We start from the raw sequence: 57,671 nt of genomic DNA, 5'->3' as shown, positions 1-57,671 counted from the left end.
CTGATACTTGGCATTCAGGCCGCGGGTGTAGGGATTTCCGAGCTGTCATCTGCCTTTGCGCTTGCTGTTGAAACAGGCGCACGCCTTGAGGATATAGCAGGAACGATCCATGCTCATCCGACCCTTGGTGAAGGCTTTGCCGAGGCCAGCATGAAAGCACTCGGCCACGCGCTTCATATTTAGAGCATGTCTCTGGCCCGAAACCGGCTTCCACTTTGGGGAGACAAGCTTTTAGTCCTTTGATTTACGCTCGTACCGCCATACAAAAATGGCGGCACCGGCAATCATGGCTGCAAGCGCAAACCATGTGATTGCATAAGAGAGATGGTTGTTGCGGAAGGTAACAACCGTCAGTCCGCCAATGGGCACATTGCCAGGATTGGATTTGGCATCTGCATCAATGAAATAGGGCGCGACTGTCCCCAAACCTTCTTTTTCAGCGAAAGCTTTGACATCACGCGAATTCCAGTCATTGCGGGCAGGGTCGTTGGGACGCAGGAAGAAGCCATCAGGCTCCGGCATACGCAGAAGACCAGTTACGGTCGTTTCACCTGCGATTTGCGTTTCTACGCGTGAAGATGGATCGCGCTTGGTATCCGGAATGAAGCCACGATTGATGAAGGTCAGCGTACCATCATCTGAACGCAACGGCGTCAGCACCCAAAAGCCTGAACCGCGTTCGGTCAGCGCACGAACCAGCACTTCCTTGTCATTGAGGTAAGAGCCGGTCAGCGTAACATGCCGGTATTCGTCATCGGCCTGATTGACATTGGCCCAGTCGTCTTTGCCCGGAGCAGCGACCGGCTCCGCATGAACGCGCGCATCAACGCGGGCAATCAGATCAAGCTTCCATTGCAGACGCTCCACCTGCCAGATGCCAAGGCTCAGAAACAATGCGAAAAACAGCGCCCCCAGAACAGCCATGAAGCCAAGGAAGAAGCGTGATTTCTTCTTTTGCGGTGTCGAACTGGCTTGCATGGGCGTTGTCATGATTATTCCTGGGAGATGGGGGAGAATTGCTGTTTGAAATACTCCAGATGCGCGCTGTAATAAAGGGCGGGCGGGGCAAAACTACGTGATTGATCATTAAGAAACAGCGCCGACATCCATCTGACCGGATGCGGCGCTTGAATATTCTTAGATTTACAGCGGTTCCAGTTCAGAAAGGATCGTTGGAACCGCTGTAACTGTTTGTTTTTACGCATTATCCAACGCAAAACCGCTTCGCACTTTTGCTGGAAATGCTATAATTATGCGCTTTTATGAACTCTGCGTCTGCGATGTGAGTAACCGCCCTTAGAAAGACGTAGAACGTTGCAAACCTGTGTTTTATCGTCAGAAGGTTGCTGCATCTGAGTTTGAGCATTCTGCAGCATCTGTGTCGTTACAGGGGTCGGTTTTGCACTTGGTCCAATTGTGATGCTTCTCATCGATCATTCTCCCTGTTTTTGGGCGCGGTAGCAGCCTCAACGGCTACTCCGTCCAGTAGTCAAGAATGTGCGAATGAACTAAGTATTAACCTTATTGGGGTGGTTGACAAGCACCAAATACAACCCTGCGTAAGCCATTGCACCCACATAGTAAAAAGCCGGATCGTTGGAACGACCCGGCTTTTGCAATCTATAATCCGATCACTTAATCACGGTTGCCAGTGAGGATTTCACGCTTACCAACATGGTTAGCCGCGCCGACAAGGCCTTCCTGTTCCATACGCTCAACAAGTGAAGCCGCGCGGTTGTAGCCAATGCCGAGGCGACGCTGGATGTAAGAAGTCGAGCACTTCTTATCACGCAAAACGACCTTCACAGCCTGCTCATAGACATCGTCGCTGTCTTCCGAACCCATGGCCGAAGCGTCGAAGACTGCAGTGTCCTGCACGGCATCTTCGTCTTCCTCGTCTTCAGTAACAGTCGCCAGATAATCTGGACGGCCCTGTTCCTTCAGATGATTGACGACCTTTTCAACTTCTTCATCCGAAACGAATGGTCCATGGACGCGGACAATCCGGCCACCACCGGCCATATGCAGCATATCGCCCTGACCGAGAAGCTGTTCGGCACCCATTTCACCAAGAATGGTGCGGCTGTCGATCTTCGACGTGACCTGGAACGAAATACGGGTCGGGAAGTTGGCCTTGATCGTACCGGTGATAACGTCAACCGAAGGACGCTGCGTCGCCATGATAAGGTGGATACCAGCAGCACGCGCCATCTGTGCAAGACGCTGCACAGCACCTTCGATGTCCTTGCCGGCAACCATCATCAGGTCGGCCATTTCGTCGATAATCACGACGATATATGGCATTGGCGTCAGGTCCAGTTCTTCCTGAACATAGGTTGCTTCGCCGGTTTCCTTGTCAAAGCCGGACTGCACCGTGCACATGACGGTTTCGCCCTTGCCCTTGGCAGACGCTGCACGCTGATTGAAGCCTTCGATGTTGCGAACGCCCAGACGTGCCATCTTGCGATAGCGGTCTTCCATTTCGCGCACGGCCCATTTCAGAGCCACAACGGCCTTCTTCGGATCGGTCACGACCGGCGTCAGCAGGTGCGGAATGCCATCATAGATGGAGAGTTCCAGCATCTTTGGATCGACCATGATCAGGCGGCATTCTTCCGGCTTGAAGCGGTAGAGCAGCGACAGGATCATCGTATTGATGGCGACAGACTTACCCGAACCGGTGGTACCAGCTACGAGCAGATGAGGCATCTTTGCAAGTTCTGCGATGATTGGCTCACCACCAATGCCTTTGCCCAGGCAAAGCGGCAGGCGGTAGTTCGAGGATTCGAACGTGCGTGAGTCAATCATTTCGCGCAGATAGACGGTCTCGCGATTGGCATTTGGCAGTTCGATGCCAATGACGTTACGACCCGGAACCACAGCAACGCGTGCAGAGAGAGCCGACATCGAACGCGCAATATCATCAGCAAGTCCGATCACGCGGGACGACTTAACGCCGGGAGCTGGTTCAAACTCATAGAGCGTGACGACAGGGCCGGGACGAACATGAATGATTTCACCACGCACACCGAAGTCTTCCAGCACGCTTTCGAGCAAGCCAGCGCTACGCTCAAGCATTTCCTGCGTGATGACATTGCCATCAAGCGAAGGCGGTTCCTGCAGCAGATCACGCGGCGGAAATTCATAGTCGCCATGCATGACGACAGCTTCTGTCCGGGGGAGGGGCTGCGGCTGATAAAGAGCAATTGAAGGGGCTGTCTTCGCAGGAGCTTCAACCTTTGGCGTTTCTGCAACAGGTGCAGGAGCAACAACTTCCTCAACCACATGCTCTTCTGCTTCAGCGACAGTAAGCACGACTTCATCTTCCGTTGCTTCAGCAGCAACATCAGTGACGACTTCGACAGATGCCTGAGGCGCAGCCACTTCGATAGGCGGTCGAGGTGCTTCAATCTTCACTTCTGCAATGGGAGCAACAACTGGCTGTGGAGCTGGAGCAACCTGAACAGGCTGAGCGACTTCAGCAACCGGAGCAGGCTGTTCTACGACAGCGGCAGCTGCCTCCTGAGGCTTGCCCTTGTTCCACTCAACCGTGCGGAACTGTGCGATGATCGATTCAACAGTTGGCGCAGCACGTTTTGGCACCGCAACTTCTGCAACAACGGCAACAGGCTGAACTGGCGCTGTATCGAAATCAAAGCTTTCCCAAAAGGCAAAATCCGACAAATGTGCGAATGCCGAGATAGCTGCAGCTACATTCGCTACAGGCTCAACCTCAATCGATTGGGCAGCCAAAACAGGCACCACTTCTACAGGCTGGACTACGGTTTCGGCTGGTACGGTTGTCAGAACAGGCGGCACGGGTGCGACAGGTGTGCGAACCATATTCTGTGAAACGGACTGCTGAAGAGCTGCAACAGCCATTGGCTGAGCTTCTGCAACTTTTTCGATCTCGATCGGAGCATGATCAGCTTCCACTTCTGCAGGCTTCGCACGACCATTGATATCCGGCAGATCTTCACCGCGACGACGCACCAGATCAATCTCTGGCGTGCGGGTGAAACGTACATTCGCACCAAGCGAAAAATACGATTTCCACGTCCCGTCCGAATTTGGCGAATGCGCTCCCAACGGGTCGCGCTGCGGCTTCTGCTCTGGAGCAGACTCTGCACGATTTCCATCTGTATGGGGAAGATTTTCTCTCAAATTACGCATGATACCCGAACCATAGATATGTCGCCTGAATGAGCCTTAGTAATAAAAAATGAAGGTTAACAACCCCCTTCATAATTCACTCAAAACCGACAAATTTCTTTGGTCACATCAATCGATCCAGGGCATTAACTTGTAGAATAAAACCACATTTTATTATTAAATAACAATGCGATATAGATTTAAAATAATCTATTTTATTAAAACATCAGAAAACTTCTGCTCGGTTTACGAGCCGTGGGTGCTGTACTGCCACGGCTCTTTCATCAGACTCAGTGAGACTCGGAACTTTTAAGCCAATCCGCCAGGGAAATGCGGCGATTTCCGCCACGACCAACAAAGGTTTCAGCCGCACACATGGAATTCAGCACAGCCTCCTGTGTGGCCTCAGTTGCGGCCCGGAAAAGAATGTCGATACGATTCTCGTTCAGAGCCTTTAATGAAATCAGGTCGGATGCTTCATCGTGATCGAATGTTGCAGCCGTTGAAAAACCAATCGCAATATCGCCGCTGCCATTGCCCCAGAAAGCACCGAGGCGAGCCAATCCCGCACCACAACGTTTCGAAACACGCTTTAATTGCCGATGTTCGAGCGGCACATCGGTTGCGAGCACAAGGATGACCGAGCCTCTTTCCGGTTGCGCAATGGTCTTTGGCGATGGCCTGCGCCCATCCGGCAGAATCAGATCGCCAGTGCGCCCAAAATTCGTGAGCGCCAAAATGCCAAGGTGATAGGTTTCGCTATCCAGATCAAACCGACGAGATGCACTACCAACACCACCCTTGAAACCGAAGCATGTCATGCCGGTTCCTGCACCGACATTGCCCTGAAGGAAATGATTGCTGGCATTTCCAAGTGCTAGCCGCGCATGATCCTCAGTTATCGCCAAAGCCTGAATATCATTGAATGGCCCATCATTACACTCGAGAACAACGGGATTGACGGTTGCGGTCGTCCTGCCGATATCAGGATTTGCGGCAATTGCTTCGCGAATAAGGGTATTAGCGCAAGTTCCGATGCCAAACGTGTTGGTGAGCAGAATAGGGGTCTCGATAGTGCCCAATTCCTCCACCTGCATCAGACCGATGCTTTTGCCAAAGCCGTTGATGATATCGCAGGCGCCCAGAACTTTCTGCCGATAGAGATTGCCGCTGTGAGGCATGATGGCCGTGACGCCGGTATTGATGTCGCCGTCTTTAACTGTGTGATGCCCCACCAGAACACCGGGAACATCGGTGATATCGTTCTTTTCGCCTGTTGGCATTGTTCCACAAACGATACCAAAATCTCTTGCCGTATAGGCCATGCTCTCACCCCACCTCAATATATCAACAGTCCTAGACGTTTTTGAGATCGCGCGAAACTCACAAACAGACATTGAGGCGTGACCAGAAAACCGCACGTTCAAGATACTTATGCTCATTTTAAGCAAAAGTGTCTCATTTCGATCAAATCACGATTGACAGACGAGGCTGAGAGGCGCAGCAAAAGCACCGTAGAATTTCGGCCGGAAAGAGGGGATCATCGCGGCATGAAAGTTACTATCGAACAAACGCTCGATCAGGCCGGAGCCGGCCCCTTCCAGCGGAATCTTCTGGGTGTATTCGGACTTGTATGGGCTGCAGATGCCATGCAGGTGCTGGCGGTAGGTTTCACCGCAGCCTCAATCGCCGCAACTTTCGGCCTCACCGTTCCACAGGCATTGCAGACTGGTACGCTGTTCTTCTTCGGAATGTTGATTGGCGCAGCACTGTTTGGCAGGCTTGCCGACAAATATGGTCGCCGCCGCGTTCTTCTCATTACAGTTGCATGTGATGCAGTGTTTGGCTTGCTGTCTGCTTTCTCGCCGAACTTTGCTATTCTTCTCGGCCTTCGCTTTCTGACCGGTATTGCGGTCGGCGGAACCTTGCCCGTTGATTATGCAATGATGGCTGAATTTCTGCCATCCAAGAATCGTGGCCGCTGGCTGGTTATGCTCGAAGGTTTCTGGGCTGTTGGCACAGTGATCATTGCGCTTGCTGCGTGGGCCGCAAGCCTTGCAGGCGTGGCCGATGCGTGGCGCTACATTTTCGTCGTTACCGCCGCGCCGGCTTTGATCGGCATCTGGCTGCGTATCTGGATTCCTGAATCCCCGATGCATTTGCTCAAAACCGGCCAGACGCAAGAAGCAAAAAGCGTGATGAATCGCGTTCTACGCCGTAACGGCAAGCCGGAGCTGCCGCCAAAGGCTGTTCTTGATGCACCGCTTCTGGTGACAAACGAAAAACTTCTTTCGCCAAATCTGCGTCAGCGCACGCTGACCACGCTGGCGATATGGTTCCTTGTTTCTGTATCCTATTACGGCATCTTCACATGGATTCCGGCCAAGCTTGCGAGTGATGGCTTTGGCTTCGTGCGCGGCTATGGCTTCCTGGTGGTCGTTGCACTGGCACAGCTGCCCGGTTATGCGCTGGCCGCATATGGCGTCGAGGCTTGGGGCCGTCGTAAAACGCTGATCGGCTTCCTGTTCATCAGTGCCGCTGCCTGCGCGCTTTTCACTGTCGCGGGAAGCTCTGCTCTGGTTGGCGCATCGATCCTTATCATGAGCTTCGCTCTGCTCGGCACATGGGGCGCGCTTTATGCGTTTACGCCGGAGCTTTATCCGACAGCATTGCGTGCAAGCGGTATGGGCGCGGCCGGCGCTATGGCACGCCTTGGCGGATTGCTTGCACCTTCGGCGTTGGCGATTGTCGTCACACAGAGCTTCAATACGGCTGTTGCAATGTTTGCAGGCCTGCTGGCGCTTGCGGGAATAATCGCCTTCTTCATCAATGTGGAAACGCGAGATAAGGCGCTCAACTGATAAAAAAGCGCCCGGGTTTCTGGTTTGAAATCCGGGCGCCTTTAGTTTAAATTACTTTATTAATTAATACTATCTAACCATTGTATTTTATAGTTTTTATATGCTTCATTAGCTGGATTGAAGATACGTTCAACCATTGCCGGAACCGCAGCTCCGGCAAGTAAAGCAGCCCCCATCGCAGTCCCTGTCGTCCCTGAAACAGCAATCACATCTCGACCAGCGAAACCTGCCAGAGCATGAAGATAGATGCTGTTTGCCGCGAATGGACCTTCGACGATTATCGGACCATCAGCACCCAGAAGCTCAAGGCAACTTTGCGTCATCAGTGCTGCATAAAGGCAGGAGGCTACATAACGCTCCGCTGAGCTTGCATCTTCGGCGTTTAACCAGCGTAGCGAAGTATCCGGATACGGCCCGCAACCCGGCACAGCAGAAGGTAAAGCCATGATGCCGTGTGCCAATACCTGATCCAGAACGCGTTCATGCTCTTCTTCGCTCGGGGGCACCAGATCTGCAGTCATCATGTCGAATTCGCGTCCGCCCATATAGCGGGCAGAGGGAACAGCGCGACCATAGGCATCGACATTGGCGAGCGTATCGCGTTTCGGATCAAGCCCTTCGAGATCACCGCCAACCGCAAAACTCACAACCCATGTACCCGTCGAGACAACCGAAAAGGGCGGCTTGCGATCCATGAGATGCGCAAGCAGGGAAGCGTTTGAATCATGGATGCCGCAATAAACCGGAACCGGAGCTACGAGGCCGATTTCCTGCGCGAGTTCGGGCAGCAGATTATCCAGCGCATCGAATGCCGATCGCAGCGGCGGAAACTTGCCCTCAAGGTCAAGGCTTTCGACCAGCGACGAATAAGTACCGCTTTTCGGCAGCCAAAGATCCGTATGGCATCCGAGAGATGTCAGCTCGACCGCAGGAACCCCGGTCAACCTATAGGCCCAATATTGCGGATAGGTCACGACCAGCGCCGTTTCGGCAAACTGATCAGGAAAAACTGTCTTCAGGTAATGAAGCTGTGCGCCGACATTGAGCCCCAGCGAAAGTGTTGGCGAATAAGTCAGCGCGAAGTCCGGCTTGATGCGCGCATAGGCTTCGCGAGTTTCAGCGCCATAATCATGCTCGTAATCAAGCATGGGCATGGCAAGCTCGCCATCCTTGTCGAGCAATACTGCACTCGCGCCATGGGTTGTAATCGAAATAGCGTCAAAGCCCGGGGCTTTTGCAAACTCGGTAAGGCTTTTCAGGAAAAAGCCCCATAGCGTCTCCAGATCATAATGCGGATAGGGACCATCGTGCAGCACTGTGTTTGGGATGCGCCGCACGGCAATCTCTTCACCGCTTACAGCATCAAGCAGAACGGTCTTGGCATTGGTTTTGCCGACATCGAGAATGGCAATATGCTTCATGGCATATGAAAGACAGGTTTGAGGTCGATGGAAATCGGCGAATTATCGGCATTCGTTTCCATGATGTCGGCCATATGCGCCCACCATTTCTTCATGACCGGATGATCTGGCAGCGCTGCCATATCATGCGTCATGGTTCGGGTAAGCGTGCCGAAAAGGATATGTGTGTCTTCATCCAGCCATATCGAATAATCAGACACTCCGGATTGCTGCAGCAGATCGATAAGCTCGGGCCAGATTTCATCATGACGGCGCCGGTATTCTGCTTCCTGACCGGGATGAAGCTTCATACGGAAAGCATAGCGTTCACTGGTCATGACTTTTGCCTCGCTTTGAATTTGCGCCCGAGGATTGGCAGCGAGATCGTGATAATCAGCAAAAGCCCAATGAAGATCGACATGACAATGCCCGGCACATTGAGAAGGCCGAGACCGAAGGTCACAAGCCCCATCACAAAAGCCGCGATTACAACGCCGATGATGCTGCCTGCGCCACCGAGGATCGACACACCACCGAGCACAACCATCGTGATGATTTCAAGTTCCCAGCCCTGTGCAATGGATGGCCGGGTGGAGCCAAGGCGTGAGGTGAGGCACACGGCAGCTATGCCACTCATCAGTCCCGTCAGGATGAACAACGTAAACTTCATGCGTTCGACAGGGATGCCCGAAAAGCGCGAAGCAAACTCATTATTGCCGATGGCATAAATGCGTCGTCCGAAAGTGGTGGCATGCAGCAGTATGCCGAAAATCAGTGCGAAAGCGATGAACAGCACAAATTCAAACGAGAAAACCCAGACGACATAGCCCTGTCCGAAATAAGCGAAGCTTTCCGGATAACCACCATAGGCTTTGTCGCCGAGCACAATATAGGAAATGCCACGAAACAGACTCATCGTACCGATGGTGACAACGATGGACGGAAGCTTAAGTCCGGCCACGAGCCCGCCATTGATCGCCCCGCAAACAAGACCTGTACCGATACCGATCAACACGAGACCGGGCGTGCCTATACCCATCTGTGCTGCGGCCCCCATGGCGGTCGATGCTAAAGCAATGATCGCAGCGACCGACAGGTCGATCTCGCCGGAGATGATGAGCAACGTCATTGCAAAGGCAATGAGCGCTTTTTCAGTGAAATTGAACGTTGCGTCTGAAAGGTTCCAGGCATTGAGGAAATATGGCGAGGCAAATGAATTGGCGATGAAAATCGCAATCGCTACGCCAAGCAACAACATTTCCCAACTGGCAAACAGCCGCGTGTAGGACGTTCCCAGCCGATCCGGGATATGACGGCGTTCCGTTATCTCGCTCACGCTGCTGGCTCCTCATAAGTCTTTGCGGCCTTGTCGCGCAGAATGATACGTCCGCCGCGTTTCTCCTGTCGGGCATTGAAGATCACGGCTGCGATGATAACCGCGCCGGAAATCGCCATTTGCCAGAAGGGTGAGATGTTGATGACGGGCAGGGCGTTTTTGATGACGCCGAGAAACAGCGCCCCCAGCACTGCGCCAAAGGCAGTGCCAATGCCGCCGATGATTGAAATCCCGCCGATCACGCAGGCAGCGACGCTATCGAGTTCAAATCCGTTGGCGATATCGACATAAGCAACCGCATAGCGTGAAACCCAGAGATAACCGCATAATCCTGCCAACGAGCCGGACAGTACAAAGGCGAAGAAGCGCGTACGGCCCACATCGATACCGGCATAGACCGCAGCCGTTGGATTGCCACCTGATGCATAAAGTGCTCGGCCAAAGAAGCTGCGAGTGAGCAACACATAGATGAGGCCGATGATGAGCAGTGCCGTCCAGCCAAGGAGCGGAAGCCCCAGAAACACCGTGCGGGGCGTGTTAAGAAACGGCCCGGTCATCTGATGAGCATTGACCCAGCCACCACCTGACAGAACAAAGGCCATGCCGCGATAGATGGTCAGTGTGCCAAGTGTGACCACAATAGCTGGAATATCCAGCTTCCAAACCAGAATGCCATTGAGCGCACCCAGAATGGCACCAATACCCACGGCTGCAACAATCAGCACGACCAGCGGTATTTCAGGGTAGGCGGCATTGAGCATCGCCACCGCCATGCCGGTAAATGCCAGATTGGCCGCGACCGAAAGATCGATGGACTTTGTCAGGATCACCGACATCTGACCCAGAGCCAGAATAATCAGGATCGACGTGTCGTTGAAAATGTTCGCGAGATTGCGTGGCGAGCTAAAGCCCGGCGCACGCATTGAGAACAGCCCGATCATGATCGCAATGATGACAAGAAGCAGGAGTTCGCGCTGTTTGAGAAGCTGTTTCATATCTTACTCCGCATTCTCACCGGCATTTCCAGTGGCCGCACGCACCAGAACTTCGGCATCAAGATCGGCACGATCAAAAATGCCTTCCACCAGCCCTTCGCGCATCACCATGACGCGATCCGACATGCCTATAATTTCGGGTAGCTCGGACGAGATCATGATGATGCTCAGTCCTTCCGCAGCTAATTCGCTGATAAATTCATGCACAGCGGCTTTCGAGCCAATGTCGATGCCTTTGGTCGGTTCATCGAGAATGATGACCTTTGGATGGGTCGCGAGCCATTTACCGATAACCACCTTCTGCTGATTGCCACCGGAAAGCGTTCCCACCGGCACTGAAAGTGCGGCGGCGCGCAAATCAAACCGCTCGGCATATTTGCGTGCGAGCTTGAATTCTTCCGCCATGCGCAGAAACCCGCGCCGCGATGTACGCGTCAGTGAAGGGAGCGATACATTCTGAAAAATCGGCATTTGCAAAACCGCGCCATGCCGTCCGCGCTCTTCTGGCACATAGACAATGCCTTGAGCAATTGCATCGCCCGAGCGGCGGATTTTGATTTCCTTGCCTTCCAGCACAACTTGACCGGATGAGGGCGTCGTCATGCCAAACAGCGATTGCGCGAACTCAGAACGACCAGCGCCCACCAGACCATAGACACCGAGGATTTCACCGCGCCGCAGTTCAAAGGATATATCGCGGAACTCGGTCGGATGAGAATAGTTCGTAACCTTCAGCACCGTGTCGCCAAGCGCAACATCCTGCTTGGGAAAAGCCTTTTCCACCGAACGTCCAACCATCAGCCGGACAATTTCGCGTTCATTCATCTCCGACAATAGTCCGCGCCCGACCGCACAACCATCGCGGAAAACCGCATACCGATCCGCTATCTCATAGACTTCATCGAATTTGTGGCTAATGAACAGGATTGCTTTGCCCTGTGATTTCAATCGCTCGACGATGCGGAAAAGATCATCGACTTCCTTGCGCGACAGAGCTGCTGTCGGCTCATCCATGATGACGACGCGGGAATCCACCGAAAGCGCACGCGCAATCGCCACCAGATGCCGCTGCGCGATGGAAAGTTCTCGTAGCTTGATACGAGCATCAACCGTGATTTCCAGCGAAGAGAGCAGAGCCTGTGCCCGTGCAAAAACTGCCGCCCAATTGACGAAGCCAAGCTTCGTGCGGGGCGCATGGCCGAGATAGATATTCTCGCCAACGGATAATTCATCGAAAAGCACTGTTTCCTGATGAATGGCGGTTACACCGGCGTCGGTCGCATCCTGCGCAGTCGAAAAATGAACCGGCTGACCATCAATCAGAATTTCGCCTTCGTCCGGGTGATAAATTCCCGTCAGAATCTTGACGAGCGTCGACTTGCCCGCTCCGTTTTCGCCGATCAGTGCTGTTACCTGGCCTGGATAGAGCGCGATATTGACGTTATCGAGCGCTCGCACTCCGGGAAATGTCTTGGCAATGCCGCGCATTTCCAGCAAAGGCGTATCCGGATGGCTGGCAGGCAACACCGATTGCCCGCTTTTCTGCAAAGCTGCATTCATCAGAAATACCTGAATTCAATTCGGAAAATGATGGCGGTGCAAGATTATCCCTCGCACCGCCAGCCTCGGTCTTAAAATTAAAAGACCTTGGAGAATTCGTCGATGTTCGATGCGTCATAGACAAATGGATCGCTCATCGCGGCTTCGCCGTTTTCGCCGATCTTGATCTTGCCCATGCGACCGGCTTCGATTTCCGAGCCCGGCTTGCCGTCTGCATCACCCTTTACAAGATGGTAGGCAATCTGCGTTGCAGAATAACCCAGATCGATCGGGTTCCAGATCGCGAATTCCTTGGTTGCACCCGACTTGATGGCGCCTGCCATTTCAGACGGTAGGCCAAGGCCGGTTACATATACATCGCCGATTTTGCCCGCGTCTTTGACAGCCTGCGAGGCAGCAAGCACGCCAACCGTGGTTGGAGCAACAATTACCTTCACATCAGGATTGGAAGTGAGGAGGCCCTGCGCTTCACGGTAGCTTTTGTCGGCAAGGTCATCACCGTAAACGGTGGTGACGAGATTAAGGCCCGGAAAATCCTTGAGCTGCTTCTTCATCTCGTCAATCCAGATATTCTGGTTGGTCGAGGTGGTCGTTGCCGAAAGAATCGCGAAATCACCCTTACCATCTGGCAAATGATGCGCTGCGAGCGTGAGGCACATTTTGCCGATCAGATCGTTCGATGATGGATTGAGATGGACGATGCGGCCTTCAGGCGCGACACCGGAATCCCACGAGATAACCTTGATACCGCGCTGCGCAGCCTTCTTGAGTGCTGGAACAACCGCATCCGGATCGTTTGCAGAGATTGCAATGGCATCCACGCCTTGCGCAATCAGCGAATTGATGACTTCAATCTGACCTTCGGCAGTCGTTGTCGTTGGGCCAGTATAGATGACTTCAACGCCACCCAGTTCCTTGGCAGCTTCCTGTGCGCCCTTATTGGCCGCTTCAAAAAAGCCATTGCCCAACGATTTCGCAACGAGTGCGATTTTCATGTCGGCAGCCTGTGCGGCATTCGCCATGAAAGCAACAGCCAGCGCTGTGCTCAATGCCAGTTTCTTGAAAAGTTTCATGTCCCATTCCTCCCGATTAAGAACATTCATATGTTTGGTTACAGCTTAGGCAACTTCTGTGGCTTCCCCCCGTTCGTCACCCTTGCCAGCATTTGCAGAGACCTGCGCTACGATGAGCTTGATGCCCGCATTCTCCACCATTCGCCGCGCATCATCCGAAATGCCTTCATCGGTGATCAGCGTGCTGACCCGATCAAGAGGGCAGAGGATAAGGCTTGAGCGACGTGTGAATTTCGATGAATCGACCATCAGGACAATTTCGTCCGCCTGGCCCATGAGTTTCTGCTCGCTCTGGATAATCAGGGCGTCAGCTTCCATCACGCCGAGAGGGCTGACACCCTGACAGCCCATGAACATGCGGCGTCCGTAGAAGTTACGGATCACATCATTATCGAATGGCGACAGAATAAGGCTCTGATCACGATAGATCGCGCCTCCCGGCACAATGACCGTGCTTTTTGACTGGCGCAAAAGGTGTTCAGCGATGGCAAAGGAATTGGTCAGCACCTGCAGACGACGCGCCGCGAGATAATGCACCATCTGGAAAGTCGTAGAACCACCGTTGATGATGATGCTGTCGCCTTCTTCGCAAAGCGAAACAGCTTCGCGAGCAATCGCGCGCTTGCAATCCGTGTTTTCCGATTCCGAAACCTTGAAAGGTCGGCCTGCAAGGCTGCCGAACTGCGGGGGATGTATAGCCTCCGCGCCGCCGCGAACCCGCTTGATACGGCCCTGCATGTGAAGCGATGCAATGTCGCGCCGAAGGGTCGCTTCCGACGCCTCCGTCAATTCCACCAGATCCTGAATGGTGATCACCGGCTTTTCCTGAACAGCACTCAGGATAATACGGTGGCGCTCTCTTTCGTGCATGGCTCCTCCTTTTTCTTGTATCGAACACAAATGCGGGCAGTGTCAATCATAAACAATCATCATAGTGCACAAAAATAACATATATGATTATTTATGATCGTTTTTGATTGACAATAATTTGCACAATACGCCATATCTTTTCCCAACATGATCGTTTGTGCGTGAAAAAGAAAGCACGCATTCCGGTCTTCACCATAAAACGGGAGGATGAAATGGTGGCCCAAAGCAGGCTCTTGGATAATCGCTGGGATGACGCCAAAGCGGCAACGTTGGATGAGCCAGGCAAGCTGCTTTATCGTTCAAACCTGCTCGGTTCCGATAAGCGCATCACCAATTATGGTGGCGGGAATACATCGGCAAAAGTACAGGAAATCGATCCGCTGACCGGCGAACAGGTTCCAGTACTCTGGGTCAAGGGCTCGGGCGGCGATGTCGGCACCATTAAGCTCGACGGCTTTGCTACGCTTTATCAGGACAAGCTCGACGCGCTGAAAGGCATCTATAAGGGCGTTGAAGACGAAGACCGTATGGTCGGCTTTCTTCCGCACTGCACATTCAATCTCAATCCCCGTGCCGCTTCCATCGATACGCCGTTGCATGGTTTTGTGCCATTCACCCATGTTGATCACATGCATCCTGATGCGATCATCGCAATTGCCGCATCAAAGAACTCACGCGAGCTGACTGCCGAGATTTTTGGCGATGAAATTGGCTGGCTGCCATGGCGTCGTCCGGGCTTCCAGCTTGGTCTCGACCTCGAATCCTTTGTGAAGTCAAACCCAAACGCAAAGGGCGTAGTCCTTGAAAGTCATGGTCTTTTTACCTGGGCCAATGACGCTAAGGACTGCTATGAACTGACGCTTGCGATTATTAACAAGGCTATCGAATGGCTTGATAAGAAGGGTGAAGGCAAGGCCGCTTTTGGCGGTTCCGTGACCCAAAGCCTGGATGTTTCGGAACGCCGTGCAATTGCTGCGCGTCTCATGCCAGAGATACGCGGGTTGATCGGAAAGGAAGAGCGCAAGCTTGGCCATTTCGATGATCAGGATGCGGTTCTGCAATTCGTAAATTCAAAAGAACTAGAGCCACTCGCACGCCTTGGCACATCTTGCCCGGATCACTTCCTGCGCACGAAAATTCGCCCGCTTGTGGTCGACTTCGATCCCGCGAAACCGGATGTTGATGGTGTCGTTGCTGGCCTTGAAGCTTCACTCGAAGCCTATCGCGCTGATTACACGCGCTATTATGAGAGCTGCAAGCACGACAATTCGCCGAAAATGCGCGATCCCAACCCGGTCATTTTCCTGATCCCCGGCGTCGGCATGTTGTCTTTTGCGCGCGACAAAGCGACAGCGCGTATTGCTGGTGAGTTCTACGTCAATGCGATCAATGTTATGCGCGGAGCATCATCCGTTTCTGAATATCAGGGGCTGCCCGAACAGGAAGCCTTCGATATTGAATATTGGCTGCTTGAAGAAGCCAAACTCCAGCGTATGCCGAGGCCTAAAAGCCTGGCCGGGCGCATTGCGTTGATTACCGGCGGTGCAGGTGGCATCGGCTATGCCACCGCTGAACGTCTGGCAGGTGAGGGCGCTTGCGTGGTTCTGGCAGATATCGACGCAGAATCGCTCAAAACCGCTCACGCCAATCTCGCCAAGCGTTTTGGCTCCGATCAGGTTCGCAGCGTCGAGCTGAACGTCACCAATGAGGGTGCCGTCATCAATGCTTTCACAGAGGCAAGTGTTGAACTTGGCGGCATAGATATACTGGTTTCAAATGCTGGTATTGCATCGTCTGCTTCGGTCGAAAATACCGAGCTTTCGATGTGGAACCGAAATATCGACATACTTGCTACAGGATATTTTCTTGTTTCTCGTGAGGCATTCCGGCTTTTCCGGCGTCAAAAACTTGGCGGAAACGTGGTTTTCGTTGCTTCCAAGAATGGGCTCGCCGCTTCGCCGGGCGCATCCGCCTATTGCACGGCAAAGGCTGCGGAAATCCATCTGGCGCGTTGTCTTGCCCTTGAAGGTGCCGAAGCTGGTATTCGTGTGAACGTGGTCAACCCGGATGCTGTGCTGCGTGGTTCGAAAATCTGGGACGGCGAATGGCGCGAACAGCGTGCAGCGTCATCGAAGATTGATGTGACGGAACTGGAAGAACATTATCGCAAGCGCTCGCTGCTCAAGCTCAATGTACTGCCGGAAGATATTGCTGAAGCGATCTACTTCCTTTCAAGCGATGCGTCAGCCAAGTCCACCGGAAACATCATCAATGTTGACGCCGGAAACCAGCAGAGCTTCCCGCGCTGATTACTCAGAAGGCAGGTAAAGCGATCTTGCCTTCCTGCCTTTTATCCAAGAAATTGAGGACATTCTGGGAGGAACCATGTCCGAACAACGTATTGCAGCCGATTTCATCGCTGAGCACAATTCCGGCTTTGAGAATGCACAGAAGAGCGACTATCAGGCTCTTGGCGAACAACTTGCTCGCCGCGGCATTGAAATTGAAAAAATCACTCAGAAAGTTGCAAAATATTTTGTCGCTGTACCCTCTTGGGGGACAGGAACGGGCGGTACACGCTTTGGCCGTTTCCCCGGTCGCGGTGAGCCGCGCGGGATTTTCGACAAACTCGACGACTGCTCGGTCATCAACGAACTTTCACGCGCAACGCCGAATGTTTCGCTGCATATTCCGTGGGATAAGGCTGATCCGAAAAAACTGAAAGCCCATGCGGAAGCACTCGGCCTTGGTTTTGACGCGATGAATTCCAACACGTTCTCGGATTCGGCTGATCAGCAGCATTCCTATAAATATGGCTCGCTTACCCATGTCGATCCGGCCGTGCGTGCTCAGGCTGTTGAACATAATATTGAGTGCATTGAGATCGGAAATGCCATTGGTTCCAAAGCTCTGACCGTCTGGCTCAGCGATGGTTCAAACTTCCCCGGCCAGCAGAATTTCACCCGTTCATTCGAGCGTTATCTGCATTCGATGGGTGAAATCTATAAAGCACTTCCGGATGACTGGCGGCTGTTCTCTGAACACAAAATGTATGAGCCAGCCTTCTATTCGACAGTCGTTCAGGATTGGGGCACGAATTACCTTATAGCCTCGACGCTTGGTCCAAAGGCGCAATGTCTGGTCGATCTTGGCCACCATGCACCAAACACCAACATTGAAATGATCGTGGCGCGGTTGATCCAGTTCGGAAAGCTCGGTGGCTTCCATTTCAATGACAGCAAATATGGTGACGACGATCTCGATGCGGGATCGATTGATCCATACCGCCTGTTCCTCGTTTTCAACGAGCTGGTCGATGCAGATTATCGCGGTGTAAAGGATTTCCATCCTGAACATATGATCGATCAGTCGCATAATGTGACCGACCCGATTGAAAGCCTGATTTCGTCTGCCAATGAAATCCGCCGTGCTTATGCGCAGGCGTTGTTGGTGGATCGGGAAGCGCTGGAAACCTATCAGCAGGAAAACGATGCCCTGATGGCATCCGATACGTTGAAGCGCGCTTATCGTATCGACGTCGAGCCAATTCTGGCAGAAGCGCGTCGTCGTACCGGCGGAGCAATCGAGCCGATTGCGGCTTATCGGGCCAGCGGCTATCGCGAAAAGGTCGCGAAAGAACGCCCTGAAAGCAAAAGCGACGGCGGTGCGTTCAACTAGAGCGCGTTCGATCTGAATATTCGTTTTAACGCGCATCCCGAAAACCGTTTCACCCTTTTCGGGATGCGCTCTAAATTATGTAGCGGAAAAGATGCGCGTTCCAAATGAATGCAGAGAGTTAAAGACAACCCGCATCTAATTGTAGTTATTTAGCTTTTCTGAATGTAAGATTATAGCGATTTCGACCAAGCTGCGGATATTCTCCATCCTTCAATGGCAGAATGCCATGATAGAAGAGTCGGGATGGTCCACCCCAAACGACCACATCGCCGTGGTGCAGCACGAATTTGCGTACCGGGTCACTGCGCTGCAATCCGCCGAATTGAAATGTCGCGGGCAGCCCCAGCGACACAGAGACAATCGGATTTTTGAAATCCTTCTCGTCCTTATCCTGATGCAAAGACATTTTTGCGCCGGGTTCATACCGATTGATGAGACAGGCATCCGGTAAGAAATCAGGATAACCAGCTTCGTCCGCAGCACTTTCTGCAAGATCGCGAAATGCCCCCGGCATTGAAGGCCACGGCCTTTCCGTTTCAGGATCAACCGCGCTGTAACGATAGCCCTTCCGGTCCGTCACCCAGCCAAAAGACCCGCAATTGGTCATAGCAACCGACATGCGAAATCCGCCTGGCGTCGTCATATTCCGAAAAGGTGCATCATTCTCAACATCTTGCATGGCGTTGAGAATTTCGGCTTCGTTTGCGAGCGCAAATCCCCGCAAAAGAACGGCGCCGTCGGCAAGCTTTTCTCGAGTTTCAAGCTGGGAAAACAGATCAATCATAAGGTCATTCTAACACAAAGCCGCACAAGAACTTCCCGAAAATTGCTTTCGTATTATCGCCTCTCTTGACAAAGTCGAAGACTCGTAACATATAAAGTTACATGAAAAAAGATAGCAAACTTTCGGGCGTCCTTCACGTCCTCCTTCACATGGCTGAGTATAAAAAGCCCGTGACCTCCGAAGTCCTCGCAAAAGCGATGGGCACCAATCCCGTTGTCGTGCGTCGCGTCATGAGTGGTCTGCGAGAGCAGGGCTATGTGCGCTCCGAAAAGGGTCATGGCGGCGGATGGGAGATCGCTTGCGATCTTAGCAAAGTCACGCTGCATGACATTTACAACGCCATAGGCAAACCGTCGCTGCTTGCAATGAGCAATCGCACAGAAATGCCGGGTTGCCTCGTCGAGCAGGCCGTCAACGCATCGCTTAACAAAGCATTCAGCGATGCAGAAGAGCTTTTATTGAAACGTTTTGGCGAAGTGACACTCGCCATGTTGAGCGCGGATTTTCATCAGCGCGCGATTGAACGCGGCGCAACTTTCGACTTGGAGACAGCCCATGACGCATCATGATGTGCTAATTATCGGTGGCAGCTTTGCCGGACTTTCGGCGGCGACCTATGTGGCGCGCGGCAGACGCTCGGTTCGCGTGATCGATGCAGGCAAGCCACGCAACCGCTTTGCCGAACATTCACATGGTTTCTTCGCTCAGGATGGAAGCAACCCGGCAGCGATGCTCGAAACGGCAAAAGAGCAGGTTAAAGCCTATCCGACGGTAAGAGTAACGGAGGGGAAAGCCGTAAACGGAACCGGGCAGATTGATGACTTCTCGATTGAACTGGATACAGGCGAAGTCGTCAGTGGGCGCAGACTGATCTTTGCCTTCGGCATTTCTGACGTTTTGCCAGATTTACCGGGGTTGGCTGAACGCTGGGGCAAATCGGTTATTCATTGCCCTTATTGCCATGGCTACGAGTTCAGCGGCAAAAAACTCGGCGTATTGAACCTTTCGCCGATGTCGTCTCATCAAGCCATGCTTATCTCCGAATGGGGACCGACCACATTCTATCTGAATGGCGGTGAAGAGCCTGATGCTGTAACTTTGGCAGAACTCGAAAAGCGTGGCGTCACTATTGAAGCAAAACCAGTCGCAGGCATAAGAGGTGAGAGAACATCCATCTCCGAGATCGAACTTGCTGACGGTCGCCTGTTGCAAGCTGACGCATTATTCATTGGACCGTCCAACCGCCTGAACAGCCCGCTCGCTGAGCAACTCGGCTGCACATTGGAAGACATGCCGCTTGGAAAAGCCATCAAAACTGATGAGATGAAAGCGACAAGTATTCAGGGTATCTATGCCGCCGGCGACATATCAAGGGGCGCACATAGTGTTGCATGGTCCGTTGCGGATGGTGTTTCCGCTGGCGTTTCCGCCCATCGGTCTTTGGTATTTTAGATTTATATCATTTTATAAGAAAACGGGGCCAAGGCCCCGTTTTTATTTAATTTATTCGTTTGTACCAAACCGCTCTTCGCTCAGCGCTGCGGCCATGAGAGCCTTCGTATAATCCTCATAGGGGTTATCGAAAACCTGTTCCGTATCGCCTTGCTCGACAATCTTTCCGTTCTTCATAACAATCACATAGTCGGACACGGCACGTACCACCGCCATGTCGTGACTAATGAAGAGATAGGAAAGCCCGTGTTCCTTCTGCAGATCACGCAAGAGCGTAACGATCTGCTTTTGTACGGAACGATCCAGCGCACTGGTCGGCTCATCAAGCACGATCACCTTTGGTTTCAGGATCATTGTGCGTGCGATGGCGATACGCTGACGCTGGCCACCTGAGAACTCGTGCGGGTAGCGATTACGCATTGCCGGGTCCATGCCGACTTCGCGGAGCGCTTCCTGCGCGCGACGATCCCGTTCCTTTGCCGAAAGGTTCGGCTCATGGATAAGCAGACCTTCGGTGATGATCCGGCCGACGGTCATACGCGGGCTAAGCGATCCGAACGGATCCTGAAACACCAGCTGAAGCTCACGGCGCTTGGGCCGCATGGCCTGCGATTCCGTCGGCAACTCTTTGCCCAGATAAGCAATCCGACCTTCTGACGGAAGAAGGCGCAGGATCGCACGGCCAAGCGTCGATTTACCTGAACCGGATTCACCGACAATCCCGATGGTCTGGCCTTCTTTCAAGGTCAGAGAGACATCATTTACCGCCGTCATGTAGGTAGCGGCACCAAGCCAGGGCTTATTGATAAGGAAGTTCACCTTCACATTATCAGCACGGATAAGGACCGGCGCTTCTGCAGACGGAGACAGCTTTTCCCCTTCCGGTTCAGCATCAAGCAGCATCTTCGTATAGGGATGCTCTGGTTCGGTAAAAAGCTTTTCCGTCTCGTTGGTTTCCACCACTTCACCCGAACGCATAACATAGACGCGGTCGGCAAAACGGCGCACGATACCAAGATCATGGGTAATGAACACAACCGCCATCCCCAGCCGCTGCTGAAGATCAGCCAGCAGGTCGAGAATTTGCGCCTGAATGGTGACATCCAGAGCGGTTGTCGGCTCATCGGCAATGAGAATATCCGGCTCATTAGCGAGCGCCATGGCAATCATCACCCGCTGGCGCTGCCCACCTGAAAGCTCGTAAGGGTAGCTATCGATGCGGCGTTCCGGTTCAGGAATGCCGACCAGCTTCAGCAATTCCAGAATACGTGGCCGTGCCTGCTTCTTGCTCAATCCGCGGTGATAGCGCAGAGGTTCTGCCAGCTGATCGCCAATCCGATAAAGTGGATCAAGCGATGTCATCGGCTCCTGAAAGATCATGGTGATCTTAGCACCACGGATTTTGTTCAGCGCCTTATCGGACATGCCGATAAGATCCTGACCGCGATAAAGCGCCTGTCCGGTGGCTTTACCGTTTTGCGCCAGCAATCCCATCATCGCCATGGTGGTCTGGCTTTTGCCAGAACCGGATTCACCAACGATTGCGATTGTTTCACCAGCTTTGACATCGAGATTGATGCCGCGCACAGCATCAACGGGACCGTCATGCGTGTCGAAAGTGACGCGAAGATCGCGAACGCTCAGAATATTTTCTTTTGTCATCTCAGCGATCCTTCGGGTCAAGACTGTCGCGCAGACCGTCGCCAAGGAAGTTCAGCGCAAACAGGATGATGGTGAGGGTTGCGGCAGGCCAGATCAATTGCCAGCTTGCGCCGCGCATGTTCTGAGCGCCTTCCGAGATGAGGAGGCCGAGCGAGGTGAGGGGATCCTGCACGCCCAGGCCAAGGAACGAAAGCAGGCTTTCAAGCAGAATGGCCTTTGGCACCAGAAGCGTCACAAAGACAATAACCGGCCCCAAAGCATTCGGGATAATATGGCGGGTGATGACGCCGCGACGGGTTGCGCCGAGCGCTTCTGCCGCCTGCACAAACTCTTGCCGTTTGAGGCTCAATGTTTGTCCACGCACGATGCGCGCCATATCCAGCCATTCGGTTGCACCAATGGCAATGAAGATAATGAAGATCGACCTCCCGAAGAAGACGAGCATCAATATGACGAAAAAGATGAAGGGCAGGGAATAGAGAATATCAACAAGCCGCATCATGATGTTGTCGGCACGGCCACCGAGATAGCCCGAAATAGCACCATAGCCAACGCCAAGTACCAGAGCCATGGCTGAAGCCAGCAGGCCGATTGCCAGCGACATGCGCACACCGATGAAGATGCGGGTCATGAGATCGCGGCCAAGATTATCTGTACCGAGCACAAAATAGTTGCGCGAGACATTCAATGTCAGCTTGCCACTCAAACCATCAGCAGCAAGTTCGATCTTAGGATTACTGAAAAGGTCCGAGCGCTGGAAGTAGCGAAGAACGCGCTCATCGGTCGGGCGTTGCGCAGTGAAGTCGATGACCACATTGCTTCCGGTCAGTTCTGGCTCAGCTGATGTCGTGAGGCGAGCACGAGCCAATTCACGTTCCAGTCCCGGCATGATCGTGTCGGCACGCGGATAGGCTTCCAGACTTGGCGCCACGCGAACAAACTGCGGATAGATCTTGTCATAGGGATGCGGGCTAAGCATCGGCCCGAAGATACCGACAAGTGCAAGCACGATCAGCACGATAGCACTTGTTACAGCTGCCTTGTTCTTGCGCAGGCGCAGCCATGCGTCCTGCCAGAGTGAACGGCTTTGTACTGAACCAAGCTTTTCCGTTTCAACGGCTGCAGTAAAATCAGTCATAGCGAACCCTCGGATCAAGCCATGCATAAAGAAGGTCGACGATGAGATTGAACACCACGACAAAAACGGAAATGACGACAACGGTTCCCATCACCATCGTATAATCGCGGCTCAGCGCGCCTTGCACGAAGTAACGGCCGATGCCGGGGATGCCAAAGATCGTTTCAACGACAACCGAGCCAGTGAGGAGAGCAGCAGCTGTCGGCCCCAGATAGGAAACAGCTGGCAACATGGCAGCACGCAGAGCATGAACGCCAACGACCACGCGCGCGGGCAGGCCGTAAGCGCGAGCCGTCCGAACGTGATTGGCGCGCAAGGCTTCAATGGTTGCGCCGCGCACGAGGCGCGCAATAACGCCAACCTGCGGCAGCGCCAAAGTCAGCACCGGCAATATCCAGTAAAGGATATTGGCCGAAGACCAGCCACCAGCCGGCACCCATCCGAGTATGACGCCGAAAAGAAGGCTCAGAAGAGGGGCAACGACAAAATTCGGTGTGGTAATGCCAAAAGTGGCGAGTGCTACAACGAAATAATCAATCGGAGAATTCTGTTTCAGTGCCGCGATTGTACCGAGAAATGTTCCGATAATCGCAGCCAGACTAAGAGCCAGCGCACCAAGCATGATCGAAACCGGAAGGCCGGAAGCGAACAAGTCATTGACGGTGAAGTCGCGGCGCGTGAAGCTTGGGCCAAGATCACCGCGCAACAGATTGCCCAGATAAATCAGATACTGCTGCCAAAGCGGCGCATCCATATTGTAGGCTTTCTTGAGGTTTTCGAGGATCAGCGGATCAATCGGGCGCTCAAGGTCGAAAGGACCACCCGGCGCAAGCCGGATAAGGAAGAAAGTCAGTGTGACGATGATAAAGATAGTTGGTATTGCACTACCCAATCGTCGGAGCGTGTAGCCCAGCATTTTTATTTCCCTTCTTTGCCGGAACGCTCAAAAAGCGACCCGGCAAATCCCACTAAGGGCGTTCCTGTTTTTGTTTAGCCTTTTATCGACAGCCAGTGTGTGGCGTGCGAATTCATCAGGTTGTCGTCGTAGCCTTTGACCTTGTCAGCAACCAATGCGGTAGATGAATAGTAGAGCAGAGGAATAGCAGCCCCGTCTTGAAGCAAAATCTTCTCTGCATTGGTGAGGATTTTCGCCCGTTCACCCAAATCAGCTGTGATGGCTGATTTCATCATCAGCGCGTCATAGTCCTTGTTCGACCATTGCGCGTAGTTGAAGTAGCTGTCGCTCGTGAAGAGTGACAGAAACGAGTTCGGATCGTTGTAATCCCCAACCCAGCCATCGCGTGCGATATCGAACATGCCTTTTTGCTCAAGATAATTGAAATAGGTCGTGCCATCGACTTCGTCGAGAGTGGCATTGATACCAATATCCTTGAGCATGTCGGCAATCGCCGCCATCGTGTTCTTGTGATTTTCCGATGTGCTATATCTCAGCACTATCGACAGACTACCAGGTGTGACACCGGCATCCGCCAACAGCTTTTTTGCCTTGTCTTCGCGATCAAGAATGTCTTCTTTGGCGTAGCTTAGCTGCGGTCCGTCTTTGACGTAATTATTGATGCCAGGAGGCACCATCGAGCTGGCAGGGAGCATTGTACCGCGCCAGACTTCCTGTGCCAGAAAATCACGATCAATCGTTATTCCAATGGCTTGTCTGACACGAGGGTCGCGCAACTTGCTGGAAGGCTCACCTTTGATGTCGATGTAATAAATGCCCAGCAGCGGCGCCTGATGAAACCATTTACCGAGGTTCTGTTTCACATAGTCCATCTGTTCAGCGGCAACATCAGAGCAGATATCAACTTCTTTCGCCTCAAACCGGCGCATACAGCTGGAGCGGTCCTGAAACGGTATCCAGTTTACCTGATCAATCTGAACATGCTCCGCATCCCAATAGTAGGGATTTTTCTTCATAACGATCTTGTCGTTCGGATTGAAACTGACAAGCTGATACGCGCCATTGCTGACCATATGGCCTGGCTGGCTAAACTTTGACCCGAATTCCTTTACAGCTTTCGGATTGACTGGAAATCCGGTGTTATGGGTCAATAATTCAATGAAATATGGAGTAGGGGCGTTGAGCGTGTTCTGGAGCGTTTTGTCGTCCAGTGCCTTCACGCCAAGCTGATCAACGGACATATGGCCAGTCGCGATCTGCTCGGAGTTTTTGATTGAATAAAAGACACTGGCGTAGCCCGCAGCCGTCTTAGAGTCCATCAGGCGGCGAAATGAAAACTCGAAATCGCCTGCCGTTACTGGATCGCCATTCGACCATTTTGCATTGTCGCGCATGTGAAAAGTATAGGTGAGGCCATCGGGCGAAATTTCCCATGATGTCGCCGCACCGGGAACTGCTCTGCCGTGGCTATCCTGCGCCACCAGTCCCTCATAAAGATCTTTTAAAACGCGGTCTTCCTGAACTGTAGTGGTGAGCTGCTGATCCAGCGTTGAAGGATCCATATCATTGCCACGGTTAAGCAAAATTGCAGCAGACGCGGCGCTGCCAAGCGAAATCAGGCAAACGCCTGCCAATAAAATTTCGCGAACCATCGTGAAACTCCCATAAGTCTTAAAAAATATCTGTCCCATGAAAAGAGGGACCCTCCGACCCTCCCAGGTCGAAAGAAAAAGGGGCCGCGCCCAAAGGCGCAGCCCGAACTGAAAATTTATTGTTTGAACGATAGCCAGCGGGTTTTGTGGCTGTCCATAAGGTTGTCGTTCCAGCCATCGATCTTGTCAGACACAAGAGCGCGCGAGGAATAATAAAGGATAGGAATATTGCTCATGTCATCGAGCTTGAGCTGCTCGGCTTCAGCCAGAACCTTGGCGCGGGCATCCAGATCAAGGATCTTCGCTGCTTCAGCCATCTTCGCATCATATTCCGGGTTTTTAACCTTGGAATAATTGAAGCTGACATCACTCTGGGCAATGTAGAGGAAGTTCTGCGGATCGTTGTAATCGCCGATCCAGCCAGCGCGTGCGATATCGAACGGACCGTCTTCACGCAGGAAGTTGAAGTAGGTAGCGCCTTCGGTTTCGTTGAGCGTTGCCTTCACACCGATATTGCCAAGCTGATCGGCAATTGCTGCCATCGTGTTCTTGTTGTTTTCAGATGTGTTGTAGAGTAGCTCAATCGAAAGCGTGTTTGGCTCAACGCCTGCTTCCTTCAACAGCTCCTTGGCCTTGTCTTCACGATCCAACATGTCGTCGGAATAGTCGAGTTTAGGCGCATCCTTGACGTAGTGGTTGATACCTGGAGGAACCAGCGAATAACCTGGGAGCATGGTGCCCTGCCAGACCTGATCGGCAATGAAATCACGGTCGATCGCCATGGAAAGAGCCTGACGAACGCGCGGATCTTTCAGCTTGCTGTCAGCAGTCTTGCCTTTGACCGGCAGATAATAAACCCCGAGATAAGGTGCCATACGGAATTCGTTGGCGAGGTTCTTCTTCACATAATCCATCTGTTCGGCTGGAACGTCCGAGCAGACCTGAACTTCCTTGGCCTCGAAACGGCGCATGCAGCTGGCGCGGTCTTCGAATGGAATCCAGTTGATGGTATCGATCTTGACCTGATCGGCTTCATAGTAGTTCGGGTTCTTCTTCATGACGATTTTGTCGTTCGGCGTGAAGCTGACCAGTTCGTAAGCGCCGTTCGTCACCATTTTCCCAGGTGTCGTGAACTTGTCGCCATTTTCTTCAACGCTCTTCTTATGCAGCGGGAAGCCGGTCTGGTGCGTCAGAAGTTCAAGGAAATAAGGAGCAGGGGAGTTGAGCGTCACCTTCAGCGTGTGATCGTCTACAGCTTCAACACCCAGCTCATCGACCGGCTTTTTACCACCAGCAACGTCTTCCGCGTTCTTGATGACAAACAACATGCTCGCATAGCCGGCAGCTGTCTTAGGGTCCATCAGACGGTGAAAAGCGAAGCTGAAATCACCAGCAGTTACCGGATCGCCATTCGACCATTTCGCGTTATCGCGCAGATGGAAAGTGTAGACCAAACCGTCTTCCGAAATATCCCATGACTTCGCCACACCCGGTACGGCTTCACCATTCGCGTTCTGGATGGTCAAGCCATCATACAAATCGCGAAGTACGTTGCCTTCAGACACGGTGGACGTGCGATGATGATCGAGCGTTGCCGGATCAGTGTCATTGCCGCGATTAAGAACGACCTCAGCCGATGCCGCTCCCATCAGTGTCAGAAGACACACGCTTGTCAGTAGAGTTTTGCGAAACACGATGAACCCCTCCTAGGTAATTTTTGAAATGGCGTGCATCTTATGGATAAGATTGGTTCTTGCAAGAGAAGTTCTCAAGATACTGAATTAGTTACCAGATTGACTACGCTGCAGCTAATTTAGAAGGCAAAAAACTGGTACGCAATGGCGATTTTAAAGCGCTTTTGAATGCAATCTCAGAGGATGAAAAATCAAGAAAACTCCATATTTTGCGGCACTTTTATAAGCTGCTGCCAGCATTTTTATGCAGGCTACGACATCCGATTCGCTTAAATTTTCACCAGAGTTTTCGAGTTGTGGAAAACACGCAAAGGAAAGCCATTTGAACTTGGTTTGAGTGACCATCACCGCATCATATTGGGGCGGCCAGAAATGTTTCATTGCAACAAGATGCTGGCTTTTCATTCTTTTGCTTGTTCCATAACATACGTTATGCAATCCACCTTTGCAGTCCCTTCAAAGCCAACCACGATCCCAGGCAGGCTCTCCGTGCAGATGATCGACCAGATAATCCACCAATGCGCGCACTTTTATCGCCAGATGCCTGGCTGGAGGATAAACAGCGTAGATGCCCAGCGGCTTATCTTCGTAATCACGGAGCAATTGCTGCACACGGCCATCACGAATGGATGGACCAGCGATGAATGTGGGCACATGCGCAATGCCCAGACCAGCTGCAGCAGCCTCCAGACAAGCTTCGCCGTTGGAAAACTGCAGACGTCCTGAGATGGCAGCTGACTGGATCTCACCGTTCTGCGCAGGCTTGAATCGCCATATGAAGGGATCCCGGAAATTCGTGTCGATAATACAGCTATGATCAGACAGGTCGCGCGGATGCGTGGGTAAGCCCTGCTCGCTAACATAGGAAGGCGCTGCAACCAACACCACACGCGCGTCGCAGAGCCGTCTCGCAATCAAACTGCTATCAAGCGGTTTGCCGATGCGAACACCGATATCGAAGCCCTCGTCCACCAGATTGACGATGCGATCTGAGAAACTAACGTCAATTTGTATATCGGGAAATGTTTTCGCAAACTCCAAGAGGATTGGGGTCAGCTGCAATGTCCCGAAAGACATGGGTGCCGTCAGCCTTATACGCCCGCTCGGCGCGCCAGATGCGTTGCGTACAGATGCATCCAATGCATCAAAATCCTGCACCAAACCTTTGATACGCTCATAATATGCGTAGCCGACCTCTGTCGGCGAAAGCGCTCGTGTTGTGCGCTTTATAAGCTGAACACCTAGACCAGCTTCAAGCTTGGAAATGAGTTTCGACGCCTGCCCGCTGCTCGTGCCAAGCCTTTGAGCAGCAGCTGAAAAACTGCCCGTATCAAGGACCGCGACAAACATCCGCTCACTATCAAGGCGATCCATTGATTGTTTCCGTATTGGCTATTTTAACACTGCTTTTGTGCAAAATAGCCAAAATATGGAAATAATCAAAGCTGCTCGTCAGATTTGCACGCTTGCAATCCCAGGTAAATCTGGACCGACCGGAACAATGCCTGTGGGGTTTAACGCCTTGATTGAATAATATCCCCGCTTGATATGATCAATATTGACTGTTTCATGCACGCCCGGAATATTCAGAACGCGCAACAGCCAGCCACTCAGCGCCGGATAGTCCTTCAACTGCCGGAGATTGCATTTGAACAAGCCGTAATAGGCAGCATCAAAGCGTATGAGCGTCACAAACAGCCGAATATCCGTTTCCGTCAGGCTCTCGCCAAACAGGAATGGACCTTTTCCATCGAGCTTTTCCTCAAGCACAGCAAGCGCCTTAAATACGTCGCGGAAAGCTTCCTCATAGGCGATCTGCGTTGTGGCGAATCCCGTGCGATAAACGCCGTTGTTGAGCCGAGGATAAATATACTCGTTCAACTCGTCGATTTCTGAGCGCAATGCTTCCGGATAAAAATCGAAATCCGCACTAGCAAGATCGCCAAAACCTGAGTTGAGCATCCGAAAAATGTCAGAGGACTCATTGTTGACGATGGTCTGTTTTTGCTTGTCCCACAGCACAGGCACTGTAGCGCGGCCCGTATAATGTGGATCTGCTTTGGTGTAGATCTCGTGCATATAAGTGGCGCCATTGAGAACATCACGATCAGCACCCGGATAGTCGCCAAATCGCCAGCCCTGATTGGCCAGAGCAGGTTCGACTACCGAGATCGAAATTACATCTTCCAGCCCTTTGAGCTTACGGCCGATTAAGGTGCGCGACGCCCATGGGCAGATATAAGCGACATAAAGATGGTAGCGACCTGCTTCTGCTTTGAAGCCCGCCTCACCCGTCGGACCTGCGCTACCGTCGGGAGTTATCCAGTTTCGAAAGCCGGAAATCTGGCGCACGAAGCCGCCCTTTTCATCTTTCGCTTGAACTGGCTGCCAGTCTTCTGTCCACTTACCATCTACAAGCATGGCGCTTATCCTTGAAAATTGTCGTTAGAATTGCGGAGAGTTCCCTCCCCGCATATCCAGCAAATGGCGATGTCTGCTATTTACGCAGATGCACCCGGCTTCACAGCATAGGCGCCATTGCCACCCAATGCCACGACGATAAGCCCTACGATCCAGAATGCCGGAAACTCCCAACCACCATTTGCGTTGGTGAAAAAGAAGCCAGCTGCACCGTGAACGGTGAAAATCGCACCGAGCAGGATCGGAATAAGAGCAACGGCTGCAATGCGCGGAAAGATGCCGATAATCAGCGCGATAGCGCCGACGACTTCCCAGAGAATCGTTACGTAGGCAAACCAGCCAGGCAGACCAAGCGATCCGAAAAATGCTGCCGTTCCTGCAGGTGTGAAGACGAAAATTTTCAAGCCAGCATGGGCGAGAAAGAGAATGCCGAGTGCCAGACGCAGAATGAAAATGGCATAAGGCGCAGTACGATTGTCGATCACGATAGACCTCATTTCCGATGATGAATGTTTGAGGCAGACCATGCCGAAAAGCGCCGATAATGATTAGATAGCCAACGCGAAATGAACTTCTTCCAAAATGGAAGAAATCAAAAAATCACTTATTTTCTCGCATTGAGCCATCTTGCAGCTGACATCAGATCGCATTAACAACAGCCTCATTCTTGCGGAGAATTTTTATGGCAGTTGGACGCCAATCTATGCCGCCGCTCAACGCGCTTGTCGTCTTCGACAGCGCTGCACGGCTTGGCAGCTTTTCGCGCGCGGGTCTGGAGCTCGGCCTCACCCAAAGCGCCGTCAGTCGTCAGATTGGCAAACTTGAAGCGTTCATCGGCTCCAAGCTGTTCAACCGCCTCCCCGTTGGCGTTCAGCTCACCACAATGGGTGAAAGCTATGCCTCAGATGTCAGCCGCCTGCTCGGCGATTTGACGGCAGTCACCGACGGCCTACGTGCCTGGACAGGCCCACGACAGATAACCATTGCCTGTTCGCGCGGCATTGCCGACCAGTGGTTCTTGTCGCGTGTTGGAATGCTGAAAGCGGAACTTCCCGGCATCGAAATCCGGCTGCGCGTGACCGACGATGTGGCGCATTTGCGCCTCGATGAATTTGATCTGGCGCTGTTCTATCGCAAGGAACGTCCGATTGGTGTGAATCTAACCGTGCTGGGGCGCGAAGAAGTTGTGCCGGTTTCTGCCCCCGGCGTGGCAAACATCATGGAGCAGGAAGCGCCGGTTCTACTCTCAATCGAAGACACCATGCGCGAATGGCAAGGTTGGCCTGAATGGTGGCAGGATGCGCGGCTCTCCCCTCCTCTAGGCGCACTGGAATGGCGCTTGGGCGATTATGGCCTCTGCGTTGCAGCGGCCACGCAAGGAATCGGCATCACGCTTGGCTGGACTTGGCTCATCAAAGAGCAGCTTGCAGCAGGCACGCTCTTACCCGTCCACGATCATATGATGCGATCAGATGCTTATTTCTATCTGATGCGGCCAGCCGACCGCCATCAGCGCAAAATTGTGCGTGAAGTGTCCGACTGGCTGATTGCAAGCAATGGAACCGACGCAATCACGTAAAGATGATGAGATTTATTCGGCAGGTATAACAGCTGCACGACGACGAGCCATCATACGGAACCGCACGTAACCAACGACAGTAAAGACCAGCCAGGCCACCTGCGTGATGATGGAACCCAGATTGAAGTTCCACGAGAGCGAATAAATCAGCGCTACACCGCCAAGAATATTGAGCACGGTGATGATGGCATCGTCCACCGTGTAAATACGTAGCTGAATCAGGGCATAAGCAGAAAGATAGAAAACTGCACCCAACAAGCCAACAATATCCGGCAAACTCATTTTGATCTCCACGATCAGCAAAATTTCAATCGCAGAGGCAACTTTTTTTGTGGAAGAAGCGCCACCGCAGGTCTCTGTGGAATGCTCCTTTATCCCTGTTCCCACAAAAGCCAAGAGGTACATTTGGCATGGGGGTATGCATAAAAGTCATATCATAAAAACCGCTTATAACCCTTGAAAGTTACGAGCTGTGTGGGCTAGTCCAACCCGCAAAATCGATTTAGCTATGCATAAAATACAAGCTAAGACTTCAACAGGGGTAACGCATGACTGAGTACCGAAACGATTTTAACCTCTCCCGCCGCAGCTTCATGACAGGCGCCGCAGGTCTTGGCCTTCTCGCCGCTACTGGTATGAGCGGTCTGATCACCTCGGCAGCAGCTGCTGCAGCCGATGGCGCGCCAAAGAAGGGCGGCGTTCTCAAGCTCGGCATTGGCGGCGGCTCCACCACTGACAATTTCGACCCACGTCTTCTCAAGGATTGGGTTCCGGTTAATCAGGCTTACATGCTGATGAATGGCCTCGTCGAAATCGACGCCGACAACAAGGCTGTGCCTGAGCTGTTTGAAAGCTGGGAACCATCAGCCGACGCCAAGGAATGGACCTTCAAGGTTCGTCAGGGCGTAACCTTCCACAATGGCAAGACGCTTGACGCCGACGACATCGTCTATTCCATTAATCTGCACCGCGGCGAAACCACATCCGGGGCGCGTTCGCTCGCATCTGAATTTACTGATGTCGTCAAGGTTGACGCTGGCACGGTCAAGATCACGTTGAATAGCGGCAATGCTGATCTGCCTTACATCCTGTCCGATTATCACTTCCTCGTCGTTCCGAAAGACTGGACCGATTTCAACAAGCCGGTTGGCACCGGACCTTTCGTTTTCGAGCGTTTCCAGCCGGGCGTGCGTTCGCGTTTCACGCGCAATGAAAGCTACTGGAAGCCAAATTCCGCATGGGTCGATGCGGTTGAAGTGATCGTCATCAATGACGTGTCTGCCCGTACCAACGCCATGATGTCCGGTCAGGTTCACGCTATCAACCAGCTCGATTTCAAGACGGTTGATCTGTTGAAGCGCAATCCGAACCTCAACATCGTTCAGTCGTCTGGTGGCCAGCATTTCTCTTTCCTGATGGATTGCACGCAGGCGCCGTTTACCGACAACAACGTCCGCCTCGCCGTCAAGCACGCCATTGACCGCGAACAGCTGCTCAAGACCGCTTTGCGCGGCTATGGGCGTCTGGGCAATGACAACCCGATTCCAAGCACCGATCCGTTCTTCGATGCAGCACTGCCACAGCGCGCTTACGACCCGGAAAAGGCCAAGTTCTATCTGAAGCAGGCAGGCATGGATTCGCTGAAAATTCAGCTGTCCGCCTCGGATGCCGCCTTCACGGGCGCTGTCGATGCAGCAGCGATCTTCCGCACCGCCGCCGCCAAGTCGGGCATCGAGATCGATATCAAGCGTGAGCCAGCAGACGGATATTGGGACAATGTCTGGATGAAAGCGCCGTTCTGCATGTCTTATCGTGGTGGTCGCCCGACTGCCGATCAGGCCCTGTCGATCGCTTATGCATCCAACGCTTCACAAAACGATACGCATTGGAAGAGCGCTGATTTCGACGCCAAGCTGCTCGAAGCCCGCGCAATGCTCGATCAGGCCAAGCGCAAGGAAATCTACGCTGAACTGCAGGCCATGATCAGTAATGATGGCGGCGCGCTTATCCCAATGTTTGGCGACTATCTCGACGCCACCTCCAAGAAGCTCAAGGGCGTGACCACGCATCCGATGTTCAATCTGATGGGTGCTCGCCTTGCCGAAAAAGTCTGGCTGGAAGCATAAATGTTCGTTCTAATTCTCAAGCGTGTGGGGCTCGGGCTCCTCACGCTGTTCCTCGTGTCGGCGTTGATTTTCGCCGGCACGCAGATCTTGCCGGGTGACGTGGCGTCAGCCATTCTCGGCCAGAATGCCACGCCGGAAGCGCTTGCGACGCTGCGCGAAAGCCTTGGTCTCAATCAACCGGTTCTCGCACGCTATTTCGCGTGGCTTGCTGGTTTCGTGACTGGTGATCTTGGTACTTCGCTTGCCAACCAGCAGCCGGTAGCCGATCTTTTGTGGCCGCGTTTCTGGAACACGATGGCACTTGCAGCCTTTGCAGCGGTCATCAGCGTTCCTATCGCTATTCTCCTTGGCCTTATCACTGCGGTAAAGCGCGGCGGCATTTTTGATCGTGTTATCAATATCGTAGCGCTGGCTTTTGTCTCTCTGCCTGAATATTTCCTTGGCCTGCTGCTGATCCTGTTCCTGTCGATCCGCTTTAATCTGCTGCCGAGCCTTGCCGACACCTATGAAGGCATGACCTTCCTCGAATGGGTGCAGGCGACCGCCCTGCCCGCGCTGACGCTGGTGCTCGTCACGGTTGCGCAGATGATGCGCATGACACGTACCGCCGTTTTGTCGGTTATGGATCAGGCCTATGTCGAAACGGCATACCTCAAAGGTCTTCGCACCAAGCGCGTCGTGACCAAGCATGCTTTGCCAAATGCGGCGGCGCCTATCGTCAATGTGGTGGCGTTCAACATCGCTTACCTCATCACCGGCGTGGTGCTTGTCGAAGCCGTCTTCAACTATAACGGCCTTGGCCGTTTCATGGTTGATGCCGTTTCCAAGCGTGACCTTCCGCTCGTGCAGGCTGCGGCCCTCGTCTTCGGTGCGGCCTATGTCATTCTCAATATCATCGCCGATGTCGCTGCCATCGCGCTCAATCCGCGCCTGAGGCACCCACGATGAAGACAATGAAGAAATCTATTCCTTTGACGGCGTGGGTTGGTCTCGCCATCGTCACGCTGTGCCTTTTGATGTTCCTGTTTGGCCCGTTGATCGCGCCTTATGGTCAGGAAGAAATCGTCGGCGCGCCATTTGATCCGCCATCAGCACAGTTCTGGTTCGGTCTTGATCAGAATGGCCGCGATATGCTCTCGCGCCTGCTTTTTGGTGCGCAGATGTCGATTGGCGTCTCGCTGGCTGCATCGCTCCTGTCGTTCAGTGTCGGCGTGCCGCTCGGCTTCCTCGCTGCCATTTTCGGCGGTTGGGTCGATACGGTTCTGTCGCGCATTGTCGATACCGTCATGTGCATTCCGGTGCTCATCTCGGCGCTCGTCATCCTTCAGGCGCTCGGCTCGTCGCTGCCGGTTCTGATCATCACCATCGCATTGCTCGATTCCACCCGCGTGTTCCGTTTGGCGCGCATCGTGGCGCAGGGCGTCAATGTGCTGGAATATGCCGAAACCGCCCGTCTCCGCGGCGAAGGTCTTGGCTGGCTGATCTGGCGTGAAATCCTACCAAACACGCTGCCGCCGCTGATTGCGGAATTCGGCCTGCGTTTCTGCTTCACCTTCCTCTTCGTTGCTGGCCTGTCGTTCCTTGGCCTTGGCATCCAGCCGCCATTTGCGGATTGGGGCGGCATGGTGAAGGACAACCAGCAGGCTATTCTCTACGGCCTCTACGCACCGCTGTTCCCGGCGGCTGCGATCGCCATCCTCACCGTTGGCGTCAACCTCGTTGTTGACTGGCTTCTGGCCGGACGCACGACCACGCAGGGAGCTGATCGATGAGCAAGGATATCGTTCTTTCAATCTCCGACCTCGTCGTCAAAGCCCCCAATGACGCAACGCTTGTCGATCATGTCAATGTGACGCTGAAGCGCGGCGAAGTGCTTGGTCTTATCGGTGAGTCCGGTGCAGGCAAGTCCACCATTGGTTTGGCCGCGATGGGCTATGGTCGCGGCGGTTGTAGAATCGCTGAAGGCACCATTGTCGTTGACGATATTTCGTTGATGGACGGTACCCGCGAGACGCGTGAAAAGGCGCGCGGCGCACGCATCGCCTATGTGGCGCAAAGTGCGGCGGCGTCGTTTAACCCGACGCATCGCATTGGCGATCAGATCATGGAAGGCCCGCTCTATCACGGCCTCATGACCAAAGCCGAAGCTAAAGCGTGGATGCTGGAACTGCTGCATACGTTACAGCTTCCCGATGCCGACACCTTTGGTGATCGCTATCCGCATCAGGTTTCCGGTGGGCAGTTGCAGCGTGCCATGGTCGCTATGGCCATGTCCTGCCGCCCGGATATTCTGGTGCTGGACGAGCCGACCACGGCGCTTGACGTGACGACCCAGATCGAAGTGCTGGCACTGCTACGCAGCCTGATCCAGCGTTACAACACTGCCGCTCTTTACATCACGCATGACCTTGCAGTGGTAGCACAAATCGCCGACCGCATCATGGTTCTGCGTCATGGCAAAATGGTCGAGCTTGGCTCTGCCGAGCAAATTCTCGAAGCACCAAAGCAGGAATATACCCAGCGTCTGGTGTCTGAGCGTGAAGCCAGCATTTCAGGCGAACAGGCCGAGCACAAGACCGGCGAAATCCTGCTCGAAGTGAAGAATGCGACTGCTTATTACGGCAAAAAACTCGTTCTGACCGATGTGGGTTGCTACATTCGTCGTGGCGAAACCCTTGCTGTGGTGGGTGAATCCGGCTCAGGCAAATCGACGCTTGCGCGTGTGATCGCAGGCCTGCCGCCGCATTCGAGCGGTATCATCACCCTTGCCGGACAGCGGCTCGAAGCAAACTACAAAAAGCGTTCGCGCGAAGAACTGCGCCGCATTCAGCTTGTTTACCAGCTTCCTGACGTGGCACTAAACCCACGCCAGACCGTTGGTGAAATCATCGGTCGTCCGATGAAGTTCTATTTCGGCATGAATGAAGATCAGCGTCAGACTGAGGTCAAGCGCCTGCTTGAACTTATCGGCCTGCCTGCTGACTTTGCAGACCGCCTGCCCGGTGCGCTTTCGGGCGGTCAGAAACAGCGCGTGTGTATCGCCCGTGCGCTGGCAGCAAAGCCTGATCTTATCATCTGCGATGAAGTCACTTCGGCGCTCGACCCTCTGGTCGCTGAAGAAATTCTCAGGCTCCTGCGTAAATTGCAGGATGAATTGCAAGTGTCATATCTCTTCATCACCCACGACCTTGGCGTCGTACGTCGGCTCGCCGATCGCACCATGGTGATGCAGAAGGGCAAGGTGGTCGAAACCGGCACCACGAAGGCAATTTTCGAACCGCCTTATGAGCCCTATACGGAGCAGCTCATCACATCCGTTCCGGAGCTGCGCCGCGACTGGCTGGACGACATCCTGAAAGCACGTGCTGCCAGTTAAACTACCGATGCGGCGCTAATGCCGCACCGGCTCCTCTTTATTGAAATTGGAACCGATCATGACCGTCAATATCACCGAGCATCTGTGGATCACACTCAAGGATGGCACCCGTCTTGGCGCGCGCTTGTGGCTGCCTGAAGGCGCCGAGGCAAATCCTGTTCCTGCCGTGCTCGAATATATTCCATACCGCAAGCGCGACGGCACGCGTGGCCGCGACGAGCCAATGCATGGCTATTTCGCACAGAACGGCTATGCCGCGATCCGCGTTGATATGCGCGGTACGGGCGAATCCGACGGCCACATGGCCGACGAATATATCCAACAAGAACAGGATGATGCCCTCGAAGTCATCGCCTGGATTGCTGCACAGCCTTGGTGCAGTGGCAATGTCGGCATGATGGGCAAGAGCTGGGGCGGTTTCAACGGCCTTCAGGTCGCGGCCTGCCGTCCGCCTGCACTCAAGGCAATCATCACCGCCTATTCGACCGACGACCGTTTCCGCGACGACATCCACTACATGGGCGGCCTGTTGCTCAACGACAATCTGTGGTGGGGCACGATCATGCTCGCCTATCAGTCGCGTCCGCTCGATCCGGCGATTGTGGGTGCTGGCTGGCGCGATGCATGGATTGAACGTCTGGAGCGCCTGCCGTTCTTCCCTGCCCTCTGGCTCGAACATCAGCATTACGACGAATATTGGAAGCATGGCTCGATCTGCGAAGATTGGTCAGCAATCCAGTGCCCGGTTCTCGCCATTGGCGCATGGGCCGACAGCTATACCAATGCTGTTCCGCGTTTGCTCGAAAACCTTCAGGTTCCCGCGCGTGGCATTATCGGTCCTTGGGGCCATGTCTATCCGCAGGACGGCCTGCCGGGTCCGGCAATCGGCTTCTTGCAGGAAGCAGTGCGTTGGTGGGACCAGTGGCTCAAGGGCGTCGAGACCGGCATCATGGATGAGCCGAAGCTGCGCGCTTATGTCTGCGACACCATCGAGCCAACCGGCTCGCGCGACTTCACCAATGGCCGTTGGGTCGGTGAAAAGAACTGGCCGTCGACCGAAATCACGCACACGCCTTTCGCGCTTGGTGCTGACTTCACGCTTGGCAAAGCCGATGCAGCCAAGGGCGTACTTTCGATCTCGTCACCAAACAGCCACGGCAAGGCCGGTGGCGAATGGATGGCGACCGGTTGCCCCGGCGAACACCCAACCGATCAGCGTCTTGACGATGGCGGCTCGCTCAACTTCGACACCACTGTTCTGGCGCAAGACCTCGAAATTCTAGGCGCGCCAGTTGCACGTCTGACATTCACTGTCGATCAGCCGGTTGCACAGGTTTCGCTGCGTTTGAGCGATATTCTGCCCGATGGCCGTATCACCCGCGTCAGCTATCAGGTCTTCAACCTCAACCACGTCAACGGCCATGATAAGCCGGAAATGCTGGTACCGGGCAAGACATATGAAATCGCGATCAAGCTCAACGACAGCGGCTACAGCTTCAAGCAAGGCCATCGCATTCGTCTTTCGGTTGCCACCGGCTACTGGCCGATGGTCTGGCCATCGCCAAAGCGCGTGACGCTGACGCTCGATACCGCTTCGTCGGTTCTCGATCTGCCAGTGCGCCCAGCCTCTGCCGATGACGCGAAGGTCGTCTTCCAGAAGCCAACGCATGGCCCTGCAACGCCAATGACCCAGCTTGATCCGGGCAGCGTGCGCCGCTGGACCGAGCAGGATCACGTCACCGGCGAAACGCTCTATGTGACGGAAGGCATTGGCGGTCTTTTCGGCGAAGGCATTTTGCGCTTTGACGACCTCGGCACGCAATTGAGCCATAGCCTCAAGCGTGAACTGCGTATCAATGACAATGATCCGCTGTCGGCGTCTTATGTGCTGACACAGGCCTATCAGATGGGCCGCGAAGGCTGGATGATCGACATCGAAAGCACCACCAAGATGCATTCCGATGCCGAAAACTTCTACATTTCCGGCGTTCTGACGGCAAAGGAAAATGGCGTAGCGGTCAAGACGCGCGAGTGGAACCAGACCATTCCACGCGATCATCTCTAATCTATACGACCCAATAAAAAATACCCCCGCGTCTAACGCGGGGGTATTTTTATGTCTAAATTTCAGTCGTTAAGCAAAACAGCGGAATATAAATCCCGCCGTTTTCTCCTTATGCAATCAGTGCGAAGCTTGATTGCGGACCTTGGCAACGTCAGCTGCAGATACTGCACCAGCCTTGTTGCCCCAAGCCGAGCGAACAAAGGTTGCGAGCTGTGCAACTTCATCATCCGTCAGACGATCAGCATAGCCCTGCATCACCAGGCGCATAGGACGCTTCTCGGTCGAAGGCACTTCTGCACCGTGCAGAATGATCGAGACCAACGGCTTCACTTCCGAACCCGTGACCAGATCATTAGCTGCCAGTTCCGGGAAGATGCCAGGAGCACCCTTACCCGTCACAAAGTGACATGCCGCGCAGTTGTCGAGGTAAAGACGTGCGCCGACTGGCATGTTTGGAGATGCTTCAGTCAGCATCTTTGCAGTCTCTTCACCTGCGGCATCTGCCGGAGCGGCTGGAAGTGCCGTCGGAGCCTTGACCGCAAAGCTCTCAGGAACTTCGACAGCTGCGCCATCGATCCCCTTGAGGAAGGCAGCAATCGCCAGAGTATCGGCATCCGTCAGGTGTTGAAACGACTGCTCGACTGCCAGACCCATTTCGCCGTTTGCGGTCGAATGTGAATTACGACCGGTTGCGAGATAGGAAGCCATTTCCTCGACGGACCACTTCTGAGGTGCCGACTGTGGGCCACGCAACGAAGGTGCATTCCAGCCATCGACGACACCGCCCGTAAGGAAGGCCTTGTCGCCAACCTGAACACCGTCCTGCGCCATCAGAGCATTGCGCGGGCTGTGACAGGCAGCACAGTGGGCTGCACCTTCAACCAGATACTGGCCACGTTCCTGAACTTCGTTCTTACCGGCGGGCGTGAAGCCAGCCTTATGGTTCAGAGCGAGCCAGTTCCATGCGCGGATACCGAAGCGCATGTTGAACGGGAAGCCAAGTTCGGTCTGCTGCACTTCGTTCTTTACCGGCTCTACTTCATGCATGAAGTAGTCGTAAAGCGCACGGACATCTTCCTCGTTCAGCTTACGATAGTTTTCGTAAGGCATGGCGGGATAAAGATGCACGCCATCGGCACGAATGCCATCATAGAGCGCTGCGCGGAACTGATCGAGTGTCCAGTTGCCGATGCCGGTTTCCTTGTCCGGAGTGATGTTTGTCGTCCAGATCGTGCCCATCGGGCTCGCAATCGCACGGCCACCGGCAAACGACTTGCCGCCTTCTGCCGTATGACAAGCCATACAGTCGGAAGCATACATCACATATTCGCCCTGCCCCTTTGCAGGCTTCCAATCAGCAGCAAGCTCTTGTGTTGGCTTGGTCAGCTGCACCGGAACAAACAGGAATGCGAGAAACGCGATAATTCCAAGAACGACCAGAACGCCGATAATGCGAAGAAAAGTTTTCATCACTATTCTCCTCAAACCAACGGACGTGGATTGGAAAGATACTGCGTACGGATCGCGTGAGCGGTCCAATAAGCCAGACCACCGAGCAGACCAGTCGGGTTATACTGCGTGTTCTGCACGAAGTTACCCGCACCCAGCATGAAGACATTGTGCTTGTCCCACGCTTGCGAGAAGCGGTTGACCACACCTTCACGCGGATTGGCCGACATGGTGTGACCGCCCGTTGTATGCGTCGTCTGATAAGGACGAACGTCAAACTGTGCGCCTTCCTTTTTGAAGGATGACTGCATCAGGTCCGGGTTCATCGTCTTGGCCAATTCTTCCGCCTTGCCCTTCATGAACTGAGTCATCCGGATATCGTTCGGATTCCAGTTGAAGGTCATGCGCATCAGCGGACGGCCATGCGGGTCTTTATAGGTTGGATCAAGATCCAGATGGTTGGTCTTGTAGGCCATAACGGAACCGTGGGTTCCGATGTTCATCGAATGACCATACCACTCAGCAATTGCGCTCTTCCAACCGGCACCCCAACCAGGCGTGCCCGAAGGAAGCGTCATGCTGCGGATCGGTTGGCCGTTGGTCTGTCCCGAACGCCAATAAGCACCACCGATGAAGCCTTCACGACCAAAGTCGATCTGGTTTACACCGAAGTCATCAATGCACATGCCGTTAGCCCCTGTACCAATGAACGGGTTGAACTCTTCGTTCTTGAAGAAGAGTGTCACGCCGCCTGTCAGCTGGTAAGCGTAGTTACGGCCAGTCACCCCCTCGCCCGTTGCCGGATCGTAAGGCTTGCCGATGCCCGAAAGCAGTGCCAAATGCACGTTGTTGAGCTGGAACGAAGCCATGATGACGATGTCGGCCGGCTGGAAGACTTCTTCCTGCGTCTTGTCGTCAAAATAGGTAACGCCGGTTGCAGTCTTGCCGTCCGGTGCCATTTCGATACGCAGAACTTCAGATTCCGTACGGTATGAGAAGTTCGGCATACGCTTGAGCGCATCCAGAATGGTCGTCTGAGGCGATGACTTCGAATACTGGTAGCAGCCGAAACGCTCACAGAAGCCGCAATGGTTGCACGGCCCCATCTGCATGCCATATTCGTTCACATAGGCAGTCGATGCAATGCCGCCCGGCGACGGGAACGGGTGATAACCCATGGCCTTTGCTGCATCGGCGAATTTGCGGCCATCCCAGGTCGTATGCATTGGAGGCATCGGATATTCGTTCGAGCGCCATCCTTCAAAAGGATTGCCGCCCTCAACGAGCTGCCCCTTCAGATTACCTGCCTTGCCGGATATACCTGCAACACGTTCGAAACGGTCGAAGAACGGTTCCATTTCGTCATAGGTCACAGGGTAGTCGCCAAGAAGCATGTCTTCCGGAATGATCTGCTCACCCCAGTTTTCTAGAACATGCGAACGAAGACGCAGTTCTTCTGCCTGTGGGCGCCAGTTCAGGCCGTTCCAGTGCGTGCCGGCACCGCCGACACCGTTGCCCGGAAGGAACGAACCGAAGCTGCGGTAAGGCAGAGCGGTTTCACCCTCATTGCGGCGAACTGTAACTGTCTGCTGGCTTGCGCGTTGCATCATCTTGAGGCGCACGCCGTATTTCAGCTCATCGATCATGTTCGGATATTTGAAATCCGGAACGGTGTTCTGGTCGTGACCGCGCTCAAGAGCGACGATTTCAAGACCTTCCTGCGCCAATTCCATAGCTAGAATCGCGCCTGTCCAGCCGAGGCCAACAATGACCACGTCTTTTTTCTTTTCCTGACGTGCCATTTTTAAGCCCTCTCGCCCTTAATCGAAACCGGGCCTAGTGGGTAGCGAACATTGTAACGCTCAACCCATTCCTTGTAGCTACCGCGAGCACCGGGGAAACCGATATAGCTCCACGACTGCATACCGTGATTGCCGCCATACATCGGGTCGGCAAAATAGCCTTCCTTGGTGTTCTGCAAAAGAATACCGAAGAACTCGCGCAGTTCTGGCTGCAAACCAACTTCACCCTTCTGAAGGGAAGTCAGCGCTGCGTCCTGTTGCTCAGCAGTCAGTGCCGAAAAGGCAGCGCCATATTTCTGCTCGCACCAGCCGTTGAATGCCGGGATAGCCTGACGATAGATCTGCGCGGGATTGAGTGGGGTCTGCCAACCGCGTGTCGGGTCTGCAGATGCGTCATGAGGGCCGACCATATACCAGTCGTCTGCACGACCGTAGTCGCCAGCGAGCTGAAGGTCGATGAATACAGGAACACGGGTTTCGATAGCGCCTGGGCCATCACCGTCAGAGGGGATCAACCTTGCCGTAGCGGCGAGGATGAAAGTCCATTCAAGATCATTAAAATATTGGCGTTCGTATTGTTCGAGAGCAACAGGGGGCGTCGACTGTTGCGCCTGAGCTGACACAGCCAGTCCTGAAAGCATCACGCTTGCTGCGGAGGCTTTCAAAAAGCTGCGCCGGCTCGGATAGCCGGGGAGGTCGGTCATTTGTCGTTTCCTGCCGATTAGGTGGGTAAGACTGTTAAATTTGTTTCGGGGGATTCCATATATATTATGGCATTATGAAACAAAGTGCCTCGTTATACAAACATTTGCCACAATTCAAATTTCGAGAATCCGGTTTGTTTATAGGGGTCGAGACCGACACCGCTATGAATGGCAGTTTCGCACCTTAGAAAAATTATAAATTAAATAATGAATTCAAAGGGATGATTTATCTAAAATCACGCTAAAACTTGTTAAATAATTTCATATTTTCTCATGTGCACAAAACCGTGATCAGGCTCGAAATCCCCTCTTCCGAGCCATAACTAAGTCACGATTCTCTTGGCATTCGCGGCAAACTTGTCAGCAGTTTTCGCGTATAGGCATGTTGCGGATTGGCAAGAATTTCGCGCGTATTACCCTGTTCAACGATCCTGCCTTTTTCAAGCACGATCAGTCTTTCACAAAGCAAAGCCACAAGTGCGATATCGTGCGAAACAACCACGAAAGTCGTGCGTTCGGACAATGTCCGCATGAGATCTATGATACGCGCACGCGTGGTAAGATCGAGCGCGCTCACCACTTCATCGGCAATAATGAGGTCAGGATTGGCGACAATCGCACGCGCAATCGCGATACGCTGACGCTGACCGCCGGAAAACTCATGCGGATAACGTGTTGCTGCATCTTCTGGCAGATCGACCGCAGCCAGTGCTTGGGCGACAGCCTGCGCAATGTCCGTCTCGATTTTCAGCGAGCGCAGCGGTTCAGCAATGATGTTGAACACGCGCTGGCGCGGATCGAGTGAGGAATAAGGATCCTGGAAAACCGCCTGCACGGAACGGCGAAAGCCCCGCATGAAGTTGCGGTCTTTGACGTTGAGCTTCTGGCCGCGAAAATTCACATTGCCTGACGTTGCAACCTGCAACCCCAACAGCAGTTTGAGCATGGTTGTCTTGCCGGAGCCAGATTCACCCACAATGCCAAGATTGCTGCCGCTTTCAAGCGTGAGATCGATGCCATGCAGCACGGTGTTGCCGCCACTATAGGCGAAGGAAACGTCGGAAAGATCGATGAGGCTCATCGCGCCACCTCCAATGCAGCGTCGAAGGCACGCGCGGCAGCAACCAGTCCCTTGGTATAGTCGTCAACGGGATTGGCAAAAAGTGTAGTTACTGGTCCCTGCTCGATCAAATTGCCGTGCCTGAGCACGAGCGCTCGCTCGGCAATGCTCGAGACGACCGGCAGATCGTGGCTGATGAACAAAAGCCCCATGCCTTCATCGCGAACGAGTTGCTCAAGAAGTTTAAGGATTTCCGCCTGCGTCGTCACATCGAGCGCGGTTGTCGGCTCGTCCGCGATCAGCAGTTTTGGGCGACAGGCAAGCGCCATGGCAATCGCAGCACGCTGGCGCTGACCGCCCGAAATCTCATGCGGCCATGAGCGGGCAATGCGGGTCGGTTCCGGCAGGGAAACGCGATCCAGAAGCCCAATAACCTCGCGTTCGAGTTCCGCTTTGCCAAGCTTGCGGCCATCGCGCGACGCACGGCGCTGCACCACTTCGGCTACCTGTTTGCCGATGCGCATCAGCGGATCGAGCGCGGTCATCGGTTCCTGAAAGACGGCAGCGACGCTTCGTCCACGCAGCGGAACAAGCGCACGATCCCGCGCCCCGATAATCTGATGGCCTTCGAGCGTGATAGAGCCGCTTGCTTTCATTCCGTCCGCAAGCAATCCCATGACGGCCAATGCGGTCAGTGATTTGCCGGAGCCGGATTCACCGATCAGGCCTACGCGTTCGCCTTGCGCAACCGAGAAAGACACCCCAGAAACGAGAACGCGGCCAGCTGTTTCGATCTCAAGATTTTCAACGTTCAGCAATGGGCTCATCGTTGCCTCCTCCGCGTTGGATCGGCCACATCGCGCAAGCCATCTGCAAAAAGATTGAGCCCGATGACGAGCGAAACGAGCGCCAGACCCGGTGCGATTGCACCGAAAGGAGCCGTATAAACCGAAGCCTGCGCTTCCTGCAGCAATCTTCCCCAGGACGCGTTTGGTGGTGGCGCGCCAAGCCCAAGATAAGACAATGAAGCTTCGGCAATCACAGCGAGCCCGAACTGCAGCGCGAAATTGACAATCAGTGTCGGCCAGATGTTCGGCAGTACATGGATACGAACGACACCGAGCCACGAAGTGCCGGAAATGCGCGATGCTGTAACATAATCCATCGCCAGAACGCGTTTGGCGAGAATGCGGGTCAAGCGCGCGACGATGGCTGATGCCGCAATGCCGATTGCGAGAATAGCGGTCGAAAGGCTTGCACCATCGCTTGAAGCGACGATCAGCATGGCAAGCAACAACGTCGGAAAAGCGATCAGAATATCGAGCGTTGCAGCCAGCATGTCGTCGAGTGTCTGCGTCGCAAAAGCAGCCAGAATGCCGATGGTGACGCCGATCACAGCACTGATAGCGACGGCTCCGAGCCCGACAAAAAGCGCGATGCGTGAGCCGACCATGATCTGCGTCATCAGATCGCGACCCAGCCGGTCTGTGCCTGCCCAGTGCTCCCATGATGGCGCTGCCAACCGTCCACCAACCATGTCACCGACACCATAAGGCGTCCAGAACAGGGTAAGCAGGGCAACAACGACATGAATGCCAACAAGAATACCGCCGACCACGAGCGGCCAAGGCAATCGGTAACGTTGCGAAGATGTGGTAATGCTGCTCATGTGCGGCCTCCCGCAGACCGGCTGCGCAATCGCGGATCGATCAAACGTTGCACCAGATCGGCAGCGAAGCCGACCAGAAGAACCAGCAAAGTAGAGACAAACAAAACGCCTTGCACATTGGGATAATCACGCTGCTCAATACCCAAAAGCAGCATGGAGCCGAGGCCGGGGAGCGAGAAAACGCGCTCTACCACCACAGCGCCCAGAAGCGTTGAAGAGAGTTCGATACCAAGGATTGAAATCACAGGAACTGCACCATTGCGGATGCCATGACGGATCAGCGCTTGCGAGAACGTGGAGCCCAGCGCGCGTGCTGTGCGCAGATAGTCGCTGCCTAATACATCCTGTGTTGCCGAACGAACATAGCGGATAAGCGATGCCGACATGACGATGGCAATGGTGATGACCGGCAATGTTAGTGACTGAAATGCAGCGGGTGCTGATTGCCATCCACGCGATGGGAAACCACCCGATGGAAACATACGCAATTTCACCGCGAACACCCAGACCAGCAGAATGCCGATCCAGAAAACCGGCACCGCGATGCCCAATTGTGAGATCACTGAAATGATCGAGCCATACCAGGTTTTCTGGCGCACGACCGACAGGATGCCGAGTGGCACGGCGATGATGATCGCCAGAACGAAAGCCATGAGTGTCAGTGGCAGCGTCACGATCAGGCGTTTGCCGATTTCAGTCAAAACAGGTGCGCCGCTGACAAAGGAATTGCCGAGATCAAAGCGCATAAGTGAGCCGATGAACTGTGTGAATTGCTGATAAAGCGGGAGGTCGGAGCCGACCTGTTTACGCGCAGCTTCAATCTGCGCGGCGTCAGCACCAACCGAAACCAATGCATTTGCTGGATCACCCGGCAAAAGGCGCAGCAGCAAAAACAGAACGATAGCTGCAACGAATACCGACAGGATCAGAATAGCCGAACGGCGCAAAATATAGGCAAGAATGGCGAATACCTCTCGGGCATGAGGGGCAGCTTTTTACCCTCTTGAATATGCGATAACGCCGCCGGAAAATAATTCAGGCGGCGCTTCGTGTCGAGTATCAGTTCTCGATTATGGACAGCTGATTAGTTGTCTGTTTTCTCAATATCATAAGCAAAGAACTGTGAGTTCAGACCATTGACCGGATAGCCGCTGACTGACTTTTTTGAAACCACGATCTGCGGATAGAGGTAGAACCAGTTGCTGGCTGCATCTTCTGCAATGATCTTATTGGCTTCGGTCAGCTTGGCCGTCTGTTCATCGGTTGTGGAGCTTGCTTCAGCTTCCTTAATGAGATCAACAACCTTCGGGTTGTTATAACCCCAATAGAAATCCGGATTGCCGTAGAACACGATATCGCGGTGGTTCACATGCTCCTGCAAGGTCGCCTGGAAATCATGCGCCTTATAGACCTTCGTGTACCATTCATTGGCTGTGATGATGTTGATGTTCACCTTCACGCCGATTTTGGCCAGTTCGCTCTGGATGAACTGCGCTGCAATCGGGTGCGGGTCATAGTTCGGCGTATCGATGGTGAAGCTGAAACCATCCGGATAGCCCGCTTCCTTCAAAAGCTCCTTGGCGCTTTCAGGATTATAGGCATCGACCCCGGTCAGATCGACATACCAGGGATCTGTTGGTGGAACGAACGAGCCGATCAGTGTGCCATAGTCACCCCAAACGGCGTTCAGCAGCTTCTTGTCGTCGATGGCGCGCGCCAGCGCCTTACGAACCTTTACATTGTCGAAAGGTGCAACGCGGTCGTTATAAGCAAGAAGCAGCTTGGTCGTGGACTTGCCTTCACTGACGGTAAAATCAGGATTGTCCTTGAACTGAGCCAGCGAATCCGGGCTTTGAACCGAGGTGATGATGTCTACCGAGCCAGTCAGAAGTGCATTGTTGAGCGCGCTTGCATCGGTGAAATACTGGAAAACAACCTCTTCGTTTTTCGGCTTGGTGCCCCAGTAATCGTCAAAGCGCTTGATGGCGAGCGATGAACCGCGACGCCAGTCTTCCAGCGCATAAGGTCCAGTACCATCTTCCTTCGATTGGAAATCGGTCGCTTCGTCATTCACAACCCAGACATAGCTGAGATTGTATGGCAGCGAGATCGAGCGGGACGAAAGCTTGACGACGACAGTTTCATCATCTGGCGTTTCGATGCCTGTAATGGTCTTGAGGCTGCTTTTGCGCGAGCTTTTGGATTCAGGCGCTGCAACACGCTCGATGGAGAACTTAACGTCCTTCGAGGTAAGCGGCGCACCCGAATGGAACTTGACGCCCGGCTGAAGCTTGAACGTGTAAGTCAAACCATCGTCGCTGACCGTGTAGTCCTTGGAAAGAACCGGCTCGACGGTGCCATTGTCGTCCAGACGGAACAGCGCTTCATAGACGTTGCCGTTAAAGGCTTCGTTGATGCCCTGACCTGCGCCTGCAGTGTTATCGAGGTTCTGCGGCTCGTAGAGCGACCCGATATTGATGGTGGCGTCCGGGTTGCCTTGCTGCGCATGAGCCTGAGCGAACGAGCCGAATGCCAGCGCAACGGTAAGTGCCGTCGTCAGACCCCAGTTGCTAAAATTCATTTTGCGATTACGAATGGTCAAACCGCTCATTTTATTCTCCTGCTTCGAGGTCGCCATAAGGCCCTCAGTTGATACAGGTTATACAGCGACCGTCAGAGCATCGATAAGCGGTGCAGCTGTGCTATACGGGGATTCTTTAGAAGATTATTCTATAATAAACAAAATTGGTAGATGATTTATCCTTCACCATAGGCTGATACTCATCAACAGCCAAAATTGAGTTATCAAGCCACTCGCTCTTATATAAACGACTACAAACCAAAGGCTGGCGATGCAAAATTGCAGCCTGTTGGTCCAGTTGCCGAAATTGCATCCTAAATCGCATTGAGAGAACATGATGAGCCAGATTGATCGCGCCAGAAGCCCGTCTCTTCTGAGAGCAGCAGGGCTTGATGCGCTTGCGCTGTTTCAGCCCGAAAACTTCCGCTATGCGACTGGTGTTGCAGCCGGTGTTGCGACGATGTGGGGTCGGGCGGGTTCGGCAATTGCGCTGGTGCCAGCCGATGAAAAGGCAAAACTCGGCGTCGTCATCAGCGATCATGCCTATGCTGCTGCCGCGCATCTTGGCGACAGAATCGATTTCCGCACCCACCGCATCTGGATTGATATGGTGACGGTAGAAAATGCCAGAACAATTGAAGACATCAATGTGGCCTACAGGCAGGCAAACAATGTCGGCCAGCGCGCCGAGACATTTGATCAGGATGCAGCTTTCAGGCTTTTAAGTGATCTGCTGGCCGAGCGTGGGCTTTCCAAAGCGCGTATCGGTGTTGATCTGGAGTTCATGCCAGCGGCTGATTTTGCAGCTCTCAAAAAAGCACTTCCATCGGTTGATTGGCAGGATGCTTCCATTCTCGTCAAGCGCTTGCGCCTTATCAAGAATGCCCGCGAAATCGAGTATCTGCGAAATGCAGCCCGTTACGCAGAAAGCGGGCTGGAAAATATGCTGAACACCGCCCGACGTGGTTCCAGCATGAATGCGCTTTCGGCAGCCTGGCTTGATGGCGCCACACAGGAAGCCAGCCGGAATGGTCAGGTCCTTTCCGGGCATTGGGCTTATATCTCGACCGGCCGTGATCTTCAGGACATGAAGGCCGAGCTTAAAGAAGGTGATCTTGTGAAAGCCGATGTCGGCACGCTCATCAACGGTTATTCTTCAGATGGTGCGCGCACTTATGTCTGCGGCAAGCCCGATCCGCTCGCCAGCGAGATCTACAAGGTGCTGCAGGAAAGCTTTGCGGTGGGCGAAGCGCTGTTAAAGCCCGGTACGCGGTTCTGCGATGTCCATGCAGCAATGCTTGGCATCATGCGTAAGCGCGGTTTCAGCGAATATTATCGCGGCCATTTTGGCCATTCGGTGGGTGCGGCCGTTGGCATTGAAGAATGGCCGTTTATCTCAAGCAGCAACGAAATGCTGATTGAACCAAACATGGTGCTGGCGCTGGAAACACCGTTTTACGCCAATGGGCTCGGTGCGCTGATGATCGAAGAACAGTTTCTGATAACCGAAAGCGGTGCGCAAAGCATGAACAGGCTTTCGAGGGAGCTGCTATCCATCGGCTAGACAAAGCCGCTCGATGACAATTAGTCGTCGCCTGCGATGTTCCGCTCGCGGCGACGGCGCTTCCATGGCCATTCGCCGTCGATCTCCGCTTCCAGTGAAAAGCTGAGGAAGGTTCTGATCAGAACGATAAGGCCCAGCAAGCCAACGCTTTCCCATGTGAGCGGCGAAATAATGGTGGCGATAATGTCGGCACCGATCAGGATTTCAAGGCCAAGCAGAATGCCACGACCGAGATTTGCGCGGTAACGCGTATAGGCATTCTCGCCCGATACAACGAACACATCCTTGAGATAGATAAGCGTTGCAACGGCCACGCCGATAATAATGACGGCGACGCCGAAGAACTCAAGCGCGGATGCCATTGGCTCCAGTATCGGCGCAATCAGACTTACAAATTCGCCGCGTTCCGCACCCGCATTCATCCTATCCGTCCCCTGCCCATTGACCAGCAATCAAAACCTATCGCGAAAAACTTAAAAAGATGCGGCAAGTCTCCCCGCCGCATCTTTTATCATTTCAACATTCAAGCCTGAATGAAAGCCAGAAGATCAGCGTTCAGAACATCGGCATTGACCGTCAGCATACCGTGCGAGAAGCCCGGATAGGTCTTGAGCGTGCCGTTCTTGAGAAGCTTGATCGCCTTAAGTGCAGCGTCCGCAATCGGCACGATCTGGTCGTCTTCGCCATGCAGAACCAGTGTTGGCACGCCGATAGCCTTGAGGTCTTCCGTCTGGTCGGTTTCAGAGAAAGCCTTGATGCCTTCATAATGTGCCTTTGCGCCGCCCATCATGCCCTGACGCCACCAATTCTGGATTACGCCCTCCTGCACATTCGCACCATCACGGTTGAAGCCATAGAAAGGGCCAGCAGGAACATCGCGGAAGAACTGGGCGCGGTTTGCTGCCAGCGCCGAGCGGAAGCCGTCAAACACTTCCATAGGCAGGCCTTCCGGATTGGCTTCTGTCTTGAGCATCAGCGGAGGGACTGCGGAAACCAGAACCGCCTTAGCAACGCGACCTGCCGGTTCACCATGCTTGGCGACATAGCGGGCGACTTCGCCACCGCCGGTCGAGTGGCCGATATGCACGACATTCTTGAGATCAAGTGCTTCGACAACCGCAAAGGCGTCAGAAGCGTAATGGTCCATATCATGACCTTCGGAAACCTGAGCCGAACGGCCGTGACCACGGCGGTCATGAGCGATAACGCGATAGCCTTTCGAAAGGAAGAACAACATCTGGGCATCCCAGTCGTCCGAGCTCAGTGGCCAGCCATGATGGAACATAATTGGCTGGGCATCCTTCGAGCCCCAATCCTTGTAAAAGATTTCGGTGCCGTCTTTTGTGGTGATAAAGGCCATGGTGTTTTCTCCTTCGGATGAGATGTTGGTGGTGTTGGTCTGAGTTGTTTCTGCGAGAGCCAAACCGGCTGGTAGTGAAATCGTTGCAGCAAGCGCTGCGCCTGTAAGCAGAATGTCGCGACGGTTGATGATTGTGGAAGTGCTTTTCATTCTCTGTGTGCGGACGCTGAAGTCGGTTTTTACGTGCACCTTCTTCTCAAAACCGGTTTCCGATTTTGGGAGAGATGCTGCAGCGTCACCTTTCTGCCTGTTGCGTTGTTCGATGGATGGATATTGCGCCATTGCACCACTGCAAACAATTGCAATAATTATTTCAATACTATTGCCTACAATGTAATTATTGACGCATGGTTGGTCGTAATCCGTGCGCGCGGGCTACACAGACCAAAAACTTCAAGCGATCAGTTCTGGATTGGATTTTCGTAAGCTGAGCCACCACGCTGGCTCCAGATAACCCGGGCGCCGACTACGGCGCCCGGGTAATTTGAATGAGCGCGCGTCCCAAACCGTATGAAACGGCTTTCGGAACAAAATGCGCTTTAAACGGCCCAGCAGGCGCAGCCGAGTGCTCCGAAGAAGCCTTTGAGATCGCCAATTGGCAATTGTGAGCCCCAAGCTGCCGCATGATCATGACCATGAACGCCACAGCTGTTCGAGCAGCCACACGTGGAGATTGCAGTGCGGCGGAGACTGTTTTTGCCAGCACCTTCCGGCTCGCCCCATGCCGCATAGCCCCCAAATTTACGCACCGGCGACCAGTCAGGCATTGCAGGCGGAATTGGGTTTTCATCCAGATCCTTGAAGGCGTTTGCACCATAGACAACCTTGCCGCCAACCATGGTCAGATCCGACGTCAGGAATGAAATCTCGTCTTCGCTGCAATTGAAGAAGTCTTTGTCCGGCACCACCAGATCAGCGAACTGACCCTTTTCAATACGGCCTTTCTTGCCTTCTTCGTTGGAGAACCATGTGACCTTTTCCGTCCACATGCGCAGCGCCGTCTCACGATCAAGACAATTGCGGCGTGGATAAAGCTGCATACCGCCAACCGTCTTGCCGGTAATCATCCATGACAGCGAGACCCACGGATTATAGGAAGCAACGCGCGTCGCATCCGTACCTGCCGAGACATGCACGCCTTTCGAGAGCATCTTGCCAATCGGCGGCGTTACTTCTGCGGCTGCATGACCATATTGCTCGACAAAATATTCGCCTTGATAGGCCATGCGGTGCTGCACGGCGATACCACCGCCAAGTGCTGCAATACGATCAATGGAGCGGTCCGAGATGGTCTCGGCATGGTCAAAAAACCAGTTCAGGCCTTCAAGCGGAATGTCCTTATTGACCTTTTCAAACACATCAAGCGAACGGCTGATGGTTTCGTCATAAGTAGCGTGCATTCGCCATGGCCAGCGGTTTTCAGCCAGAATTCTGACGACATCTTCCAGCTCGTCTTCCATTTCTGGCCCCATATCCGGGCGCGGCTGACGAAAATCCTCAAAATCGGCGGCAGAAAACACGAGCATTTCGCCTGCACCGTTATGGCGGAAATAATCATTGCCTTGCTTGTATTTCACCGAAGCCGTCCAGTTGAGGAAGTCTTCCTTCTCTTCCTTCGGCTTCTGCGTGAAAAGATTATAGGCCAGACGCACAGTCATCTGACCTTCATCTGACAATTGCTGAATGACTTCATAGTCATCCGGATAATTCTGGAACCCGCCACCCGCATCGATCACGCCGGTCACGCCAAGACGGTTCAGTTCGCGCATGAAATGGCGGGTCGAGTTGACCTGATATTCCAGCGGCAGCTTTGGACCTTTGGCGAGCGTCGAATAGAGGATGCCTGCATTGGGCTTGGCAAGCAGCAGGCCGGTCGGATTGCCATTGGCATCACGCAGAATTTCGCCACCCGGAGGGTTTGGCGTGTTCTTGTCATAGCCGACGGCACGGAGCGCTGCACCATTGAGAAGTGCGCGATCATAAAGATGGAGCAAAAAGACCGGCGTATCGGGCGCAATCGCATTGATTTCTTGAATGGTTGGAAGGCGCTTTTCGGCAAACTGATGTTCGGTAAAGCCACCAACCACACGCACCCATTGCGGTGCGGGCGTTACTGCCACCTGCCGCTTGAGCATGTCCATGGCATCGGCCAGCGAGCGCACCCCATCCCAGCGCAGTTCCATATTGAAGTTGAGACCACCACGCACGACGTGGGTGTGGTTGTCGATAAGGCCCGGCAATGCACGACGACCTTTCAGATCGATCTTGCGGGTCGTAGAGCCTGCATGGCCAAGCACTTCTTCATCCGTACCGACCGCGGTAAAAATGCCGTCCTTGATTGCAACAGCCGAAGCTGCGGGATTTGTGCGGTCAAGTGTCGTGAATTTACCGTTGTAGAGAATGATATCTGCGGTCATGAAATCGTACCTTCTGTGGCCTACGCTGAATTATCGCAGGAATCGCTCAATGAAATTGCTTGGGCAGTCAGGCTTATCTTGAAAATGTACCCATTTCCGCACGCGCTTGATAAGCAAATTACACATCACCGTTTTGCTTTGCGTCTTTACGTTCTGCGAGTGGCTGCCCGGATGGCATATGGCCGAATACATGCGGTTTGACCTGATGTAACCATGAAATAACCGCAGGTTCTTTAGCCATAATGGACTTTGCAAAAGGAATGATCTGCTCGCCAGCCAGAATGCCTAACAGCCCGATCAGCGCCACCATCGGTGGCGCGGGCGAACGAACATTGAGCAAGCTATAGATGACACCAACCAGAATGCCGGCAAAGAGCGATAAAACATAGATTTTCACAGGCACACCTCCAGTTGGCGATATTTGATCAGTGACCTTCGGAGGCGTTGAACATGGTCTTGGCATAGATGATACCCAGACCATACGAACCGCCGAACTTCTTGGCGATTCCTGTTGTCATCTCGTAAGTCTGCGTGCGCGCCCAGTCGCGCTGGAGTTCAAGGAGATATTGCAGCGATGTCATCGGCTGTGCACCTGCCTGCACCATACGGTCCATGGCGCGATTATGCGCCTCATCGGAGACGTCGCCGCAGGCATCGGAAATTACGTAGACTTCAAAGCCCTGATCAAGTGCCGACAAAGCAGGACCGACAATGCAGACGCTCGTCCAGAGACCGCTGAGAACGATGCGCTTCTTGCCAATGCGGTTGATTTCATCGATGACGGATTCGTCTTCCCACGTATTCATGGAGGTACGGTCGAACAGCACCTGACCGGGGAAGGCATCGGTGATTTCGTTGAACATCGGGCCGGAGAAGCTCTTTTCCGCAACCGTTGTCAGAATGGTCGAAACGCCAAAGCCCTTAGCACCATTTGCGACCAACGCCGCATTGTTGCGTAGGTTTACAGCATCGATATTCTTGGTTGCAAAGGACATCTGCGACTGAAAATCGATCATGATCAGCGTGTGATCAGACGGCGTCAGCAGTTTCGATCCCGGTGTAGCGGTTGCAGTCAGGGCCATATCTTTCCTCGGTATGAAGCACATCCTCAAAAAGACGCGCGTTAAAGCTCTTGGTATTCAGGCGTCCATTATGGCTTGCCGAGCTGCTACCCTTCTTGTCATCCAGTCGCAAAAATTGGATGTTTTTATCGCGTGCTTTGTACAAGACTGCTATGGTCCACTTATACCCACCAGAGGAAACCTCACATGTCGCGACACACTTCGGCGAGCAATCAGTATATGGAATATATACGCCCGAAGGAGGATACGACGGTTTATTCGAGCGTGCTCAACCAGGGGATGGTGACGGCCACGCGGATTACACGCAGTGCTCCGAATTTCGGCTTTGTCGATCAGCATGTCACTGAAGATGCCTTCATGCTGTCGGTACAGCTCAAGGATTATCATGGTGATCTCTGGGTGGACGGCAAGAAGGTGGATTTTCCTGCAAGCCATAAAGGCAACTTCACGCTCTATGATTATAACCGCATCTGGCAGGCAGATCTGAAGTCGGCCTTCGATTGCGTGAATTTCTATCTTCCACGCAGCGCACTTGTTACTCTGGAAGAAGATTTCGGTTCTCGAAAGGTGGAAAACTTCAATGTTCTGCCGGGTGCAGACATTGCCGACAATACCATTCGCGGCCTGACAGAAGCACTTTTGCCCGCATTGGAAAATCCCGCGCAGGCAAGCCGCCTGTTCGTCGATCACGTCGGGCTGGCGCTTGCCATGCACATGGCTGCGACTTATGGCACGGCCGAACTGCGCGCTCCAGCCCCGACCGGCGGGCTCGCGCCATGGCAGCTCAAGCGCGCAATGGCAATCATGGATTCAAAACTCGATGGCGATATCCCTATTGCCGTCATTGCCCAGTTCTGCGGATTATCTCCATCTTATTTTACCCGCGCCTTCAAGATCAGCACGGGAATGCCACCGCACAAATGGCTGCTCAAGCGCAAGGTAGAGAAAGCCACAAACCTGCTGCGCACGACGCGGATGAGCTTGAGTGAAATTGCTGTCGATTGCGGCTTTGTCGATCAAAGCCATTTTACCCGCGTCTTCTCAAAGGCCATTGGTGCTGCGCCCGGCCAGTGGCGCAAAAGCATTAATTCATAAGCTGAGACTTTACGCTTTGCGATAACGCCTGCGCCACATGCCAGGCGCTTCGCCGACAATCTCGGAAAAGACCCGCGTGAAGTGGCTTTGGTCTGCAAAGCCACAGGCCAAAGCAATTTCGGCGATCGATGTACCCGCAATCAGCATGTCGCTCGCCTGCGCGATCCGATATTCAATCAGCCAGCGATAAGGCGTTTTGCCAAAAGTTTCCTTGAAAGCCCGCATGAAATGACTGCGCGACAGGCTGCAGGCATCGGCCACATCTAAAATGGAAAAATCGGCATTGAGATGTGCGGCGAGAAACTCGGTTGCCCGACGTTCCTGCTTCAGAGAAAGCGTGCCCTTGCGCTCATGGGGAAAATAAAGCCCGCCATAGGTCTGCGTGAGATGAACCATAATTGCGAGTTCTATCTGTTCAAGAAACACTGTACTCGCCAGATCCGGTCGATCCAGAAATGGCAGCAAGGCTCGCGCCAAACCGAGGACAACGTTGTCAGTCGCACAATGAACATTCTGCAGCGTCCTGAATTCAGGACGTCCGGCTTCCTCTGCAAAAGCACGAATATCAGCGAAAGGAATCCGGAACTCTATATCGTCGAAAGGAGAAAGCTGGTGCCTTTTCCACTCCCGGCTGAGTTCTGCAATTGCCAGCGAACCCTCGTTTCGCGCCCCTTCATAGACCAGACTTCCACCACACCAGAGCTTCTGCAGTCGAAGGTCTGTGAGCTGGGTGGTGATACTGAAGGATTCCTCATTGGATAACACATCTTCGAGCGGCATCGCCTCGCCCGGAAAATGGCGGCGCATAACAGTCATCGCCGACATTTGCATCAGCGATTTGGTGATGCCGGGTGTTGCCTTCTCCGGGCGATCCATTGCGTCACTCTTATCTTGGCCCGAATGGCTTTCTTCAAAACTGGACACCATCAGTGATAAACCGACTTTCGCCACAGACCGGGCGATACACCTGTGGTATCGACAAACCTGCTTGCCAATGCGTTCTCGCTTGAAAAGCCGCAGCGGCTTGCAACCTGCTTGATTGTCAGCGAACGATCTTTCAGCAGAAGCTTCGCGTGTTCGAGTCTGATTGCCATTAACCAGGCCTCCGGCCCGATGCCTGTGCTGTTGCGAAAACGAATGCTGAATTCACCAACCGGCACACCGATGGAAGCTGCGATTTCGGTCACGGAAATGTCTTCGCCATAGTTTTCCGACATGAACTTCTTGGCGCCTGTTTCCTGCCAGATTGAAAGGCCGGTTTCTTCAGAGATCGCGGCAAGCTCCGGCTTTGCTCCCTCATGCAGAAGATGCGCGCAAAGTGCAGTCGCTATGTGCTGTAGCAATGCCGGATGAAATGTATTGGCATAATCAAATAGCGGCAGAAGGGCTGTTCCCAGATTGGCAATCACCTCATCCGCCTCACCGCGTCTGCATCGCAGATCCCTGGCTCCATCGGAAGCGGTCAGTGCCGAGGTTTCGGTAAACAATGTGCGTGGCAGCACGAAGGCCAATGCGTGCAGATTGCTATGAAGAACAATTGAAGCGCCCTGCTTGATGTCGATCAGGCAGACTGTGTTCTGCGGATAAAGCTTTGGCGCAAGGAAGCGCTCTCCATTCTCGACGTCACCGTGAACGGTATCCGCGAGATAAAGCATCATGAAATAGGCGTCACTGGCCGGGATATCGATCTTCGGCGTTTCATTGCGGCCAAGCTTTCTATGCAACTTCGTTACATTGAACTGCGCCGCTTTCAAAGGAACCGTCGTTAGAGCCGGAGCGTCAGGAACACCAAAACGTGAACCGATACAATCATTGTCAAAATGCGATTTCAAAACTCCCCCCAGCCGATACCGCCATTCACCTAAACTTGTTTGGTTGTTGGAGTTCACATTCGGAACCAACGTAGAATTGCCAACATTCCTACCTGAAAGCCCACTTCAAGTCCTGAACAAATAGCACGCAGGAACATGGTTTTATTGTAAATTCCTGACCTTTACAGGCGTTGAGCGCCCCATCAAGACATACCTTATTCTGCCATTTTTCCGCCTCACACTGTTCACATATACTTGAATAAACCGTGTTGTCTTGGACATTTTGC

General features: G+C 53.5%; 51 protein-coding genes (1 of these 51 running past the window's edge). 14 read left to right on the top strand and 37 right to left on the bottom strand.

Annotated elements, in window-relative coordinates; genetic code table 11:
* Positions 1-183, top strand: partial view of a dihydrolipoyl dehydrogenase gene (gene lpdA / locus RT142_RS20255; protein WP_112806287.1) — the 3' end only. 1,212 nt of this gene lie to the left of the window's left edge; only the last 183 of its 1,395 coding nucleotides appear in the window; its start codon lies beyond the left edge, outside the window; it ends in the stop codon at positions 181-183.
* A 48-nt stretch (positions 184-231) separates the two neighbouring features.
* Here the strand turns inward: lpdA and RT142_RS20250 are convergent, their stop codons facing one another.
* The 4 genes from RT142_RS20250 to RT142_RS20235 form a co-directional block, all read right to left on the bottom strand.
* Positions 232-990 (bottom strand): SURF1 family protein, encoded by a 759-nt coding sequence (locus RT142_RS20250; protein ID WP_007879152.1) that lies wholly within the window; start codon positions 988-990, stop codon positions 232-234.
* A 260-nt stretch (positions 991-1,250) separates the two neighbouring features.
* Positions 1,251-1,430 (bottom strand): hypothetical protein, encoded by a 180-nt coding sequence (locus RT142_RS20245; RefSeq protein ID WP_079213827.1) that lies wholly within the window; start codon positions 1,428-1,430, stop codon positions 1,251-1,253.
* Positions 1,431-1,635: 205 nt separating this feature from the next.
* The gene (locus tag RT142_RS20240) at positions 1,636-4,173 is read right to left on the bottom strand and encodes a DNA translocase FtsK (RefSeq protein WP_112806285.1); all 2,538 of its coding nucleotides are present in this window, start codon (positions 4,171-4,173) and stop codon (positions 1,636-1,638) included.
* Positions 4,174-4,442: 269 nt separating this feature from the next.
* Entirely contained in the window at positions 4,443-5,477 is a 1,035-nt protein-coding gene (locus RT142_RS20235; protein ID WP_112806283.1) for a P1 family peptidase, read from the bottom strand.
* A gap of 225 nt (positions 5,478-5,702) precedes the next feature.
* Here RT142_RS20235 and RT142_RS20230 point away from each other — a divergent pair, with 225 nt between their 5' ends.
* A complete protein-coding gene (locus RT142_RS20230; RefSeq protein ID WP_007879144.1) occupies positions 5,703-7,013 on the top strand; it encodes an MFS transporter in 1,311 nt (436 codons plus the stop codon).
* Positions 7,014-7,072: 59 nt separating this feature from the next.
* Here RT142_RS20230 and RT142_RS20225 read toward each other — a convergent pair whose 3' ends face one another.
* The 7 genes from RT142_RS20225 to RT142_RS20195 all read right to left on the bottom strand — a co-directional run bounded on the left by RT142_RS20225 (position 7,073) and on the right by RT142_RS20195 (position 14,247).
* Entirely contained in the window at positions 7,073-8,434 is a 1,362-nt protein-coding gene (locus tag RT142_RS20225) for an FGGY-family carbohydrate kinase (RefSeq protein WP_313031065.1), read from the bottom strand.
* Complete coding sequence (gene rhaM, locus RT142_RS20220) at positions 8,431-8,751, bottom strand: L-rhamnose mutarotase (protein WP_112806279.1); 321 nt, start codon at positions 8,749-8,751, stop codon at positions 8,431-8,433. Before rhaM ends, RT142_RS20225 begins: the two co-directional genes overlap by 4 nt.
* Positions 8,748-9,749 (bottom strand): ABC transporter permease, encoded by a 1,002-nt coding sequence (locus RT142_RS20215; RefSeq protein ID WP_112806277.1) that lies wholly within the window; start codon positions 9,747-9,749, stop codon positions 8,748-8,750. The genes rhaM and RT142_RS20215 overlap by 4 nt, the downstream gene beginning before the upstream one ends.
* Positions 9,746-10,744 carry an ABC transporter permease gene (locus RT142_RS20210; protein WP_112806275.1) on the bottom strand — a complete coding sequence of 333 codons (999 nt, stop codon included), beginning with the start codon at positions 10,742-10,744 and terminating at the stop codon, positions 9,746-9,748. The genes RT142_RS20215 and RT142_RS20210 overlap by 4 nt, the downstream gene beginning before the upstream one ends.
* 3 nt (positions 10,745-10,747) lie before the next feature.
* Positions 10,748-12,304: a sugar ABC transporter ATP-binding protein gene (locus tag RT142_RS20205; protein WP_231195393.1), complete on the bottom strand. Its 1,557-nt coding sequence runs from the start codon at positions 12,302-12,304 to the stop codon at positions 10,748-10,750.
* A gap of 77 nt (positions 12,305-12,381) precedes the next feature.
* Positions 12,382-13,377, bottom strand: coding sequence for a rhamnose ABC transporter substrate-binding protein (rhaS, locus tag RT142_RS20200; RefSeq protein ID WP_064321715.1), 996 nt, complete (start codon positions 13,375-13,377; stop codon positions 12,382-12,384).
* Positions 13,378-13,422: 45 nt separating this feature from the next.
* Complete coding sequence (locus RT142_RS20195; protein WP_007879133.1) at positions 13,423-14,247, bottom strand: DeoR/GlpR family DNA-binding transcription regulator; 825 nt, start codon at positions 14,245-14,247, stop codon at positions 13,423-13,425.
* 212 nt (positions 14,248-14,459) lie between these two features.
* Between RT142_RS20195 and RT142_RS20190 the strand changes: the two genes are divergently transcribed.
* Together RT142_RS20190 and rhaI are read left to right on the top strand one after the other, a co-directional pair.
* Entirely contained in the window at positions 14,460-16,556 is a 2,097-nt protein-coding gene (locus tag RT142_RS20190; RefSeq protein WP_313031057.1) for a bifunctional rhamnulose-1-phosphate aldolase/short-chain dehydrogenase, read from the top strand.
* A 76-nt stretch (positions 16,557-16,632) separates the two neighbouring features.
* Positions 16,633-17,925 carry an L-rhamnose catabolism isomerase gene (gene rhaI, locus RT142_RS20185; RefSeq protein ID WP_313031054.1) on the top strand — a complete coding sequence of 431 codons (1,293 nt, stop codon included), beginning with the start codon at positions 16,633-16,635 and terminating at the stop codon, positions 17,923-17,925.
* 145 nt (positions 17,926-18,070) lie between these two features.
* On the opposite strand, the gene alkB is transcribed toward rhaI, so the two are convergent.
* Positions 18,071-18,709 carry a DNA oxidative demethylase AlkB gene (alkB, locus tag RT142_RS20180; protein ID WP_313031052.1) on the bottom strand — a complete coding sequence of 213 codons (639 nt, stop codon included), beginning with the start codon at positions 18,707-18,709 and terminating at the stop codon, positions 18,071-18,073.
* Positions 18,710-18,810: 101 nt separating this feature from the next.
* Here alkB and RT142_RS20175 point away from each other — a divergent pair, with 101 nt between their 5' ends.
* Together RT142_RS20175 and RT142_RS20170 are read left to right on the top strand one after the other, a co-directional pair.
* Positions 18,811-19,278 carry an Rrf2 family transcriptional regulator gene (locus RT142_RS20175; protein ID WP_064321710.1) on the top strand — a complete coding sequence of 156 codons (468 nt, stop codon included), beginning with the start codon at positions 18,811-18,813 and terminating at the stop codon, positions 19,276-19,278.
* Positions 19,265-20,161 (top strand): NAD(P)/FAD-dependent oxidoreductase, encoded by an 897-nt coding sequence (locus RT142_RS20170; protein WP_313031050.1) that lies wholly within the window; start codon positions 19,265-19,267, stop codon positions 20,159-20,161. The genes RT142_RS20175 and RT142_RS20170 overlap by 14 nt, the downstream gene beginning before the upstream one ends.
* Before the next feature lie 51 nt (positions 20,162-20,212).
* On the opposite strand, the gene RT142_RS20165 is transcribed toward RT142_RS20170, so the two are convergent.
* From RT142_RS20165 to RT142_RS20125, 9 genes are all read right to left on the bottom strand, one after another.
* Complete coding sequence (locus RT142_RS20165) at positions 20,213-21,823, bottom strand: ABC transporter ATP-binding protein (RefSeq protein WP_313031049.1); 1,611 nt, start codon at positions 21,821-21,823, stop codon at positions 20,213-20,215.
* Position 21,824: 1 nt separating this feature from the next.
* Positions 21,825-22,961 (bottom strand): ABC transporter permease, encoded by a 1,137-nt coding sequence (locus RT142_RS20160; protein WP_105519548.1) that lies wholly within the window; start codon positions 22,959-22,961, stop codon positions 21,825-21,827.
* Positions 22,954-23,877, bottom strand: a complete 924-nt coding sequence (locus RT142_RS20155; RefSeq protein ID WP_007879123.1) for an ABC transporter permease — start codon at positions 23,875-23,877, stop codon at positions 22,954-22,956. Before RT142_RS20155 ends, RT142_RS20160 begins: the two co-directional genes overlap by 8 nt.
* A 74-nt stretch (positions 23,878-23,951) precedes the next feature.
* Entirely contained in the window at positions 23,952-25,529 is a 1,578-nt protein-coding gene (locus RT142_RS20150) for a peptide ABC transporter substrate-binding protein (protein ID WP_313031045.1), read from the bottom strand.
* Positions 25,530-25,645: 116 nt separating this feature from the next.
* Complete coding sequence (locus RT142_RS20145; RefSeq protein ID WP_064321705.1) at positions 25,646-27,223, bottom strand: peptide ABC transporter substrate-binding protein; 1,578 nt, start codon at positions 27,221-27,223, stop codon at positions 25,646-25,648.
* 153 nt (positions 27,224-27,376) lie between these two features.
* Complete coding sequence (locus RT142_RS20140; protein WP_200636000.1) at positions 27,377-27,628, bottom strand: hypothetical protein; 252 nt, start codon at positions 27,626-27,628, stop codon at positions 27,377-27,379.
* A 51-nt stretch (positions 27,629-27,679) separates the two neighbouring features.
* Entirely contained in the window at positions 27,680-28,597 is a 918-nt protein-coding gene (locus RT142_RS20135) for a LysR family transcriptional regulator (protein ID WP_007879108.1), read from the bottom strand.
* A gap of 78 nt (positions 28,598-28,675) precedes the next feature.
* Entirely contained in the window at positions 28,676-29,644 is a 969-nt protein-coding gene (locus RT142_RS20130) for a glutathione S-transferase family protein (protein WP_313031042.1), read from the bottom strand.
* Between the two features lie 80 nt (positions 29,645-29,724).
* On the bottom strand, positions 29,725-30,129 hold the full coding sequence (locus RT142_RS20125) for a DoxX family protein (RefSeq protein WP_007879092.1): 405 nt from the start codon (positions 30,127-30,129) through the stop codon (positions 29,725-29,727).
* A gap of 197 nt (positions 30,130-30,326) precedes the next feature.
* Between RT142_RS20125 and RT142_RS20120 the strand changes: the two genes are divergently transcribed.
* A complete protein-coding gene (locus RT142_RS20120) occupies positions 30,327-31,223 on the top strand; it encodes a LysR substrate-binding domain-containing protein (protein WP_313031038.1) in 897 nt (298 codons plus the stop codon).
* Positions 31,224-31,235: 12 nt separating this feature from the next.
* Here RT142_RS20120 and RT142_RS20115 read toward each other — a convergent pair whose 3' ends face one another.
* Complete coding sequence (locus RT142_RS20115) at positions 31,236-31,505, bottom strand: CBU_0592 family membrane protein (protein ID WP_039860778.1); 270 nt, start codon at positions 31,503-31,505, stop codon at positions 31,236-31,238.
* Positions 31,506-31,771: 266 nt separating this feature from the next.
* Between RT142_RS20115 and RT142_RS20110 the strand changes: the two genes are divergently transcribed.
* From RT142_RS20110 to RT142_RS20090, 5 genes are read left to right on the top strand one after another with little or no spacing between them, the layout of a single operon-like run.
* Complete coding sequence (locus RT142_RS20110; protein ID WP_313031034.1) at positions 31,772-33,349, top strand: ABC transporter substrate-binding protein; 1,578 nt, start codon at positions 31,772-31,774, stop codon at positions 33,347-33,349.
* Complete coding sequence (locus RT142_RS20105) at positions 33,350-34,297, top strand: ABC transporter permease (protein ID WP_007879087.1); 948 nt, start codon at positions 33,350-33,352, stop codon at positions 34,295-34,297. It abuts the gene before it with no gap.
* 5 nt (positions 34,298-34,302) lie between these two features.
* Positions 34,303-35,121, top strand: a complete 819-nt coding sequence (locus RT142_RS20100; protein WP_374891833.1) for an ABC transporter permease — start codon at positions 34,303-34,305, stop codon at positions 35,119-35,121.
* The gene (locus tag RT142_RS20095; protein WP_313031029.1) at positions 35,118-36,725 is read left to right on the top strand and encodes an ABC transporter ATP-binding protein; all 1,608 of its coding nucleotides are present in this window, start codon (positions 35,118-35,120) and stop codon (positions 36,723-36,725) included. The genes RT142_RS20100 and RT142_RS20095 overlap by 4 nt, the downstream gene beginning before the upstream one ends.
* A gap of 58 nt (positions 36,726-36,783) precedes the next feature.
* On the top strand, positions 36,784-38,790 hold the full coding sequence (locus tag RT142_RS20090; RefSeq protein ID WP_313031027.1) for a CocE/NonD family hydrolase: 2,007 nt from the start codon (positions 36,784-36,786) through the stop codon (positions 38,788-38,790).
* 117 nt (positions 38,791-38,907) lie between these two features.
* On the opposite strand, the gene RT142_RS20085 is transcribed toward RT142_RS20090, so the two are convergent.
* The 8 genes from RT142_RS20085 to RT142_RS20050 all read right to left on the bottom strand — a co-directional run bounded on the left by RT142_RS20085 (position 38,908) and on the right by RT142_RS20050 (position 48,085).
* Positions 38,908-40,260, bottom strand: coding sequence for a cytochrome c (locus RT142_RS20085; protein WP_105519538.1), 1,353 nt, complete (start codon positions 40,258-40,260; stop codon positions 38,908-38,910).
* 11 nt (positions 40,261-40,271) lie between these two features.
* Entirely contained in the window at positions 40,272-42,041 is a 1,770-nt protein-coding gene (locus RT142_RS20080; protein WP_064321695.1) for a GMC family oxidoreductase, read from the bottom strand.
* Between the two features lie 2 nt (positions 42,042-42,043).
* The gene (locus RT142_RS20075) at positions 42,044-42,745 is read right to left on the bottom strand and encodes a gluconate 2-dehydrogenase subunit 3 family protein (protein WP_007879080.1); all 702 of its coding nucleotides are present in this window, start codon (positions 42,743-42,745) and stop codon (positions 42,044-42,046) included.
* A gap of 328 nt (positions 42,746-43,073) precedes the next feature.
* Positions 43,074-43,826 carry an ABC transporter ATP-binding protein gene (locus RT142_RS20070; RefSeq protein ID WP_112806245.1) on the bottom strand — a complete coding sequence of 251 codons (753 nt, stop codon included), beginning with the start codon at positions 43,824-43,826 and terminating at the stop codon, positions 43,074-43,076.
* Complete coding sequence (locus tag RT142_RS20065; RefSeq protein ID WP_112806243.1) at positions 43,823-44,632, bottom strand: ATP-binding cassette domain-containing protein; 810 nt, start codon at positions 44,630-44,632, stop codon at positions 43,823-43,825. The genes RT142_RS20070 and RT142_RS20065 overlap by 4 nt, the downstream gene beginning before the upstream one ends.
* The gene (locus tag RT142_RS20060) at positions 44,629-45,474 is read right to left on the bottom strand and encodes an ABC transporter permease (RefSeq protein WP_112806241.1); all 846 of its coding nucleotides are present in this window, start codon (positions 45,472-45,474) and stop codon (positions 44,629-44,631) included. The genes RT142_RS20065 and RT142_RS20060 overlap by 4 nt, the downstream gene beginning before the upstream one ends.
* Positions 45,471-46,421, bottom strand: a complete 951-nt coding sequence (locus RT142_RS20055) for an ABC transporter permease (protein ID WP_313031020.1) — start codon at positions 46,419-46,421, stop codon at positions 45,471-45,473. Before RT142_RS20055 ends, RT142_RS20060 begins: the two co-directional genes overlap by 4 nt.
* Before the next feature lie 137 nt (positions 46,422-46,558).
* Positions 46,559-48,085: an ABC transporter substrate-binding protein gene (locus tag RT142_RS20050; RefSeq protein WP_112814586.1), complete on the bottom strand. Its 1,527-nt coding sequence runs from the start codon at positions 48,083-48,085 to the stop codon at positions 46,559-46,561.
* A 307-nt stretch (positions 48,086-48,392) separates the two neighbouring features.
* Here RT142_RS20050 and RT142_RS20045 point away from each other — a divergent pair, with 307 nt between their 5' ends.
* Complete coding sequence (locus tag RT142_RS20045; RefSeq protein WP_313031094.1) at positions 48,393-49,619, top strand: Xaa-Pro peptidase family protein; 1,227 nt, start codon at positions 48,393-48,395, stop codon at positions 49,617-49,619.
* Positions 49,620-49,639: 20 nt separating this feature from the next.
* On the opposite strand, the gene RT142_RS20040 is transcribed toward RT142_RS20045, so the two are convergent.
* The 5 genes from RT142_RS20040 to RT142_RS20020 form a co-directional block, all read right to left on the bottom strand.
* Positions 49,640-50,041 carry a DUF1622 domain-containing protein gene (locus RT142_RS20040; RefSeq protein ID WP_200636008.1) on the bottom strand — a complete coding sequence of 134 codons (402 nt, stop codon included), beginning with the start codon at positions 50,039-50,041 and terminating at the stop codon, positions 49,640-49,642.
* Positions 50,042-50,142: 101 nt separating this feature from the next.
* Positions 50,143-50,979 (bottom strand): alpha/beta hydrolase, encoded by an 837-nt coding sequence (locus RT142_RS20035; protein ID WP_313031093.1) that lies wholly within the window; start codon positions 50,977-50,979, stop codon positions 50,143-50,145.
* 539 nt (positions 50,980-51,518) lie between these two features.
* Positions 51,519-53,396, bottom strand: coding sequence for an amidohydrolase (locus RT142_RS20030; protein ID WP_312468917.1), 1,878 nt, complete (start codon positions 53,394-53,396; stop codon positions 51,519-51,521).
* A 118-nt stretch (positions 53,397-53,514) separates the two neighbouring features.
* The gene (locus tag RT142_RS20025) at positions 53,515-53,793 is read right to left on the bottom strand and encodes a XapX domain-containing protein (protein ID WP_313031015.1); all 279 of its coding nucleotides are present in this window, start codon (positions 53,791-53,793) and stop codon (positions 53,515-53,517) included.
* 28 nt (positions 53,794-53,821) lie between these two features.
* On the bottom strand, positions 53,822-54,472 hold the full coding sequence (locus tag RT142_RS20020) for a hydrolase (RefSeq protein ID WP_200636110.1): 651 nt from the start codon (positions 54,470-54,472) through the stop codon (positions 53,822-53,824).
* A gap of 192 nt (positions 54,473-54,664) precedes the next feature.
* Between RT142_RS20020 and RT142_RS20015 the strand changes: the two genes are divergently transcribed.
* A complete protein-coding gene (locus RT142_RS20015) occupies positions 54,665-55,573 on the top strand; it encodes a helix-turn-helix domain-containing protein (RefSeq protein WP_079213858.1) in 909 nt (302 codons plus the stop codon).
* A gap of 9 nt (positions 55,574-55,582) precedes the next feature.
* On the opposite strand, the gene RT142_RS20010 is transcribed toward RT142_RS20015, so the two are convergent.
* On the bottom strand, positions 55,583-56,449 hold the full coding sequence (locus RT142_RS20010; RefSeq protein ID WP_313031013.1) for an AraC family transcriptional regulator: 867 nt from the start codon (positions 56,447-56,449) through the stop codon (positions 55,583-55,585).
* A 50-nt stretch (positions 56,450-56,499) separates the two neighbouring features.
* Positions 56,500-57,405 (bottom strand): AraC family transcriptional regulator, encoded by a 906-nt coding sequence (locus RT142_RS20005; RefSeq protein WP_313031011.1) that lies wholly within the window; start codon positions 57,403-57,405, stop codon positions 56,500-56,502.
* Positions 57,406-57,671 lie beyond the last annotated feature (266 nt).

Source organism: Brucella sp., from assembly GCF_032066345.1.
In the GTDB taxonomy this organism is placed as follows: domain Bacteria; phylum Pseudomonadota; class Alphaproteobacteria; order Rhizobiales; family Rhizobiaceae; genus Brucella; species Brucella pseudogrignonensis.
The sequence above is the reverse complement of the archived record's forward strand: the minus strand, read 5'-3'. Positions and strand labels throughout refer to the sequence as shown.

Bases quoted from the DNA above. Each gene is read 5' to 3' on its own strand.
- RT142_RS20250 (WP_007879152.1), bottom strand. From the start codon at position 990: ATGACAACGCCCATGCAAGCCAGTTCGACACCGCAAAAGAAGAAATCA.
- RT142_RS20195 (WP_007879133.1), bottom strand. From the start codon at position 14,247: ATGCACGAAAGAGAGCGCCACCGTATTATCCTGAGTGCTGTTCAGGAA.
- RT142_RS20060 (WP_112806241.1), bottom strand. From the start codon at position 45,474: ATGAGCAGCATTACCACATCTTCGCAACGTTACCGATTGCCTTGGCCG.
- RT142_RS20130 (WP_313031042.1), bottom strand. From the start codon at position 29,644: ATGCTTGTAGATGGTAAGTGGACAGAAGACTGGCAGCCAGTTCAAGCG.
- RT142_RS20090 (WP_313031027.1), top strand. From the start codon at position 36,784: ATGACCGTCAATATCACCGAGCATCTGTGGATCACACTCAAGGATGGC.
- RT142_RS20100 (WP_374891833.1), top strand. From the start codon at position 34,303: ATGAAGAAATCTATTCCTTTGACGGCGTGGGTTGGTCTCGCCATCGTC.
- RT142_RS20075 (WP_007879080.1), bottom strand. From the start codon at position 42,745: ATGACCGACCTCCCCGGCTATCCGAGCCGGCGCAGCTTTTTGAAAGCC.
- RT142_RS20230 (WP_007879144.1), top strand. From the start codon at position 5,703: ATGAAAGTTACTATCGAACAAACGCTCGATCAGGCCGGAGCCGGCCCC.
- RT142_RS20105 (WP_007879087.1), top strand. From the start codon at position 33,350: ATGTTCGTTCTAATTCTCAAGCGTGTGGGGCTCGGGCTCCTCACGCTG.
- RT142_RS20095 (WP_313031029.1), top strand. From the start codon at position 35,118: ATGAGCAAGGATATCGTTCTTTCAATCTCCGACCTCGTCGTCAAAGCC.
- rhaI (WP_313031054.1), top strand. From the start codon at position 16,633: ATGTCCGAACAACGTATTGCAGCCGATTTCATCGCTGAGCACAATTCC.
- RT142_RS20165 (WP_313031049.1), bottom strand. From the start codon at position 21,823: ATGACAAAAGAAAATATTCTGAGCGTTCGCGATCTTCGCGTCACTTTC.
- RT142_RS20235 (WP_112806283.1), bottom strand. From the start codon at position 5,477: ATGGCCTATACGGCAAGAGATTTTGGTATCGTTTGTGGAACAATGCCA.
- RT142_RS20210 (WP_112806275.1), bottom strand. From the start codon at position 10,744: ATGAAACAGCTTCTCAAACAGCGCGAACTCCTGCTTCTTGTCATCATT.
- RT142_RS20190 (WP_313031057.1), top strand. From the start codon at position 14,460: ATGGTGGCCCAAAGCAGGCTCTTGGATAATCGCTGGGATGACGCCAAA.
- RT142_RS20070 (WP_112806245.1), bottom strand. From the start codon at position 43,826: ATGAGCCTCATCGATCTTTCCGACGTTTCCTTCGCCTATAGTGGCGGC.
- RT142_RS20080 (WP_064321695.1), bottom strand. From the start codon at position 42,041: ATGGCACGTCAGGAAAAGAAAAAAGACGTGGTCATTGTTGGCCTCGGC.
- RT142_RS20225 (WP_313031065.1), bottom strand. From the start codon at position 8,434: ATGAAGCATATTGCCATTCTCGATGTCGGCAAAACCAATGCCAAGACC.
- RT142_RS20170 (WP_313031050.1), top strand. From the start codon at position 19,265: ATGACGCATCATGATGTGCTAATTATCGGTGGCAGCTTTGCCGGACTT.
- RT142_RS20050 (WP_112814586.1), bottom strand. From the start codon at position 48,085: ATGAGCGGTTTGACCATTCGTAATCGCAAAATGAATTTTAGCAACTGG.
- RT142_RS20085 (WP_105519538.1), bottom strand. From the start codon at position 40,260: ATGAAAACTTTTCTTCGCATTATCGGCGTTCTGGTCGTTCTTGGAATT.
- RT142_RS20110 (WP_313031034.1), top strand. From the start codon at position 31,772: ATGACTGAGTACCGAAACGATTTTAACCTCTCCCGCCGCAGCTTCATG.
- RT142_RS20155 (WP_007879123.1), bottom strand. From the start codon at position 23,877: ATGCTGGGCTACACGCTCCGACGATTGGGTAGTGCAATACCAACTATC.
- rhaS (WP_064321715.1), bottom strand. From the start codon at position 13,377: ATGAAACTTTTCAAGAAACTGGCATTGAGCACAGCGCTGGCTGTTGCT.
- RT142_RS20115 (WP_039860778.1), bottom strand. From the start codon at position 31,505: ATGAGTTTGCCGGATATTGTTGGCTTGTTGGGTGCAGTTTTCTATCTT.
- alkB (WP_313031052.1), bottom strand. From the start codon at position 18,709: ATGATTGATCTGTTTTCCCAGCTTGAAACTCGAGAAAAGCTTGCCGAC.
- RT142_RS20175 (WP_064321710.1), top strand. From the start codon at position 18,811: ATGAAAAAAGATAGCAAACTTTCGGGCGTCCTTCACGTCCTCCTTCAC.
- RT142_RS20205 (WP_231195393.1), bottom strand. From the start codon at position 12,304: ATGAATGCAGCTTTGCAGAAAAGCGGGCAATCGGTGTTGCCTGCCAGC.
- RT142_RS20015 (WP_079213858.1), top strand. From the start codon at position 54,665: ATGTCGCGACACACTTCGGCGAGCAATCAGTATATGGAATATATACGC.
- RT142_RS20240 (WP_112806285.1), bottom strand. From the start codon at position 4,173: ATGCGTAATTTGAGAGAAAATCTTCCCCATACAGATGGAAATCGTGCA.
- rhaM (WP_112806279.1), bottom strand. From the start codon at position 8,751: ATGACCAGTGAACGCTATGCTTTCCGTATGAAGCTTCATCCCGGTCAG.
- RT142_RS20045 (WP_313031094.1), top strand. From the start codon at position 48,393: ATGAGCCAGATTGATCGCGCCAGAAGCCCGTCTCTTCTGAGAGCAGCA.
- RT142_RS20010 (WP_313031013.1), bottom strand. From the start codon at position 56,449: ATGGATCGCCCGGAGAAGGCAACACCCGGCATCACCAAATCGCTGATG.
- RT142_RS20065 (WP_112806243.1), bottom strand. From the start codon at position 44,632: ATGAGCCCATTGCTGAACGTTGAAAATCTTGAGATCGAAACAGCTGGC.
- RT142_RS20035 (WP_313031093.1), bottom strand. From the start codon at position 50,979: ATGGCCTTTATCACCACAAAAGACGGCACCGAAATCTTTTACAAGGAT.
- RT142_RS20150 (WP_313031045.1), bottom strand. From the start codon at position 25,529: ATGGTTCGCGAAATTTTATTGGCAGGCGTTTGCCTGATTTCGCTTGGC.
- RT142_RS20135 (WP_007879108.1), bottom strand. From the start codon at position 28,597: ATGGATCGCCTTGATAGTGAGCGGATGTTTGTCGCGGTCCTTGATACG.
- RT142_RS20040 (WP_200636008.1), bottom strand. From the start codon at position 50,041: ATGAATGCGGGTGCGGAACGCGGCGAATTTGTAAGTCTGATTGCGCCG.
- RT142_RS20030 (WP_312468917.1), bottom strand. From the start codon at position 53,396: ATGACCGCAGATATCATTCTCTACAACGGTAAATTCACGACACTTGAC.
- RT142_RS20120 (WP_313031038.1), top strand. From the start codon at position 30,327: ATGGCAGTTGGACGCCAATCTATGCCGCCGCTCAACGCGCTTGTCGTC.
- RT142_RS20245 (WP_079213827.1), bottom strand. From the start codon at position 1,430: ATGAGAAGCATCACAATTGGACCAAGTGCAAAACCGACCCCTGTAACG.
- RT142_RS20140 (WP_200636000.1), bottom strand. From the start codon at position 27,628: ATGAAAAGCCAGCATCTTGTTGCAATGAAACATTTCTGGCCGCCCCAA.
- RT142_RS20160 (WP_105519548.1), bottom strand. From the start codon at position 22,961: ATGACTGATTTTACTGCAGCCGTTGAAACGGAAAAGCTTGGTTCAGTA.